The 56365-nt window shown below is 72.1% G+C and carries 51 protein-coding genes, 2 pseudogenes and 1 riboswitch (1 of these 54 cut by a window edge); of the genes and pseudogenes, 24 read left to right on the forward strand and 29 right to left on the reverse strand.

From position 1 onward, the window contains the following. Positions 1 to 160: 160 nt before the first annotated feature. The 15 genes from C1A38_RS02945 to C1A38_RS03015 form a co-directional block, all read right to left on the reverse strand. The gene (locus C1A38_RS02945; RefSeq protein WP_102656278.1) at positions 161 to 1084 is read right to left on the reverse strand and encodes a hypothetical protein; all 924 of its coding nucleotides are present in this window, start codon (positions 1082 to 1084) and stop codon (positions 161 to 163) included. After that, complete coding sequence (locus C1A38_RS02950; RefSeq protein WP_102656279.1) at positions 1081 to 1674, reverse strand: phage tail protein; 594 nt, start codon at positions 1672 to 1674, stop codon at positions 1081 to 1083. Before C1A38_RS02950 ends, C1A38_RS02945 begins: the two co-directional genes overlap by 4 nt. Further along, positions 1655 to 4252, reverse strand: coding sequence for a putative baseplate assembly protein (locus C1A38_RS02955; protein WP_102656280.1), 2598 nt, complete (start codon positions 4250 to 4252; stop codon positions 1655 to 1657). Before C1A38_RS02955 ends, C1A38_RS02950 begins: the two co-directional genes overlap by 20 nt. Continuing rightward, positions 4249 to 4716, reverse strand: a complete 468-nt coding sequence (locus tag C1A38_RS02960; RefSeq protein WP_102656281.1) for a GPW/gp25 family protein — start codon at positions 4714 to 4716, stop codon at positions 4249 to 4251. The genes C1A38_RS02955 and C1A38_RS02960 overlap by 4 nt, the downstream gene beginning before the upstream one ends. Then, the gene (locus C1A38_RS02965) at positions 4713 to 5051 is read right to left on the reverse strand and encodes a hypothetical protein (protein ID WP_102656282.1); all 339 of its coding nucleotides are present in this window, start codon (positions 5049 to 5051) and stop codon (positions 4713 to 4715) included. Before C1A38_RS02965 ends, C1A38_RS02960 begins: the two co-directional genes overlap by 4 nt. Further along, positions 5051 to 6646: a phage baseplate assembly protein V gene (locus tag C1A38_RS02970; protein WP_102656283.1), complete on the reverse strand. Its 1596-nt coding sequence runs from the start codon at positions 6644 to 6646 to the stop codon at positions 5051 to 5053. Before C1A38_RS02970 ends, C1A38_RS02965 begins: the two co-directional genes overlap by 1 nt. Beyond that, positions 6643 to 7383 (reverse strand): CIS tube protein, encoded by a 741-nt coding sequence (locus C1A38_RS02975; protein ID WP_102656284.1) that lies wholly within the window; start codon positions 7381 to 7383, stop codon positions 6643 to 6645. Before C1A38_RS02975 ends, C1A38_RS02970 begins: the two co-directional genes overlap by 4 nt. Next, positions 7383 to 7652, reverse strand: coding sequence for a hypothetical protein (locus C1A38_RS30615; RefSeq protein WP_146017416.1), 270 nt, complete (start codon positions 7650 to 7652; stop codon positions 7383 to 7385). The genes C1A38_RS02975 and C1A38_RS30615 overlap by 1 nt, the downstream gene beginning before the upstream one ends. Before the next feature lie 1228 nt (positions 7653 to 8880). Beyond that, positions 8881 to 9360 carry a phage tail protein gene (locus C1A38_RS02985; RefSeq protein ID WP_013734524.1) on the reverse strand — a complete coding sequence of 160 codons (480 nt, stop codon included), beginning with the start codon at positions 9358 to 9360 and terminating at the stop codon, positions 8881 to 8883. A gap of 1 nt (position 9361) precedes the next feature. Beyond that, a complete protein-coding gene (locus C1A38_RS02990) occupies positions 9362 to 10615 on the reverse strand; it encodes a phage tail sheath subtilisin-like domain-containing protein (RefSeq protein ID WP_102656286.1) in 1254 nt (417 codons plus the stop codon). 27 nt (positions 10616 to 10642) lie between these two features. Continuing rightward, entirely contained in the window at positions 10643 to 11332 is a 690-nt protein-coding gene (locus C1A38_RS02995; protein WP_102656287.1) for a carboxypeptidase-like regulatory domain-containing protein, read from the reverse strand. Further along, complete coding sequence (locus tag C1A38_RS03000; protein ID WP_102656288.1) at positions 11329 to 11937, reverse strand: glycine zipper family protein; 609 nt, start codon at positions 11935 to 11937, stop codon at positions 11329 to 11331. Before C1A38_RS03000 ends, C1A38_RS02995 begins: the two co-directional genes overlap by 4 nt. Positions 11938 to 11950: 13 nt before the next feature. After that, positions 11951 to 12286 (reverse strand): hypothetical protein, encoded by a 336-nt coding sequence (locus C1A38_RS03005; protein WP_102656289.1) that lies wholly within the window; start codon positions 12284 to 12286, stop codon positions 11951 to 11953. A gap of 87 nt (positions 12287 to 12373) precedes the next feature. Then, positions 12374 to 13300 carry an LppM family (lipo)protein gene (locus C1A38_RS03010; RefSeq protein ID WP_233196583.1) on the reverse strand — a complete coding sequence of 309 codons (927 nt, stop codon included), beginning with the start codon at positions 13298 to 13300 and terminating at the stop codon, positions 12374 to 12376. 159 nt (positions 13301 to 13459) lie between these two features. Then, on the reverse strand, positions 13460 to 14440 hold the full coding sequence (locus tag C1A38_RS03015; protein WP_102656290.1) for a LacI family DNA-binding transcriptional regulator: 981 nt from the start codon (positions 14438 to 14440) through the stop codon (positions 13460 to 13462). Between the two features lie 180 nt (positions 14441 to 14620). On the opposite strand from C1A38_RS03015, the gene C1A38_RS03020 reads away from it, so the two are divergent. Then, positions 14621 to 15835 carry an MFS transporter gene (locus C1A38_RS03020; protein ID WP_102656291.1) on the forward strand — a complete coding sequence of 405 codons (1215 nt, stop codon included), beginning with the start codon at positions 14621 to 14623 and terminating at the stop codon, positions 15833 to 15835. A gap of 59 nt (positions 15836 to 15894) precedes the next feature. Here the strand turns inward: C1A38_RS03020 and C1A38_RS03025 are convergent, their stop codons facing one another. Next, the gene (locus tag C1A38_RS03025; protein ID WP_102656292.1) at positions 15895 to 16653 is read right to left on the reverse strand and encodes a class I SAM-dependent methyltransferase; all 759 of its coding nucleotides are present in this window, start codon (positions 16651 to 16653) and stop codon (positions 15895 to 15897) included. 214 nt (positions 16654 to 16867) lie between these two features. On the opposite strand from C1A38_RS03025, the pseudogene paaI reads away from it, so the two are divergent. Continuing rightward, positions 16868 to 17230, forward strand: a pseudogene (paaI, locus tag C1A38_RS31595) (hydroxyphenylacetyl-CoA thioesterase PaaI); the annotation flags it as partial. A gap of 684 nt (positions 17231 to 17914) precedes the next feature. Here the strand turns inward: paaI and C1A38_RS31600 are convergent. Beyond that, a pseudogene (locus C1A38_RS31600) lies at positions 17915 to 19084 on the reverse strand (adenylate/guanylate cyclase domain-containing protein); the annotation flags it as partial. A gap of 191 nt (positions 19085 to 19275) precedes the next feature. On the opposite strand from C1A38_RS31600, the gene C1A38_RS03035 reads away from it, so the two are divergent. From C1A38_RS03035 to C1A38_RS03060, 5 genes are all read left to right on the forward strand, one after another. Beyond that, positions 19276 to 22146, forward strand: a complete 2871-nt coding sequence (locus C1A38_RS03035) for a helix-turn-helix transcriptional regulator (RefSeq protein ID WP_102656294.1) — start codon at positions 19276 to 19278, stop codon at positions 22144 to 22146. Between the two features lie 106 nt (positions 22147 to 22252). Next, entirely contained in the window at positions 22253 to 23023 is a 771-nt protein-coding gene (locus tag C1A38_RS03040) for a DUF5995 family protein (protein ID WP_102656295.1), read from the forward strand. A gap of 258 nt (positions 23024 to 23281) precedes the next feature. Then, complete coding sequence (locus tag C1A38_RS03050) at positions 23282 to 23680, forward strand: hypothetical protein (protein ID WP_102656296.1); 399 nt, start codon at positions 23282 to 23284, stop codon at positions 23678 to 23680. 72 nt (positions 23681 to 23752) lie between these two features. Then, positions 23753 to 25846, forward strand: a complete 2094-nt coding sequence (locus C1A38_RS03055; protein ID WP_102656297.1) for an APC family permease — start codon at positions 23753 to 23755, stop codon at positions 25844 to 25846. A gap of 180 nt (positions 25847 to 26026) precedes the next feature. Continuing rightward, positions 26027 to 27625: a hypothetical protein gene (locus tag C1A38_RS03060; protein ID WP_102656298.1), complete on the forward strand. Its 1599-nt coding sequence runs from the start codon at positions 26027 to 26029 to the stop codon at positions 27623 to 27625. 98 nt (positions 27626 to 27723) lie between these two features. Here C1A38_RS03060 and C1A38_RS03065 read toward each other — a convergent pair whose 3' ends face one another. The 6 genes from C1A38_RS03065 to C1A38_RS03090 all read right to left on the reverse strand — a co-directional run bounded on the left by C1A38_RS03065 (position 27724) and on the right by C1A38_RS03090 (position 33302). Further along, the gene (locus C1A38_RS03065) at positions 27724 to 27930 is read right to left on the reverse strand and encodes a hypothetical protein (protein WP_013734509.1); all 207 of its coding nucleotides are present in this window, start codon (positions 27928 to 27930) and stop codon (positions 27724 to 27726) included. Positions 27931 to 28012: 82 nt separating this feature from the next. Next, a complete protein-coding gene (locus tag C1A38_RS03070; protein ID WP_102656299.1) occupies positions 28013 to 29209 on the reverse strand; it encodes a low temperature requirement protein A in 1197 nt (398 codons plus the stop codon). Between the two features lie 274 nt (positions 29210 to 29483). After that, the gene (locus tag C1A38_RS30620) at positions 29484 to 30428 is read right to left on the reverse strand and encodes a helix-hairpin-helix domain-containing protein (RefSeq protein WP_233196584.1); all 945 of its coding nucleotides are present in this window, start codon (positions 30426 to 30428) and stop codon (positions 29484 to 29486) included. A 233-nt stretch (positions 30429 to 30661) separates the two neighbouring features. Beyond that, positions 30662 to 32011, reverse strand: a complete 1350-nt coding sequence (locus C1A38_RS03080; protein ID WP_102656300.1) for an FAD-dependent oxidoreductase — start codon at positions 32009 to 32011, stop codon at positions 30662 to 30664. Positions 32012 to 32023: 12 nt separating this feature from the next. Further along, complete coding sequence (locus C1A38_RS03085; RefSeq protein ID WP_043721276.1) at positions 32024 to 32374, reverse strand: TcmI family type II polyketide cyclase; 351 nt, start codon at positions 32372 to 32374, stop codon at positions 32024 to 32026. Between the two features lie 121 nt (positions 32375 to 32495). Then, entirely contained in the window at positions 32496 to 33302 is an 807-nt protein-coding gene (locus C1A38_RS03090) for an AfsR/SARP family transcriptional regulator (RefSeq protein ID WP_102656301.1), read from the reverse strand. Between the two features lie 396 nt (positions 33303 to 33698). On the opposite strand from C1A38_RS03090, the gene C1A38_RS03095 reads away from it, so the two are divergent. The 8 genes from C1A38_RS03095 to C1A38_RS03130 all read left to right on the forward strand — a co-directional run bounded on the left by C1A38_RS03095 (position 33699) and on the right by C1A38_RS03130 (position 40769). Next, the gene (locus C1A38_RS03095; RefSeq protein ID WP_102656302.1) at positions 33699 to 34034 is read left to right on the forward strand and encodes a TcmI family type II polyketide cyclase; all 336 of its coding nucleotides are present in this window, start codon (positions 33699 to 33701) and stop codon (positions 34032 to 34034) included. Then, positions 34031 to 34765 carry an SRPBCC family protein gene (locus tag C1A38_RS03100; RefSeq protein ID WP_102656303.1) on the forward strand — a complete coding sequence of 245 codons (735 nt, stop codon included), beginning with the start codon at positions 34031 to 34033 and terminating at the stop codon, positions 34763 to 34765. Before C1A38_RS03095 ends, C1A38_RS03100 begins: the two co-directional genes overlap by 4 nt. Further along, a complete protein-coding gene (locus tag C1A38_RS03105; protein ID WP_102656394.1) occupies positions 34758 to 35156 on the forward strand; it encodes a cupin domain-containing protein in 399 nt (132 codons plus the stop codon). Before C1A38_RS03100 ends, C1A38_RS03105 begins: the two co-directional genes overlap by 8 nt. After that, on the forward strand, positions 35153 to 36427 hold the full coding sequence (locus tag C1A38_RS03110) for a beta-ketoacyl-[acyl-carrier-protein] synthase family protein (RefSeq protein WP_102656304.1): 1275 nt from the start codon (positions 35153 to 35155) through the stop codon (positions 36425 to 36427). The genes C1A38_RS03105 and C1A38_RS03110 overlap by 4 nt, the downstream gene beginning before the upstream one ends. Next, complete coding sequence (locus C1A38_RS03115) at positions 36424 to 37677, forward strand: beta-ketoacyl synthase N-terminal-like domain-containing protein (RefSeq protein ID WP_102656305.1); 1254 nt, start codon at positions 36424 to 36426, stop codon at positions 37675 to 37677. The genes C1A38_RS03110 and C1A38_RS03115 overlap by 4 nt, the downstream gene beginning before the upstream one ends. Next, positions 37674 to 37985 carry an antibiotic biosynthesis monooxygenase family protein gene (locus tag C1A38_RS03120; RefSeq protein WP_013734499.1) on the forward strand — a complete coding sequence of 104 codons (312 nt, stop codon included), beginning with the start codon at positions 37674 to 37676 and terminating at the stop codon, positions 37983 to 37985. The genes C1A38_RS03115 and C1A38_RS03120 overlap by 4 nt, the downstream gene beginning before the upstream one ends. Positions 37986 to 38142: 157 nt before the next feature. Continuing rightward, on the forward strand, positions 38143 to 40419 hold the full coding sequence (locus tag C1A38_RS03125; RefSeq protein ID WP_102656306.1) for a HelD family protein: 2277 nt from the start codon (positions 38143 to 38145) through the stop codon (positions 40417 to 40419). Positions 40420 to 40508: 89 nt separating this feature from the next. Further along, positions 40509 to 40769: a hypothetical protein gene (locus C1A38_RS03130; RefSeq protein ID WP_013734497.1), complete on the forward strand. Its 261-nt coding sequence runs from the start codon at positions 40509 to 40511 to the stop codon at positions 40767 to 40769. Positions 40770 to 40912: 143 nt separating this feature from the next. Here the strand turns inward: C1A38_RS03130 and C1A38_RS03135 are convergent, their stop codons facing one another. Both C1A38_RS03135 and C1A38_RS03140 read right to left on the reverse strand, forming a co-directional pair. Continuing rightward, complete coding sequence (locus C1A38_RS03135) at positions 40913 to 42349, reverse strand: glycine hydroxymethyltransferase (RefSeq protein ID WP_102656307.1); 1437 nt, start codon at positions 42347 to 42349, stop codon at positions 40913 to 40915. A gap of 18 nt (positions 42350 to 42367) precedes the next feature. Then, positions 42368 to 42457, reverse strand: a riboswitch (ZMP/ZTP riboswitch). 72 nt (positions 42458 to 42529) lie between these two features. Next, positions 42530 to 44026: a S8 family peptidase gene (locus C1A38_RS03140; RefSeq protein WP_102656308.1), complete on the reverse strand. Its 1497-nt coding sequence runs from the start codon at positions 44024 to 44026 to the stop codon at positions 42530 to 42532. 166 nt (positions 44027 to 44192) lie between these two features. On the opposite strand from C1A38_RS03140, the gene C1A38_RS03145 reads away from it, so the two are divergent. Further along, positions 44193 to 45164, forward strand: a complete 972-nt coding sequence (locus tag C1A38_RS03145) for a DNA polymerase domain-containing protein (RefSeq protein WP_102656395.1) — start codon at positions 44193 to 44195, stop codon at positions 45162 to 45164. A gap of 6 nt (positions 45165 to 45170) precedes the next feature. On the opposite strand, the gene C1A38_RS03150 is transcribed toward C1A38_RS03145, so the two are convergent. Next, entirely contained in the window at positions 45171 to 45674 is a 504-nt protein-coding gene (locus C1A38_RS03150; protein WP_102656309.1) for an Lrp/AsnC family transcriptional regulator, read from the reverse strand. 103 nt (positions 45675 to 45777) lie between these two features. Between C1A38_RS03150 and pdhA the strand changes: the two genes are divergently transcribed. The 5 genes from pdhA (at position 45778) to C1A38_RS03175 (ending at position 51475) form a co-directional block, all read left to right on the forward strand. Next, positions 45778 to 46944, forward strand: coding sequence for a pyruvate dehydrogenase (acetyl-transferring) E1 component subunit alpha (gene pdhA / locus C1A38_RS03155; protein WP_102656310.1), 1167 nt, complete (start codon positions 45778 to 45780; stop codon positions 46942 to 46944). Further along, positions 46944 to 47960, forward strand: a complete 1017-nt coding sequence (locus tag C1A38_RS03160) for an alpha-ketoacid dehydrogenase subunit beta (protein ID WP_102656311.1) — start codon at positions 46944 to 46946, stop codon at positions 47958 to 47960. The genes pdhA and C1A38_RS03160 overlap by 1 nt, the downstream gene beginning before the upstream one ends. Continuing rightward, positions 47957 to 49390, forward strand: a complete 1434-nt coding sequence (locus C1A38_RS03165; RefSeq protein WP_102656312.1) for a dihydrolipoamide acetyltransferase family protein — start codon at positions 47957 to 47959, stop codon at positions 49388 to 49390. The genes C1A38_RS03160 and C1A38_RS03165 overlap by 4 nt, the downstream gene beginning before the upstream one ends. Positions 49391 to 49671: 281 nt before the next feature. Continuing rightward, positions 49672 to 50934: a L,D-transpeptidase gene (locus tag C1A38_RS03170; protein ID WP_102656313.1), complete on the forward strand. Its 1263-nt coding sequence runs from the start codon at positions 49672 to 49674 to the stop codon at positions 50932 to 50934. Positions 50935 to 51121: 187 nt separating this feature from the next. Then, entirely contained in the window at positions 51122 to 51475 is a 354-nt protein-coding gene (locus C1A38_RS03175; RefSeq protein ID WP_102656314.1) for an STAS domain-containing protein, read from the forward strand. Between the two features lie 57 nt (positions 51476 to 51532). On the opposite strand, the gene C1A38_RS03180 is transcribed toward C1A38_RS03175, so the two are convergent. Then, on the reverse strand, positions 51533 to 51913 hold the full coding sequence (locus C1A38_RS03180) for an FKBP-type peptidyl-prolyl cis-trans isomerase (protein WP_102656315.1): 381 nt from the start codon (positions 51911 to 51913) through the stop codon (positions 51533 to 51535). A 112-nt stretch (positions 51914 to 52025) separates the two neighbouring features. Then, positions 52026 to 52577: a hypothetical protein gene (locus C1A38_RS03185; protein WP_373306982.1), complete on the reverse strand. Its 552-nt coding sequence runs from the start codon at positions 52575 to 52577 to the stop codon at positions 52026 to 52028. Between the two features lie 181 nt (positions 52578 to 52758). Here C1A38_RS03185 and C1A38_RS03190 point away from each other — a divergent pair, with 181 nt between their 5' ends. Together C1A38_RS03190 and C1A38_RS03195 are read left to right on the forward strand one after the other, a co-directional pair. Beyond that, a complete protein-coding gene (locus C1A38_RS03190) occupies positions 52759 to 53673 on the forward strand; it encodes a hypothetical protein (RefSeq protein ID WP_233196585.1) in 915 nt (304 codons plus the stop codon). 273 nt (positions 53674 to 53946) lie between these two features. Beyond that, the gene (locus C1A38_RS03195; RefSeq protein ID WP_102656317.1) at positions 53947 to 55215 is read left to right on the forward strand and encodes a hypothetical protein; all 1269 of its coding nucleotides are present in this window, start codon (positions 53947 to 53949) and stop codon (positions 55213 to 55215) included. A gap of 107 nt (positions 55216 to 55322) precedes the next feature. On the opposite strand, the gene C1A38_RS03200 is transcribed toward C1A38_RS03195, so the two are convergent. Next, a complete protein-coding gene (locus C1A38_RS03200; RefSeq protein WP_102656318.1) occupies positions 55323 to 55667 on the reverse strand; it encodes a histone-like nucleoid-structuring protein Lsr2 in 345 nt (114 codons plus the stop codon). Between the two features lie 267 nt (positions 55668 to 55934). Here C1A38_RS03200 and lon point away from each other — a divergent pair, with 267 nt between their 5' ends. Continuing rightward, positions 55935 to 56365, forward strand: the 5' end (the start) of a protein-coding gene (gene lon, locus C1A38_RS03205; protein WP_102656319.1) for an endopeptidase La. 1900 nt of this gene lie beyond the right edge of the window; 431 of the gene's 2331 nt are visible here — the first part of the coding sequence; its start codon is at positions 55935 to 55937; the stop codon falls past the right edge of the window.

Consider the following 56365-nt stretch of genomic DNA (forward strand, 5'->3'; position numbering starts at 1 on the left):
ACCCCTCCTCTCACTCCCCAACCCCGTCCCCACCCCGCCCACCCCGTCCCTGCTCACCCTTGCCCTCGTTGATCAAGAGGTTTGCGTCTGGTTGACGCCGATTTTTGACGCAAACCTCTTGATCAACACGTTCAGAGGGCCCGGGGTCGGGGGAGAGGGGTTAGAGGTTGGGTGGGGGGAGTTCGGTGAAGCGGAGGGCGTCGATGCCGGCGAAGTAGCTGTCGGTGCTCTGGGTCTTGCCGATCGCGACAAGGGTGATGTCGTGGGGGCCGGCGGTCAGGTGGACGCGGGCCACGTCGAGCCAGTCGGTGATCTGCACCTTCGGGGTGAAGCCGATGAACGGGTCACCGACCTGACGACCGTCGATCAGGAAGACGGTGTTGGCGTAGTCGGGGGCGGTGGTCAGCACCGCGGAGAACTGCCAGGTCGCCTCGGTGGGCAGTTCCACGCGTACGGTCACCCGGTCGTTGATCGCCCGGCCGAGGAAGAACAGCTGGGCGTCCTGCGACCAGGCCACCTGGCAGCAGTTTCCCTGCGCCACCACGCTCGCGGCCGAGTTCGACGGTGAGCCGACCTGGGCGGTGGGCACGAGGGTCTCCGCCTCGATGGTCACCACCTGTGGCGGCGACGGTGGTGGATCCTCGCCACGGGTCACCAGGAACACGACCGTGGCCGAGACGACGAGCACCAGCGCCGCCGCGGCGGCGATCCAGGGCCAGGGCGTACGCTTCGGCGGCGCCACCGCCCGCACCTCGTAGGTGACCCGGCCACTGGAACGGGAGCTCTCCTCCGGCGCGGTGTTCGCCGAGTAGGCGAACCCGGTCATGTCGTACCGTCGGGGCGGGGTTCCGGGTGGCACGGCCAGGCGGACCAGGAACGACACCGAGCCCTGCGGGGGCACCACCCGCTGCGGTTCGGTGACGGTGAACCAGGCACGCTGCGAGCCCTCGCCGGGCGCCACGTCGAACACGACCGTGTCCGGTGCCAGTCCCGGGTTGGAGACGGTGAAGGTCAGCTCCCCGGCGTTGCGGGCGTCCAGGGTGAACTGTTCGGCGGCGGCGACGACTGTCCATTCGGTGGTCATGACGGTTCCTCCGGAGCGGGATCGACAGGGCCGGCGACGACCGGGGTGGGATCGACGACGGCTGGGGTGGGATCGACGGCTGGAGCCGGGTCGACGATCACCTCGGCGGTGACCGCGGCCGGCTTCTCTGCCTCGACGATGCGACCGATCAGCGCCACCTGGTCGGCGACGGCCGCCGGCACCCGGACCACCAGGTGGAACGGCCGGTCGGGCGGTTCGTCGAGGACGAAACCGGTGACGCCGGTGGCCAGCTCCAGCACGGTACGCAGCCCGTCCGGGGTGCCCCGCCAGGCCGCCAGGTGGGCGCCGTGCGCCACCAGGTCCCGCAGCCGGCTCAACGGCAGCGGCAGCGGCGCGTCCCGCCGGGGCGCGGCGACCAGGTGGTCCATCGCCACCCACCGAGCCAGGTACGCCACCATCTCCCCGGGTGCCCGGTACGGCGCGAACAGGGCGTCGACCTCGGCCAGTACCGCCTCGTCGGGGGCGTGCAGCCCTTCCATCACCTCCAGCAGCGCCCACAGCACGCTGCCCGGCACGCAGGCCCGCTGGTACGCCGCGGGCAGCAGCCGCTCAATGCCCGCTCGCCGCATCGTGGCGCACCACCTCAATGTCGTGCTCACCCGAGCAGAGCAGCCAGGTGTCCGGAACGGTCACCACGTCGGCGGTGGCCTGGTTCGCGCTGGCCGACCAGTCGACCGCGTCGGTGCTGCGGAACACGCCGCGTTCGCCCCCGGCCAGCACCAGCCGCTGTCCACCGGAGGCCGCGGCGACCGCGTCGACAGGCATGAACCGGGTACGGTCCCGCAGCGGTAGTCCACAGTTGACGGACACGGACGCCCACTGCGGTTGTCCGGCCAGGGTGTCCAGCCGCAGCACTCCGCCGCTCTGGGTGGCCGCCAGCGCGACGGTGGCGTTGAAGGTCAGGTCCCGGCAGGTCCCGCCGATCCAGCCCGCCTGCATGGCCTGCCACTTCACATCCGACTCGAACAGCCGGGCCCGGAAGCAGCCCTGCCCCGACTTCTTCGGGTCCGGCTCGCCGGCGCCGCTCCACAACAGGGTGGCCGGGCCGTCGTACTGCACGGCGAGCACCCGGTTGTCCACGTTGGCCAGACCCACGTGGGTGAAACTGCCCGGGCGTCCGGCGTTCGCCGACAGGTACACCCCGAAACCGGCCTGTGCCGCCACCGCCACCCCTCGGGCACCGCGTTCGGAGACGAAGGCGCGTACCGCGTAGAAGCCCCGGTCGGCGTCGGCCGGGTCGACCAGGATCTGCAACGGCACCGCGCCGGGCAGCAGGGACACCTCGTACAGGCCGGAGTCGGTGGCGACCAGCAGCGCACCCGCGCCGTCCCGGTCGATCCAGGCCAGGTCGCTGATCCGCGCCTCCAGGTCGGCCAGCAGCGACCAGGTTTCCCCCAGGTCGGTGCTCAGGTGCACCCGCGAACCACCACCGGCGCGTACGGTCGCCACCGCCACCGAGCCGGGACGGGACACGATGCCGGGTCGGACCGGGGCGGGAGCGGGCGCCACCCGCTGCACGGTCTCCCCGTCGAAACGACCGACCGGTTCCCAGCCCGCACCGGCGTTGGTGGAGCGGAACAGCACCTCGGTGCTGCCCGCGTACCAGGTGTTCGCCTGGTATTCGTCGGCGGCCAGCGTACGCACCTGGTTGTCCGGTGCCTCGTCCACCACGAACCGCACCGACTCGACGTAGCGCACCCCCGGCTCGGCATGCTCCAGCAGCCGGTACACGTTGGATGCCCGCAGCGGCTCGCCGAACGCCCAACCGGTCGGGTTGAGCGCGGTCGGCAGCGGGCTCAGCGTCTGGTGCAGCCGGTCGTGGATGCGTCGGCGCACCGCGTCGACGTCCTCCTCCCGGCGGACCACCACCCGGGCCCGGATCGACACCGCCTTGTACCGGGCCCAACTGGCCCGGCAGGTGGTGCCCAGCGAGCGGCGTCGACCGAGATCCGCCTCGACCCGCAGTCGGGTCTCCTCCACCTCGTGCGCGCGCAACACCTCCACCGGCAGCCCGCCACCCGGCCGCGCCTGCATCGGCACGTACGGCACCAGCACCGTCTCCACCTCGCCCGGGCGGGCGAAGCTGTAGACGGCGGCGCGGGTGAACGCCCGGGCCCGGGCCACCCCGCCGGCGGCGGTGGCCAGCACCTCGAAGTCGCGGGCGGTCACCGCACGCTGCTGGGCGAAGAAGGCGTACGGGCCGCGCAGCAGCACCGACTCCATGGTCTCCATCTCCCGGCCACCGACCGCCGGCAGCGGGTTGACCACCTTCACCCCGGGCAGCGGGTCGCGCAGGCTGGTCAGCGTGCCCGCCGCCACGTTGCCGGTCGGTCCGCCACCGGCGCGGTACCACAGCCGTACCTGCCGTCCGGCCGGTGGCACCGCCGCGACCGGGCCGTCGCCGAAGCGCAGCGACTCCGCGTCGGTGGTCCGCAGGTCCAGCGCCGGGGCGAAGGTGACGCTGCCCGAGCACCTGTCGATCAGGTACGCCTTGTCCTGCGGGCCGAGGCCGGCGAAGCTGTCCACCGGCCGCCAGATCTCGAAGGTGCGGCCCTCGTGTTCCCGGGCCGCCGCGCCCAGCTCCACCGACCCGGCCGGCACCTCGACACCGAGCAGCAGATCCAACGCCTCGGCGGTACGCGCCAGCGGTGCCCGGGCCGCGTGCAGCACCTGCCCCGGCGCTCCGGTGCCGACCCCCAGCAGTTCCGCCTCGACCAGCTCGCAGTGGTGCATCCGGACGGTCACCTCGCGCTGCCCGGCGGCCAGCGACGCCGGTTCACAGGTGACGAAGACGACGGGCCGCGGGTCCGCGCCCCGGGCGGCGGCCACCCGGGTGCCGGCCGGGATCCGCAGCGGCGCGTCGTCCGACCCGGTCCGGGTGAACACCACGTCCGCCCAGGCGGCGCTCGGCGCGTGTCGGCTCACCCCGAGCAGGTTCAGGAAGGCGACGTACGCCTTCTCCGGCAACTGGTTCAGCCGGTAGATCATCACCTCGGTGAGGTGTGCGAACGCCTCCAGCAGGGCGATGCCGGGGTCGTGCGCGGACAGGTCGGTCCAGCCCGGACAGGACTGCTGGATCCGGTCGCGGGCCTCGGTGACCAGGTCGAGGAAGCTGCGGTCGTCCAGGTGCGGCACGGGCAGGGTCATCGCGCCTCCTCAGCGTCGGTGCCGGGCTCGGCGGTCGGCCCGGCGGCCGGTTCGTCGTCGGCGGGCAGCAGGTCGACGGAGAAGACCAGCTGGCCCGGCGTGAGGCTGGCCCGGATCCGGTAGTCCAGCCGGATCACCAGCCGCCACGCGTCGTCCGGGTCCGGACCGGCGTCGACGTCGAGCACGTCGATGCGCGGCTCCCAGCGGGCGATGGCCGCCCGTACGTAGTGGATGGCCAGGCCGGCGGTGGTGTCGTCGTTCGGCGCGAAGACCAGCCGGTGCAGCCGGGAGCCGTAGCCGGGGCGCATCAGCCGCTCACCCGGGGTGGTGGACAGCAGCAGGAACAGCGCCTGGCGTACGGTCTCGTCGCCGTCGGTCATGGCCAGCCCGCCGGCCGCGGTCAGCCCGAGCCCGCCGCTGCGACCCGGGTCGAAGCCGGCACCGACGAACCTGATCGCCCTCATCGGTCGGCCGCCACGAACCGCTGCCGGGGATCGCGTACCCGGTAGGTGAACTGGCCGGGCGGGCTGCCGTTGGTGAATCCCTCGAGGTGCGACAGCACGACCGGTCGACCGTCGACGCGTACCCACCTGCTGTAGCCGACCCGCACCGCTTCGGTCGTCGTGCAGGGTTTCACAGTGGTGCCGTAGTTGGGGCAGGCGACGATCGTGCGGCCCTTCGGGTCGTCGGCCACAAGCGTCGGGACACCGGCGATCGTCAACCACTGCTGCGAGGCCTGGTTGCGGACCCGGCCGTCGTGGTCGCACCTGATCACCGAGTCGCGGTGGATCCAGCGCATCAGCCGCCTCCTTCGTGGTGGGCGCGGGCGAGGGTGCGGGCCTGCTCGGCGGCGGTGTCCGGGTCCTCGACCGTCTCGGCGTGCAGGAAGTCGACGCTGCGGGCCCGCACCACCATGGCCCGGCCCGGGGCGGAGAGCACCAGGTCGGTGGCGGCGTGCAGGGTGGCCAGGTCGGGGGTCAACTCCAGCCAGCTGCCGGCGTCGGTGCTCAACCGCAGACTGCGGGCCACGTCGTCGATGACGACCTGCTGCCCGCCGGCGGTCCGCAGCGACCAGCGTCGGGCCCGACCGTCGTCGATCCCGGCGTCGTACGGCTCGACCGCGCCGAACAGCGACCCGAGGACGATGCCGGAGGCGGGTTCACCACCGGGCAGCGCCACCAGCACGCTGTCCTGTGGATCGGGCAGCGCCACCAGGCCCTTGCCCCGCCCCGCCCCCGGGCAGAGCACGGCGAGCCAGCCGGCGTCCGCGCCGCCGTAGGCGGGCAGCTCCACCCGTACCCGGCCCAGCCCGTCGGGGTCCGCCACGTCGGTGACCGTGCCCAGGGTGACCACCGCCGGTGGGGGTGGCCCGGCCGGCGGGGCCGGCGGTGGGACGGTGGAGAAGCGGGTCAGGTGTCCGTCGGCGTCGAGGGTGTGCACCACCTCGGTGAGCACGTAGGTGCCCGCCACCGCCTCGGCGACCCCGGTCAGGCGTACCCGGCGGCCGGGCCGCAGCGCCGGATCGCCTTCGGCCGTACCCTCGGCGGTGACCAGGGCGGCGGCCCGGACGTCCAGGCGGGCCTGGGCCAGCGCGGCGATCTCGTCGTCGCTGCGGCCCGGCTGGTCCAGCGCGGTGCGGGCACCGTCCGCGCCGACATCGGCCGGATCCGGTTCGACAGGCGTACGACGTCCGCAGCGGGGTGTGCCGGCGCTCTGCGCGATCGGTTCGGCGCGCTGCGGATGCCAGCCCAACGCCGTGCTCTCGCCCGCGGCGGTGTCGGCGTTCACCGACAGACGCAGATCGTGCACGTGGTGGCCGAGTTCGAGGGGGATCGGCTCGCCGTCACCCTGCAAGGTCACCAGCCGCAGCACGTCGTCCTGCACGGTCAGGTGCAACCCGGCCCGGCCGGCCACCGCCAGCAGCAGGTCGAGATCGCTGGCCCGGTGGTGCGCCAGCCGCTCCAACCGTGGCCCGTCGCACTGCGCGTCGACGCGCAGCCCCAGGTCGGCGCAGAGGTCATCGGCCAGGTCGGCGACGGTGACCGACTCGAAGACCCGTAGCCGTTGCCGTTTGCGCAGCCGGTGCAGCGGATCGTACGCGCGGACCCGGAGCGTGGCCGCGCCGTCGGCGGCGTACTCGACCTCGACGGCGGTGACCTCACCCCGGAACAGCGTCTCCGGTCGACCGTCGAGCCGCACCTGCAGGCTCGCGCCGAGCCGCACCGGGCCGGTCAGGGCCGCCGTGCCGGGACCGGCGGCCAGCACCGCCTCGCACTGGGTGGGACGGTTCAGCCGGGCGGCCACCCGGACCGTACGCAGCTGACCGGTAAACGCCTCGGGCAGCGCGACGCCGTCGAGCAGCACGATCAGCGCCCGAGGCGCGACGCCGGTCACCGCTCGCCCCCGGCAGAGATGGTCTCGGGCAGCGGTGGCACCGCCAGGGCGGTGCCGGCGGGCACCGCGAGCGGGTCGGTGATCCGGTTGTGTTCGGCAAGCAACCGCCAGCGCAGCGGCGAACCAAGCGCGTCGTGGGCGAGCAGGTCGAAGCGTACGCCGGAGGAGTCGACGGCACCGCTGCCGTCGCCGGCGGCGACCACGGCCGTGCCCGGCGCGACGGCCGGGGTCTGCGCGGCGGCGAGTTCCTCGGCGAAGCCCTCCCGGGCCCGGTCGGCGTCCTCGGTGACCCGGACCAGCTTCAGCCGCAACCAGGACCGGCGCGGTGACCCGGTGGCGGTGAACGCGTCGAACCGTTCCGCGACGGCGACGATCACCCCCGGCACGTTCCAGGTCTTGCCCCACACCAGCCGGACCAACGGCGGCCGCACCCAGCCGTGCTCCACCGCCGAGTTCTCCGCGAGCAGCCACAACGGCCGGGTCAGTTCCCGGACGTCGGCGGGACGCACCTGACCCTCGGCAAAATCGGTGTCGAACAGCAGATCAAGAACGAGTTCGGTACGCCCACCACCGGTGAAGACCAACGGATCGTCGGCCCGCCCGGCCCCGGTGAGCTGGGTGCCCGTGCTGCCCCGATGACGTACCCCGGCGAGCCGGGTCACCTCGACACTCTCCGGGTTGAGCAGGCAGTCGATCCGCTCACCCGTGGCGTCGATGAGGAAGGCCACCCGTTCCATCAGTCGCCCGCCTGTTCCCGGTCGAGCCGACGCAGGTGCCTGCCGTCGTCACCGGAGGCCTCTGCCACCGACCACAGGGGAGCATCGTCAGGCAGCCTCGGCCACGGCCCGTCGACCCGCCGCCGCCGGTCCGACCACCCCGACGGGTCGAGGTCCGGCCACCGCCCCCCACCACCGGCCCACTCGCCACCGGTGAACTGCTTGCCGTCGGTTGTCTGGTCGACACCGGCCGGTATTCCGCCGGCGGGCCACAGCCCGTCCCCGGCCACGGCGCGACCGCCGGGCCGGTACCGGACCGTAGGACTGCCGGTGCGCTCGTATCCCGTGGCCGGCCGGCCGGTCAGCTCGCGCCCGCCGATGACTCGGCTGCCGGGCGCGGGTCCGTCGGTGAGTCGTCCCGGGTATCCGTGCCCATCGGTAGGTCGCCGTGGGTGTCCGGACATGGGTGTGCGGTCGGCCTCGTCGTCCGCCGTGGGGCGGCTGGATCCGTACCCGGTCGGGGGTCCACTGGCTTCCGGATGCGTGTCGTCGGCGGTGCGACCGGCATCGACCGCCCGAAGCCAGCGACCGCCCCGAGCCGGGTCGCCGCCGCCCCAGCCACCAGATCCGCTGCGCCCCGGCCCAGGAACAGCGCCCGGCTGCCCGGCGTCACGCAGCCGAGCCCGGTTCGACGACAGCCCTCCCGCCGCCCTTACTCGCCGACCAGGGGCGGGCAGCCGGGGTGTCGGGTGTGACCAGCCGGCATCCGGCCCGCCGAGCCGCCGAGGTGTGGCCGTGTCCTCATCGTCCTCGTCGGCAGGGCGCGGCCCGTCGGCCGCTGCGGTGCCGGCTGCGCTGTACGCCGGAACCGCATCACCATCTCGTGGCGTCGACCTTTCGATGCCGTCCGGCCCAACCCGACCGAACTCGCCCGGCCTCACAGCCCTCGCCGACCCACCCGGCCGCACGACAGCCTGCGGCGATTCGCCCGGCCGCACGACATCCCGCAGCGACTCGCCAAGCCTCACGACGGCCCGTGGCGACTCGCCCGGCCCGACGGCAGTCTGCGGCGACCCGTGTGGCTCCGCAGCCCGAACTACCTCGCCGACCCCCCTTTGCTCTGCTTCACTCCACGCACCGCCCGGCGTCCGATATCCGGACAGTGGCCGTTGCGTCGGTTGAAGCAGAGCAAAGGGGTCGGTGGACGTATAGCCGGGTGCGGTGTGTGGACCGCCCTCCGCAGTGGTCGGGGCGTGGAGTGAGACGGCAGCGTCGCCGTGGTCCGGCCCGTCGTAGGCAGGCGCTGCGGTGGCCGGCGACGGTTCGTCGGGCGGGAGGTCGCGCAGCAGGCCGGGGGCGTGCGCCTCGACCACTCGCAGCCAGTGCTCCGGTGGCCGACCGGGACGTCGGGGGGAAGCGGTGGCGTCGGGTGCCGGGCCGGTGACCGGGGAGGCGACCGCGGGGCCGGCGACGCGGTCCACGGCCTGGGCCGCGGACCGGAGCAGATCGGCCAGCCGGCTAAGCGGTCGTCGGCGCGGCACCGCCGGCCTCCAGTTCCAGGCTCTCGTAGCGCAGGGTCAGCGCCGCGATGGCAATCTCCTGACTGAGGGTGTTCAGGTGCGCGCCGCGCCAGTTCGTCGGCCAAGCGTTGATCAGGTTCCAGCGCAGCACCTCCGCGGTGCCGGCGGCGTCGAGCAGCACCACCGAGACGTTGCGGCGGTTCACCGTGCCGCGGGCGACCGCGTGCACCCAGTCCCACAGCTCCCGCGACGAGGTGAGGCCGAAGTGCAGGGTGACCGGGCCGTACTCGACCTGGCCGGGGATCATCCGGATCCGGTCGTTGCCCTGCTCCCGGTACGCCACCGCCGGGATGTTCACCTCCAAGCCGCTGACCTCTGTGAAATGACCGTTGGTGACGCCGTTGACAAGCAACTTGAAGTTGTACGCGCGGTACGGGTCGACCGGGGCGCCCGGCTGTGGTGTGGCCGTGGTCGGCATGTCAGCCTCCAATCATCTCGGTCTCGGTGCCGCCGGCCCACTGGCTCAGCTTGAACACCACGAATTCGGCCGGCTTCACCACGGCGATGCCGATGTGGGCGACCACCATGCCGGCGTCGCGGACGTCGGCCGGGTTGGTCTCCTCGTCGCACTTGACGAAGAACGCCTCCTCGGGCGTACGGCCCAGCAGCGCGCCGTCGCGCCACACCCGGGTCAGGAACGCGCCGATGTCGCGGCGGATCGAGCGCCACAGCGAGAAGTCGTTCGGCTCGAACACCATCCAGCGGGTGCCGTTGGCGATGGCCTGTTCGATGGAGATGGAGAGCCGGCGTACGTTCAGGTAACGCCACTCGCTGGCCTCGGCCGCGAGGGTACGCGCGCCCCAGACCCGGATGCCCTCGCCGGGGAAGTAGCGGATGACGTTCACACCCTTGGGGTTGAGCACGTCGTGTTCGGCCCGGGTGACCAGGTGGCCCAGGTCGACCGCGCCGCGTACCGGCTCGTTAGCCGGCGCCTTGTGCACCCCGCGCAGGGCGTCGGTGCGGGCCCAGATGCCGGCCACGTGCCCGCTCGGCGGGGTGAGCACCAGGTCACCGGAGAGCGGATCGCGCACCCGCAGCCAGGGGTAGTAGAGGGCGCCGTAGTCCGACTGCCGGGGCCGGTGCGACACCGGGCCACCACCACCCGATCCGCCCCCCGAGCCACCACCGGAGCCGGGGGTGTCCGGGTCGGCGGTGTCGGCGGGCTTGGCCGGGCGGGCCGAGCCGGGCGTGGCGACCCGGGTCAGGGTGGAGATGTCGTCGATGTCCGGTGGCGGGTCGCAGATGGCGACCATGGAACGGGTGCGTTCGGCCAGGCTCAGCAGCGCCTCGTGGGAGACCGGATCGTGGAAGCCCGGCGTGGCCACGATGGAGATTTCGTCGACCGCCTCCAGCAGGTCGAGGCCGGCGCGTTTGCGGCCGGTGCCGGTGACCGCGCCGCCCTCCCCGACGTTGACCACCCAGCAGCGGGTGCCACCGTTGTCCAGGAAACCGAAGACGGCCCGGGCCAACGGCGTGCTCTCGAAGTCGTCGCCGTCGGCGTAGAGGCGCAGGAAGTCGGTCCAGTTGTTCACGGCGAGGGCCTCGCCGAGGTGCGCGGTGCGGTCGGGCGCGACACCGACGAACGCGGCGGTGCTGGTACCGGCCGGTCCGATCGGTCTGGCAGCACCGGGCACCTCCTCGACGTAGATGCCGGGCGAGAAGTAGGTGGGCATCGGTCCTCCCGGAATCGGGTCGGTGGGTCAGCGGGTCGGTGGGGCGCAGACGATGACGATGTCGGGCTCGGTCGGATCGACCTCGGCGGTGAGTACCTGACCCCGGCCGGTGAGCCGCAGCCGCACCGGGCCGGGCTGCTCGGGATCGTGGGGTACGCCGACGATGCGGAACCGGCCGGCCGGATCGGTGCGGGTCGCGTACGCCTGACCGACGACCTCGACCCGCATGGCCGCGAGCGGCTGCTCGGCCGGGCCGACGACCCGACCGTCGAAGGTCAGCATGTCCAGTTGTCGCAGCCGCAGCGGGTGCAGGACCGGCGCGGCCGGCTGCCGCGCGGGGGTGATCTGGACCGGCACGTCGATCAGCAGCGCCGGTCGGGGCGGCGTGCCGAACGCCGTCCACAGTGCCGGGTCACCGGTTTCCAGGGTGAGCGTGTGGGTTCCCGAGGTGGTGGCCGCGACGAGCACCCGGTCCAGCGCGGCGAGGGCGTCCGGTCCGCCCACGGCGAGCAGGTAGCGGACGGTGAACCGGTAGGGCTCGGCTGCGCCGCTGCCCCGGGTCTGCCGGACCGGCCGCAGTTCCAGCGGCCAGAGGGTCAACCCGCCCGGATCGGTGTCCGGCCCGGGCGGGCCGACCGGAACGGCGGCGCCCGCCGCCCCGGCCAGCCACGCCGCCAGGTCGGCGGTGGCACCCTCGATCGGCCCGGGGTCGCTCATCGCGGTGGTGTCCCCTGGATGCGGTACGCGATGGCCTCGTTCCACACGTGCGGGTAGACGCCGATCTCGAAGTACCGGGTGAACCGGTTGATCGGCGCGCCCGCGTGGTCGTGGTAGAGCAGCCACACCGGCGCGATGGTGAACAGCACGTAGTTGGCCACGACCAGCGGGATGTAGAGCGGCCCGAGCAGGCGGGCCTGGAAGACGTGCACGTCCTCGTGCCGCTGGATGCCCGGACCGGAGCCGGCGCAGACGGTGCCGAGCGTGGTGGCGTACCGGGGGGAAACCCCCTCCAGCACGTTGACCCGGCAGCTGTGCTGGGAGGTGGCGCGGTCCAGGGAATGACCGAACAGCAGGTGTACGGCGAGGTAGAGCGCGCCGACCAGGGTGTTCAGCAGGCTCCAGGTGTGGTCGACCACGAACAGGAACACCCCTCGGGCATCGGGTCCGTAGACCTGGGCCGAGGTGATCGCCCAGCCGAAGACGCCACCGACCAGCAGGCCGAGGACCGCGCCGACGAGCAGCCCGACCGGGCCGCCGACGAGTAGACCGAGCACCGCGCCGGCGGCGACGTGGACGGCAGCGCTGATGATGCCGAAGACCATGACACTGCTCCGTTCAGGCCCAGGAGCGGACGAAGCGGGGCTCGTTGCCCTGCGCCAGTTGGATCGGCGTCGCCTGCCGGTTGCCGGGCGGCAACTGGTTGATGCCGAGCGCGGCGGAGAAGATGACCAGGCCGTTGAAGAACGCGATGATCCACTTCTCCGGGCCCACGTCGGTGGCGAGGGCCGCGGTGAGGTACGACAGCGCGAGCGCGATGCCCAGCGCGATCCACTTGCGCGCCTTGTCGGCGCTGGGGCCGATCAGGCCCCCGATGACGTTCGTGGTGAGCAGGGTCGCGGCGCTCGCGCCGGTGAGGCTGCCCAGCGCGGCCCAGGTGAAGAGATCGTTCATGGCCGATCCCCCTTCGATGCGCGGTGGTGCGGGGTGGGGAGGAGGAGGTGTCGTCCGCCTTGTCCGGGCGGGCGGCGGCCGGTCAGGTCAGCCGGCACCCGGCGAGCCGGGAATCGTGGTGCGCGGCGCGGCCGGAAGGGCGGTGCCGTCAGTGGGTTCGACGGTTGTGGTGGCGTCAGCGGCCCCACTGCCGTCGGTGGCCGTGGTCACCTCGCCGGCCGCACTACCCTCGGTGGCCGTGGTCACCTCGCCGGCCGCGCTGGCTGCGGTGGCCTCGGTGTCCGTGGTCGAGTCGCCGGCTGCGCGGGGGCGGCGCAGCAGCAGGACGACAAGCAGGGCGACGAGCAGCAGTACCACCGCACCAGCGGCGATGAGCAGCCACGGCGGCCCGCCGGCGGCGTCGGTGTCCGCGGCGGCCGCGGACGGTCGGGGTGGCGCCTCGGCCACGGCACGTAGCTCGGCCGGCTTGGGTTCGTTGGGGTTGACCCGCCAGGTCACCGTCCGGTCGTTGACCTGGCCGCCGGCGTTGACGTCGAGAACGCGGCCGGGGAAGGTCACGGCGATCTCGAAGGACATCAACAACATGAATCTGGCTTGATTTTCCGGGTCCTGTTCGGCCACTTTTCCGCCGTACTTCTTCGGATCGAGTGGCAGGGTGAAGACGTAGCGGTCATTCGCCCGGACGATGCGCAGACTCTCGCTGTCGAATTGATCGAGAGGTACATTCTGGTAGTTGATCTGAAAACCGAAGTGGGTGTCGGTCGCGTACGGGGTCTCGGGGCCGGGCGGCAGCGCGGGAATGTTCTGCCGAAGGTCGGCGAAGCCCTGCTCGACGGTCTTGTTGTTCAAGGTCAGGACCTTGCGCTCGGCGGTCAGCAGGAGTTGCCCGCTGACGGTGTCGTCCGCCTTGACGGTGAGCCCGATGTTGAGTTGCATGCAGCCGGAAAGGGCCGCCAGCAGGACGAGGCACACCACACCGTGGAGTGTCTTGATGCGCCCGAACCCACTTCTCATGGGCACAGTGTGTGCGCTTTCCGTCCGACCCATCAGTCAGCGATCAGTCATAAGCAAGTCGCCGATCTTACCGATGGTCAGTCACATTCAGCCGAGGCTGGAAATGGTGCGGATGGATATTCTGAAGGGTTGGCCGCCTGCGCATCTTGATCAGGGCAGCTACGCGCTCTCCCGCAGCACCAGCGACGAGGGGAACATGGTCGTCGGTGGTGCCGGGCGTTGTTCCAACACCATGGTCGCTGCTGCTGCGGCGATCCGCCGCACCGGGTGGCTCGCCGTGGTCAGCGCGGTCACCGAGGCCAGCGGGATGTCGTCGAACCCGGTCACCGCGACGTCGGCGGGCACCCGTACCCCGTCGGCGCGCAACTGGTCGATCACGCCCAGCGCGGTCGCGTCGCTGATCCCGACGATCGCGTCGGTGTCCGGCCAGCGGTGCAGCACCTCCCGGGCGGCCGACCGGCCGCGCGCCGCGCTGAAGTCCCCGGCCACCTCCCGAACCGGCAGCCCGGCCTCACGCAGCAGCCCCCGGTACGCCTCCACCGAGCGGCGCGAACAGGCCAGCCAGGCCGGGCCGGTCACCATCGCGATCCGCCGGCGGCCGGCGGCGTACAGATGACGGACGATCGCGCTGGTGCCACCACCGTTGTCGATGTCCACCGACGGTACGGCCGTCGAGCCGATCCCGATCGAGGCGGTCCGCCCGTGAAGCCGGCGCGGCACCACATCGAGCAGGGCTTCGGTGGTGTTGACCAGCACCAGGCCGGCCACCGCGCGATCGTCGGCCAGCCGGGCGAGCTGTCCCGGCTGGTCCAGCGGCACCCACGCCACCGTCACCCCGAGCCCGTACGGGGCGCAGACCTGCGCGGTGGTGCTGACCACCTGGTCGAGGTAGCTGTCGTCGAGCACCCCCGGCGAGGTGCCCGCCACCGCCACCAGCAGGCGTACGCCGGCACCCCGCACCAGCGCCCGTGCCGCCGCGTTGGGCACGTAGCCGAGCCGGTCGGCGGCGTCACGCACCCGCTCACGGGCGATCGGTGACGCGAATCCGCTCTCGGCGAGGACCCGCGACGCTGTCGACCGGGACACCCCGGCCGCCCGGGCGACATCCTCCAGGGTGGCGTGCCGTCGTGCCGTCGTCATGATGTGCTCCCCGTTGCCTGTCCTGCGCGGTTGCCTGTCCTGCGCGCCTCGTGCGGGCGTCCGAGCGCATCATGCCTCGCGGAAGGGCCCGGCGGTAAGGACCGGGGAGGATTGTGCTGGTAGCGCTCCCAGGTGTGGGATCGTGGCGAAAGGTCGGCACCAGGAGAGGAACGCGAACAGGTGGATCCCAGCGCCATCCCCACGGCCGCGCCGGCCAGTTCCGGCCCGTCCCGTACCGTGTTGGCCGCCCGCAACGGTGTGGCGGTGGTGTTCGCGCTCAACGGGCTGGCCGTGGCCACCTGGTTCGCGCGGGTGCCGGCGGTCCGCGACGGCCTCGACCTGACCCCCGGACGCCTCGGGTTGCTCCTGCTGGCCATGTCCATCGGTGCGATCGTCGCCATGCCCACCGCCGGCCTGGTGACCCAGCGGCTCGGTGCGGCCCGCGCGGTGGCCTTGTCCACGCTGATCCTGACGATCGGGTTGACCGTCGCCGGGGTGTCGGCAAGCGTGCTCGACTCACTGGCCGGAGTGGCGGTGGGCCTGTTCGCCGTCGGTTACGGCTCGGGCAGTTGCGATGTCGCGATGAACATCGAGGGTGCGGCCGTCGAGCGTCGACTCGGGCGTACGGTGCTGCCCCGCTTCCACGCCGCGTGGAGCCTGGGCGGGGTGGCCGGTGCCGGGATCGGTGCGGGGGCGGCCCGGCTGGGGGTGCCGATCGGCGTACACCTCAGCGTCCTGGCCGCGCTGGTGCTCGGCGGCACCCTGCTCGGGGCGCGGGCGTTCCTGGCGGCCGAGCCGGAGGCGCAGCCCAGCACCCCGGCGGACCGTCGTCGACGCCTGCTCGCCGCCTGGCGGGAGCCCCGCACCCTGCTCATCGGCCTGCTGGTGCTGGCGGTGGCCTTCGCCGAGGGCAGCGCCAACGACTGGCTCGCGGTGGCCTTCATCGACGGGTACGGCTTCAGCGAGGCGGCCGGCGCGGCGGTCTTCGGTCTCTTCGTGGTCGGCATGACGGTGGGTCGCACCCTCGGCACGGTGGCGCTGGACCGGTGGGGAAGAGGGCCGGTGCTGACCGTGACCATCGTGCTCGCCATCGTCGGGGCCGCCCTGGCGGTGCTCGCCGGCTCCGGCCCGATCGCGGTCGTCGGTGTGCTGCTGTGGGGCCTGGGTGCCTCGCTGGGCTTCCCGGTCGGCATGAGCGCCGCCGCCGACGAGGAGGAGCACGCCCACGTCCGGGTCAGCGTGGTCGCGGTGATCGGTTACACCGCGTTCCTTGCCGGGCCGCCCCTGCTCGGCCTGCTCGGTGACCAGGTGGGCACGCTGCGCGCCCTACTGGTCGTGCCCATCCTCCTCCTGCCCACCCTCGCTCTGGTCCCCGCCGCACGGCCGCCACGCTGAGTCGAGATCCTGGTACGAAACCGCCGTTCCATGGGCGCTTTCGTACCAGGACCGGTCGGTCACCTGACGGCGACCACGGCGGCGTCGGGGCCGGCGCGCCAGAGGGTGCCGACCTCGGTGAAGTCGGCGGCGGAGAGGGCGGCCAGGTGCCAGGAGACCGGCGGATTCCACTCCGGGCTGTGGCCGGTCGGGTAGATCGCCTGACGCTGGCGTACGAGCGGGCCCAGCGTCTCGTCCTGTTCGGCCTGCTGCCACCACTGTGACCAGGACAGGGCGGCGCCGGCGGCGTACCGCGCAGTGCGGCGTCGTCGTGCCCGGGCCAGCAGCCGCTCGGTCAACTCCGGCAGACCGTCGTCGGGCATGTGGTCGGCGTTGACCAGCAGGCCGCCGGGGCGCAGCAGGTCACGTACCTCGCCGTAGAGGTCGGCCAACCGCTCGGCCGGCAGCCAGTGCAACGCGGTGGCGGTGAGCACCGCGTCGTAGTGCCGGTGGGGCAGGGTGGTGTGCCAGTCGGGGCGGCCGAGGTCGGCGGTCACGATGCTGGCCCGGTCACCCAAGGTGGCGGTGGCGAGAGCGAGCAGGGCAGGGTCCAGATCGACCAGGGTCAGGTCGGCGTCGGGGAAGCGGCGCAATGCGCGCAGCGAGATGGTGCCGGTGCCGCCGGCCAGGTCGAGCAGCCGCAGCGGCGCGCTGTCGCGGATGGCGTCGACCGCGTCGAGCATGGCGGCGAAGCGCTGCTCCCGATCCGGCAGGTACGCCTCCTGCTGCCGGTCCCAGCTCTCCTGCCAGGCGTCCATGTCCGAGATGTAAGTGCTCACAGCCGGACACGCTACTTACATCTCACGGAACCTGTCCAGAGTTGTTGCCGACAATTTGCAATAGAGAGAGAATGGCGGGGCGATGATCCTGGGGCCGTCGGCGGATGCCGACGGCCCCTGCCACCGGCGATAACATGGTCGCCCGAGGGCGGGGCCCGCCCGACCGTACGGCCTCAGGAGTCAGGTGGAACCGCAGCGCACCGCCGCGCACGAGATGTTCGACGCCGACGTGGCCTCGAACCGGCTCGGCATTGAGTTGATCAAGGCTGCGGACGGTGCCGCGGTGGCCCGCATGCGGATCACCGCCGAGATGGTCAACGGACATCGCATCGCCCACGGCGGCTTCGTGTTCCTGCTCGCCGATACCGCTTTCGCGCTCGCCTGCAACAGCCACGGGCCGGTGACCGTCGCGGCCGGTGGCGAGATCACCTTCGTCCGTCCGGCGCACGAGGGTGACCTGCTGCTCGCCCGCGCCACCGAACGCACCAGGTACGGGCGCAGCGGGATCTACGACGTCACGGTGACCCGCGAGGACGGGCAGGTGGTGGCCGAGTTCCGAGGCCACAGCCGCTCCCTGCGCCCGGGCACGGGCCGCCCCGACCCGGCGGAGAAGTCCAGTGCCGGAGCGGCTGCCGGCCGCCGAAGCTGACCCACCGGCCCGGACCCGCCCCGCCGCACCACACACCTCCGCCGGCTGGCCGGCCTCCACGGCACCGCCGGTCCGGCCGGCCATCGTGGTGAGGTTGGCCCGGCGGGCGAACGCGGCCCGCAGGGCCCGGGTCAGCCGGGCGGCGGCGACCTGGCCCAGCACCGGATCGGCGAACCGGTGTCCGCCGGTCGGCAGCGCCACGAGCAGACCCGCCCTGGTCAGGTCGGCCAGCGCCACTGCCGCCCGATCCGCTGACCAGCCCACCGCGCGGGCCAGCTGCGTCGCCGAGCAGCGGGTCGAGACGGTGGCGGCCATCAGGGCGATCCGGAGCGAATCGTCGAGACGGTCCAGCCGGGCGTCGACGACCCGGCGCACGCTCTCCGGCACGGGGGGAGGGGTCGCCGCGTCGGCGTCGAGCGCGTCCACGTACGCCCTGGCATAGCCGGGGTTGCCGCCGACGAGCGGGATCAGGTGCCGCACCAGCGAGATCGGCCGCCCGGCCCGGCGCAACAGTCGGTGCAGCAACCGGCCGGTGGTCACCGCGTCGAGTGGACGCAACGGCACCGGGGCCCATCCGGCAACCTCGCCGGTACCTGTCGCGACCAGTGCCAGCGGCAGGCCGTCGGCCGTGGCCTGGTCGAGCAGCAGGTCCAGTTGGTGACGCAGCGCCGGCGCGGCCCGGTCGAGATCGTCGACGGCCACCACCACCGGTTGCCGCCGGGCCAGGCTCAGCAGCACCTCCCGCCAACAGGCCGCGGCTCGGACGCCGGTCGTGCCGGGTGCACCGGTCACCGCAGCCGTCGCCGCCGCCAGGCACTGCGCCGACACCTGCCCGTGCAGGGCGGCGGACAGGCGACGGCGTACCGTCGCGGCGTCGTCGGTGTCACGGACCCCGGCCAGCCCGCGCAGCAGGTCCACAAGCGGAGTCAGCGGACCGTCCGGGTACGGCGGGCAGGTCGTCACGCACCATCGCACCGCGCCACCCTCCACTGTGGGAGTGCTGCGGACCAGTTCGCGGAGCAACCGGCTGCGGCCCGCCCCGCGCGTCCCGGTCAGCAGCAGACGCCGTGGACCGGATCCGCGTACCGCCTCGGTCAGGTGTTCGCGGGCCACGGCCAGCTCGCGACGCCGGCCGAGCAACGGGCCGTCGGCCGAGGGCAGTTCGGGACGCAGCGTGCCGGTGGCCAGCCAGATGTCGACCGGCACGTCCTTGCCGGCCACCGTCACCGCCGGCACCGGCTGCTGGGCGATCAGGCCGGCGACGGCCCGGTGCGTGGCCGCGCAGAGCGCCACCCCGCCGTGCGGCGCGTACCCCTGCAACCGGGCGGCCAGGGTGATGACCGCGCCGCTGGCCACGCCGTGCCCGCCGTCGTGCCCCATCCCGAGGTCCACCACCGCCTCGCCGGTGGCGACCCCGACCCGCACCCGCAGCCCGGGGGCCATGGCGGGGGTACGGCGGTCGAGCGCCCGTTGGATCTCCAGGCCGGCCCGCACCGCCCGGTACGCCTGCCACCCGTCACCGGTGCGCGCGCCGAACAGGGCCATCACGGCGTCGCCGACGTACTTCTCCACCGCCCCGTCCCAGCGGCGCAGCACCCGGGCGACGGTGCCGAAGTAGACGCGTTGCAGGGCCCGGACGTCCTCCGGGTCGAGCCGGTCGACCAGCCGGGTCGACCCGACGATGTCGACGAAGAGCACGGTGACGGTCCGCCGCTGTTCGGTCACCGACCAGCGCAATCGGCTGGTCGGCCCGTAAGCACGGACGATGGTGGACATTGGCATCGGACGCACCCGCCTCTCCCCGCTTGGGTCGACGTTGCGGGGAGACTGTCACTGCAGGTCTGACCGGCGGATCGGCAGAACGACGTATGTCGGCCGGGCGCAACCGGTTGGTCGCAATGTCGACGCGAGGTGGGGGACAGGGGTGCGGCGGCGGTAGAACGGGAAGGGCGGCTGTGACTAGGCTGCGAGCCATGGCCAGCGACGTGGACAGCACACCGCTCGTCGGTCGGGCCGACCTGGTGGCGACGGCGCGCGCCGCGCTGCTCGACGATGTGGCGCCGGGAAGCACGGCTGCCGTCTTCCTCACCGGCGAGAGCGGGGTGGGTAAGACCAGACTGCTCCGCGAGCTCGGCCAACGGCTGGGCGACGCGGGTGCGCTGGTGCTCACCGGCTCCTGTCTGGACATCGGCGACGCCTCACCCCTGCATCCGCTGCGGCAGGCGCTGCGTCGTCTCGACGTCGACCTGCCGCCGGCCGCCGCCGCCTCGGTCCGCGCGTTGCTGGCGATGTTCGCCGAGGACGCGGCGGGGCCGGACGGCGCGGGCGCGCTGTTGGAGCGCGTCGCCCGAGGACTGAGCGTGATCGCCGGCGGTCGGCCCGTGGTGCTGGTCCTCGACGACCTGCAGTGGGTCGACCGGACGACCCGGCAACTACTGCTGTATCTGCTGGCCGGCCTCGGTGACCTTCAGTTGTCGGTGCTCGCGGCGGTGCGTTCGGAGTCCCTTCAGGGGGCGCATCCGCTGCGCCGGGTGCTCACCGAGCTGCGTCGACTGCGCTCGGTGCAGGTGCTCGATCTCGCCCCGCTGGACCGGGCCGCCGCCGAGCAGCTCGCCGCGGCGGTGGTGGGTCGTCCGCTGCCCCCCGAGGCGGTCGAGCAGTTGTGTCAGCGCAGCGGCGGCAACCCGTTCGTCGTCGAGGAGCTCGCGCGGGATCTGCGCGACGGCCGGGACGGGCTCTCCGACACCCTGCGCGAGGTCTTCCTGGCCCGGGTGGACGCGTTACCGCAGCCGGCGCACCGGGTCGTGCACGCGGTGGCCGCCGGGGTGGAGCCGGTCGAGCACTGGCTGCTCGCCCAGGTGGTCGCACTGCCCGAACAGGACCTGCTGGACGCGATCCGGGCGACCGTGGCCCACCGGCTGGTGGTCAGCTCCCACGACGGTTATCGGCTGCGGCACCGACTCGTCGCCGAGGTGCTGGAGGACGAGCTGCTGCCCGCCGAGCGGGCCCTGCTGCACCGCCGGTACGCCGAGGCGCTGACCGCCGCGCCGGGGGAGTTGCACCAGGCCCGACTGGCCCACCACTGGCGGCTGGCCGGCGAGCCGCAGCGGGCGCTGCCGGCGGCGGTGGCCGCCGCGCAGGAGGCGGAGCGGCTGTACGGCTACGCGGAGGCGCACCGGCACTGGTCGGTCGCGGTGGAGCTGGCCGAAGGGCTGCCCGACGCGGAGCGGGCGACGCTGCTCAGGCACGCGGCCGAGGCCGCCCACCACTGCGGCGAGTACGCCCGCGCGCTGGCGCTGCTGGAGGAGCTGGCCGCCATCGACGTCGATCAGACGGCCTGTGAGCTGCACATCCGTCGAGCCCGCTACCTGGCGGCGGCCGGCCGTTCGGCGTTGGCCGAGGCGGAGTACCAGCGTGCCCTCGACGCCGCGGACTGCAGCCCTCGGCAGCGGGCCACGGCCGCCGCGCACCTGGCCGAGTTGCTGCTGCAGCTGGGCCGGTACGCCGACGCGGGCCAGTGGGCCAAGGAGGCGCTGAGCCTGGCCGAGCAGGCCGAGGGCGCCACCACGGAGGTGGTCCTGGCCAGCATGGCGTTGGGCTTCTCCGAGGCGTACCGCCAGGATCCGGACGCCGGGTTGGCCGTGCTGCGTCGGGCGTTGACGACCGCCGAACGCGCCGGCCGGCCCGAAGACGTCGCCCTGGCCTATCTGCATCTGGCCGAGCTGCTCACCGGGCCGCTGAACCGCATGGAGGAGGGGGTGGTGGTGGCCCGCCGGGGCGCCGAGCGGGTGGCCGAGCTGGGGCTCGGTCGCAGCTACGAGACCCGGCTGCTGGCGATCGCCACGAACGGTCTGTTCCGGGTGGGTCAGTGGGCCGAGGCGGAGAAGGTGGTGGCGGCGGCCCTGCGGCATCGCCCCTCCGGCACCGACGCGGTCGAGTTGCTGCTGGCCCGGTGCCGCCTCTCGGTGGGCTACGGCGACATCGAGGCGGCCGACCGGGACCTCGACGCGGTGGCCACCATGCTGGCCGGCGGTGGTGCCCGGCACGTGATTCCGCTGCTCACCCTGCGGGCCGGGCTGGCCATGTGGCAGGGCCGCCACGACGTGGCCCGGCATGCGGTGCAGCGGGGGCTGACCGAGACCCGCTCCGACGACCTGGTCATCGTCGCGGTGCTCGTCTGGCACGGTCTGCGTGCCGAGGCGGAGGCGAAGGCCAACCGCACCTCCGTCGACGACAACGCGGTGCGCCGGTTGCGGCAGATCGTCGACCGGGTGGCCGAGAAGAGCGTGCGCGCGGCCCAGCCGGTGCGCGACGTGGTCGACGGCTACCTGGCGCTCTGCGCCGCCGAGGTGAGCCGGCTCGACGTGACCGATCCGGACCTGTGGGCGCGGGCCGCCGCGGCGTGGGATCACCGCAACCACCCGTATCCGGCGGCGTACTCCCGACTGCGTCAGGCGGAGGCGTTGCTGGCGCGTCGGCGGCGTACCGCCACGGCGGGCAAGCTGCTGCGGCAGGCGTACCAGACGACCCAGGGGCTCGGCGCGGTGCCGTTGACCGACGAGATCCGTACCCTCGCCGGTCGTGCCCGGGTGACGCTTGAGGACACCGGCCCGCTGGGGGCACGCGAGCCGGCCGGTGTCGGTGGCGAGGAACTCGCCGCGCTGACCGCCCGCGAGCGTGAGGTCCTGGCCGCGGTGGCCGAGGGGTTGACCAATCGGGAGATCGGCCAGCGGTTGTACATCAGCGAACGGACCATCGGCGTCCACGTGTCGCACATCTTCGACAAGCTTCAGGTACGTACCCGGGTCCAGGCCAGTGCCATCTTCCTACGTAGTCAGGCGTAGGTGTCGGATAGGTAGTTCTACTGATGTCGTACGGGTGGTCCTCCTGAAAGGCTGAGCCCGGCGCCGCAAGGGCACGGCGGCGGCGACGATCAGCGTGGAGGGCGACATGAGCGAGCGGGTCTGGGGGCCGATACACGGGGACATCGTCGACCTGCTCGCCGACCACCCGACGGACGTGCCGGCGGTGGTCGACCACCTGACCAAGCTGCAGGACATGCTGGTCCGGCTGCCTCCGCTGCTGGACAGCTGCCCGTTGGCCGACTTCAACAAGCTGTACCTGACCATCACCACAAGCGTGCTGGACGGCCTGTACGCCGACCGGTTCGTCGACCCGGCCTTCCTGTCCCGACTGGATGTGGAGTTCGCCGCCCGCTACTTCGACGCGCTGCGGCTGTGGACCGACTCCAGCCCGGGTACGCCCAAGGCATGGTCCTGCCTGTTCGAGCGGATGCGCGGCCCGGACGCCCGACCGCTGCCCTCGGCGGCGGCCGGAGTCAACGCGCACATCAACTTCGACCTGCCGTTCGCGCTGGTCACCACGTTCGCCCACCTGGAGTCCGAGCCGGTCGACGGAAGTGACCAGCACCGCGACTACCTGGAGATCAACAAGATCTTCGCGGACAAGATCCCCGGTCTGCGCCGGGGTTACCTGGAGCGGTGGCAGCTGCTCATCGACATGCTCAACGGGGAGATCGACGACTGGTACCAGGGTGAGTTGATCGGATACACGCGGGACGTCGCCTGGCGCAACGCCCAGCGGGTCTGGCGGTGCCGGCACGACCCGCTCCAACACGAACGCGAGCGTAAGCGGCTCGACGAGACGGCCGCGGCGCTCGGTCGGTTGCTGCTCTCGCCCCTGGGGGCGTTTCTGCAGTAGCCGGGGACGGGGGGTCCCCGCGCCCGGCCCGTGGGCGGGGCGCGGGGGCGGTCCGGCAGCCGGGGGGCATCGCCGGGATCGGACCAGGGGGGAGCAGGGGGTCGGCCGGCCCGGGGGGTGTCGGCCGGCCCCTTGCGGGTACGCCGCCCCCATGACCGCTGTGTCCCGGCGCCGTCCCGCAACACGGCCCCGACCTCGCCCCTCCGCCCCGGCACGTCCCGCCCGGCCGGGAGACCGTGCCGGCCGGGGAGCCCGCGGATGAGCCGGCGGCGCTTCGAGTTCCGCTTCGATCCACCGTGGCGACCGGTGCTGGCCCTGTTCGGTGTGCGGCCGTCGACGGCCTGGGTCGATGTCGACGCCGACGAGGTCACGGTGCGTTTCGGGCCCTGGCGGCTGCGGACCACCCGGGACAACGTGGCCGGGGTCCAGGAGAGCGGCCCGTACCGCTGGTGGCGGGCGATCGGCCCGCACCTGTCGGCCGCCGACGTCGGGGTCACCTTCGGCAGCAGCACCGCGCGAGGGCTCTGCGTCCGTTTCGGCCGACCGGTGCCGGCCCTGCTGCCCGGCCGGTGGCTGCGCCACCCTGCGATGACGGTGACCGTCACTGATCCGGACGCCCTGGCCCGTGCCCTCTCGGCGACACCCGACCGGCTTTGACCGTTTTGTCGAGGTGGTGTTCGGCGACCGCCTACGGTCGGGGCAGTGAGTGGGGGGAGGGCGGGCCAGAACATGGGGGACGGGACCAGAGCGCGACGTGGCCGGGGCCGCCGGGGGAAGGTGTCCGGCACACCCGAGCCCGCACTGCGGGCCGCCCGCGATCCGACCCGGCCGGGCGAGCGGGCCGGTCCACGGGTCGCCGTGCCCGAGCACGTGGCGGTGCGTCAGCCCGGTCCGGCGGTGCCGCCGAGCCGGCTGCGTCGGTGGCTGCTCATGCACCAGGTGCAGCCGGTCGGCCCGGAGACCGCCGAGGGGCACTCCCCGTCGCATGCCTGGTGGCGGGTGATGTGTCTGACCGGCGTCGACTATTTCTCCACCCTGTCGTACCTGCCGGGCATCGCGGTGCTGGCCGCCGGGGCGCTCTCCCCGCTGGCGACCCTGCTGATCGTGGTGCTGACCCTGTTCGGCATGCTGCCGATGTACCGCCGGGTGGCTCGGGACAGCCCGCACGGCCAGGGTTCGGTGGCCATGCTGGAGCGGCTGCTGCCGTTCTGGCGGGGCAAGATCTTCGTGTTGATCCTGCTCGGCTTCGTGGCCACCTCGTGGATCATCACGATCACCCTCTCCTCGGCCGACGCCACCGTGCACATGTTGCAGAACCCGTACCTGCCGGCGGCGTTCAGCGGGACCACCGTCGCGGTCGTGGTGACCGTGGTGCTGCTGCTGATCCTGGGTGGGGTGTTCCTGCTCGGGTTCCGGGAGGCGGTGGCTGTGGCCGTACCCCTGGTCGCCGTCTTCCTCGCCCTGAACGCGGTGATCGTGGTGGTCGCCCTGGTCGAGATCGCCGGTGACCCCCGGGTGCTGTCCGACTGGACCACGGCGTTGACCGCCGGCGGCGGACCGGGGCAGTTGGCGTTGACCGCGGCGTTGGCGTTCCCGCTGCTGGTGCTGGGACTCTCCGGCTTCGAGACCGGGGTGAGCATGATGCCGCTGGTCGCGGGGGAGGGGCCGGACGCGCAGACCCGGTTGGCCGCCCGGATCCGCAACACCCGGCGGCTGCTCACCGCCGCCGCGTTGATCATGTCGGTGTACCTGCTGTCGACCACCTTCGTCACCACCCTGCTCATCCCGCCCGAGGAGTTCGCCCCGGGCGGGGCGGCCAACGGGCGGGCGTTGGCCTACCTCGCCCACGAGCACGTCGGCGAGGCGTTCGGCACGGTCTACGACCTCAGCAGCGTGCTGATCCTGTGGTTCGCCGGCGCTTCGGCGATGGCCGGTCTGATCAACATCGTGCCGCGCTACCTGCCGTCGTACGGCATGGCGCCGGAGTGGGCGCGGGCGATCCGGCCGGTGGTCATCGTCTACACGGTGATCTGCATCGGCCTGACCGTGGTCTTCCGCGCCGACGTCGACGCGCAGGCCGGGGCGTACGCCACCGGGATCCTGGCGATGATGGTCTCCGCCGCGGTCGCGGTGGCGATCGCCGCGCTCGGCCGTCGCCAGCGCGCGACCGCCGCCGGCTTCACCGTGCTCACCCTGGTCCTGCTGTACGCGTTGACCGAGAACGTGCTGACCAAGCCGGACGGCATGGCCATCTCGGGCCTGTTCATCCTCGGCATCATCGCCGTCTCCCTGGTGTCGCGGGTCAGCCGGACCACGGAGCTGCGGGCGGAACGGGTGGAGTTCGACGAGGCGGCGCGGCGGTTCATCGCCGACTCGGTGGCCCACGACGGTCGGCTGCACGTGATCGCGCACAAGCGGCGCAGTGGCGCGGTCAAGGAGTACACCATCAAGGAACGGGCGCAGCGGGGGCAGAACCCGGTGCCGGGCGCGACCGACGTGCTGTTTCTGGAGATCGACGTGGTCGACCCGTCCGGGTTCCGGCACGTGCTGCGGGTCCGTGGGGTCGAGGTGGGCGGCTACCGGGTGCTGCGGGCCAGCAGCCCGGCCGCGCCCAACGCCATCGCCGCGGTCCTGCTGGCGCTGCGCGACGCCACCGGCGTACGTCCGCACGCGCACTTCGAGTGGTCCGAGGGCAACCCGATCGCGCACCTGCTGCGGTACCTGATCCTGGGCCGGGGTGACACGCCGCCGGTGGTCCGGGAGATCCTGCGCAAGTCCGAGCCCGATCCCGCCCGCCGTCCCGGTATCCACGTCGGCGGTTGAGCCTCGGTCCGGTTCGTGACCAGGACAGAGACATGAAGACGAAAGGCGTACTTATTCACTTATGCCGGATTTCGGCCCTTATTGGTCGTACGTTGCCTCTGGTGGCTACCGCGAGGTCAGCCGCTCCGCGCCCGATTCGGTGCGGCCTCTGTTTCGCACACACGAGAGGCAGGAACCCTCATGTCCACGTACCTCGGGGGCCGACAACCGGCCCGACGCGGGCGCCGATCGCCCTGGTACCTGGCCGGCGGGCTGGCGGCCGGCAGCCTGGTGGCCGCGGTGGCGGGTCTCGGCGGCGCTGCCGCGTCGGCCATCGACCGGGACGCGCCCGCGCCGGCACCGGGCCGGCCCGCCGCGCTCTCCGCCGACAACGGACCCTGGGACGCCGAATCGGCGGACCGGGACAAGCAGGACTGGGACAAGCAGGACCGGGACAAGAAGTGGCACGGCTCCGACGACGCCCAACGCGGCCGCCCCGGAAACGGTCGACCCGACGAACCCGAGGGTCGGCGTAGCGGGGGCAACGGGCGTGCGCCCCAGCACAAGGCCGTGCAGGTGCCCTGTGACTCCACGCGACTGATCGCCGCGCTGGTCCGGGTCAACGCCGAGGGCGGCGGCCTGCTGCGGCTTGCCGACAAGTGCACGTACACCCTGACCCACGCCTTCCAGCAGGCCGACGAGTACGACGGTGGGATCCGCGACGCCCGGGAGGCCGCCGACGCCGCCGAGAACCCGGGTGACGCCGAGGCGCCGCCGCGCAACCCGGCGCACGACACCGCCGGCCTGCCGGTGATCTACCACGCGATCACCATCGAGGGCTCCGGCGCGACCATTTCCCGTGGCGTGCACGCGCCGGACTTCCGCTTCTTCACCGTCCGCGACGGCGGCGAACTCACCCTGCGTGACGTGACCCTGCTCAACGGTCGGTCGAAGGCCGAGGGTGGCAGCATCCATATCGTGCACGGCGCGACCGCAGTCGTCGAACGGGTCACCGTCGCCAACAGCACGTCGCTGTCCGCCGACGGTGGCGGTGGCGGCATCTTCAACGACGGCAACCTGCGCATCAGCGACAGCACACTTGTCGGTAACCGGGCCGCCGGCACCGAGGGCAAGGGCGGGGGCCTGCTCAACGGTGGTGTCATGACCATGTACCGCACCGAGTTCCGGCACAACAGCGCCGTCAGCTACGGCGGCGGGCTGGCCAACTTCCGCGCCGCCGGGGACGTCTACTCCTCCACGTTCGTCCGCAACAACGCCGCGCAGGGTGGCGGACTGGCCAGCTTCTCGGCCCGTACCAAGGTCTTCGACAGCCTGGTCGCCGGCAACAGCGCCCAGACCGGCGGTGGCCTGGCCAACTCCGACGCGGTGCTGGTGCTCGGCCAGCTCACCGTCCGGGACAACCTCGCCACCGTCGCCGGTGGCGGCATCTCCACCGTGCAGGGCCTGCTACCGATCGACGACAGCGTGATCAGTGGCAACACCACGCGCGGCAACGGCGGTGGCGTCTACGCCGCGAAGTCCAACCTGCTCGTGCGCGGCACCGACGTGAAGGGCAACGAGGCGGTCGGCAAGAAGTCGCAGGGTGCCGGGCTCTTCGTCACCGCCGGCACCAGTTCGGTGTACCGCAGTCTGATCGTCGGCAACCGGTCCACTGTGAAGGCCGGCGGCATCCAGGCCGAGCGGGCCCAGGTCAAGATCGACGACGACAGCATCGTCGTCGACAACAGTCCCACCAACTGCCTGGGCAGCAAGGTTCCCGTCGCGCACTGCTTCCGCTGAGCGAGGATCCACCCGACGACGCTGCGTCCGGCCTCCGGCCGCCCGGGTCTCGACGACCGGGCCGTGCGAAGGGCTGGACGCAGCGTCGTCGTACCGGGTCACTGCGAGGGCTCGGGCAGTTCGCAGTCGACCTTCGGGTTGGCGCCGACGTAGTTGAGCGGACCGGCGGCGATGGTCACCAGGATCGTGCCGACCTCGGCGCAGTTGGCTTCCTCGTCGCTGTAGTAACCGCGCTGACCCGCGGCGATCGCGCCGATGACGAGCCAGATCACCACGAGGACTCCGAATATCGACGTGCCACGCATGGTTTCCTCCACGGTCGGGGGTGCTAGCAGGGTGTCCCGGCCATGTACCCCGCCGCGCTCTCCGGCTAACGACGGCCCGTGGCTACCACGACGGCTTGGGCATCTCGGGTGGGCGACCGCGGCTGCGCCGGACGTCGGCCAGGGCCACCCCGGCCAGCACCAGGGCGGCGGCGAGCGCGGCGGCGAGCGGAGGCAGGAACAGCACCGCCGGCGCGGCGGTGAGCAGCGCCAGGATGCCGCCGGGCCGCGACGGCGAGACCCGGTTGAACACCTCCCACTCGAAGCAGGCCCGACCGAGCAGGAACAGTGCCGGCCCGCCCAGGATGACCACGGCCCAGGAGGGCGGGGTACGTGGCGGCAGGGTGTGCGTCACCAGGTTGAAGCCGGCGGCGGTGACGACAACCCCGGCGACCATGAGCAGATGCGTGAAGGGCGCGGACTTCAGGAAGCGGCCCGGAAACCGTGCGGCCTTGATGAAGCCGGGCAGCAGCTCCCCGGCCTTGTACACGTAGATCTGCCACAGCAACAGGGTGGTGATGAAGGCGATCACCAGGCTGGCGGCCATTTCCAGCTCGGCATGATGGACGCTGTAGGCCATACCGATGACCAGGATCGCGTCGCCCAGGGAGATCATGACGAACTGTTGGAACCGCTCGGCGAGGTGCTCGGCGGTGGCGTTGCGGTGTGCCGGGGGAATGACACCCATGCCGGGTACCGGATAGGCCAGCCAGAGGCCCAGGAAGTCGATGGCCAGGGCGAGTGACCAGAGCGCCAACCGGGCGTCGCCGTCGACGGTGGCCCCGACGATCCACGGCACGGCCGACACCGAGAACCACACGGTCGTTCGGATCGGCCGTTGCCGGAGCTGCTGCTGGTGGCGCAACGCCGGAATGACGAACGGCGCGCGTCCCAGGTGGATCGCGACGTACGCGATGGCGAAGATCAGGCCACGATCGTCGAAGGCCTGGGGTATCGCCGTGGTCATCAGCAGTACGCCGAACATCACCGTGACGACCAGCGCCTTGATCTCGGGGTGTCCCGGGTCGTACAGCTCCGTGAGGAAGGTGGTGAGGACCCAGGTCCACCACACCGCGGCCAGCAGGACTGTCGTCCGGGCGCCCTGGGTCCAGGTGAGATCCTTGGCCAGGTCGTGCGAGATGAGGGCGAGTGCGACGACGTAGACGAGGTCGAAGAAGAGTTCCAGCAGGGTCGTCCGCGTGGGCGTCCTCGCGCTGCGGAGCACACGTGCCGAGCGCGCGGGATCCTGCGGCAACGGCACGGGTGGCTCCTGGACTACCGACTGTCGGTTGCTGGTGGGCCCTGCGATGTCGACATCGCAGACCCTAACCGCCCCGCCCCGCCCAGGTGCCCCGTTTACCGACCCCCGTACAACTTCGGGGAATGTGCTGCCTCCGCCCGCACCGAGGCGACATCTTCCCCGAAGTTGCACCCGCTGGTGATCCGGACGGCGGGATGTGTCCGGGGGCGTAGGTGGGGCGGCGCCTTGACGGGGCGCTGCCCCTACCCGCGGTGGTTGGGTGCGGCGGTGTCGCTCAGGGGGTGTCGTCGGGCTGGGCGGCCAGGATCTTCGCCTGCTGTGGCCAGGTCACCAGGCTGGCGGTGGCCCGCAGCCCGGCACCCCGGATGGTGTCCCGCAGCGTCGCCTCGTCCAGCTCCGCCAGCTGGTGGTAGGTGCGGATGCCCGCGCCGTGCAGGGCGGCGGCCATCTTCGGCCCGACGCCCTGGATCCGCCGGAAGTCGTCGACGGCATCGCTGGCGTCGGCGGCAACGGCGGCGGCCGGGGCGGCCGGGGTCTCGTCGGTGCTGGCTGCCGGGGTGGCCTCGGTACGCGGGCGGGGCGTGGTGGTGGCCTTGCGCCGCTTCGGCGGGGTGGCCACGGCGGGACGGGCGGCCGCGGTCTCCTCGACCGCCGGCTCCACCGGACCGTCCGGGACGGACACCGCCGGTGCCGACTCGGGCTCGGCCGTCGTGTCGGCCGACACCACGGCGTCCGTCGTGGTGGCCGGCTCGGAGACGTCCGTCGTGGTGGCCGGTTCGGGGATCTCCGTCGTGCTGTCGGGCTCAGCGATGCTCGTCGTGGCGACGGGCTCGGGGGTGTCCGTGGTCGCCACCGACTCGGGAGTGTCCGTCGTGGCGACGGGGGCCGCGGTATCGATCGTGGCGACGGGTGCGGCAGTGTCGGTCGTGGCGACCGGATCCGCCGCGTCGAGCGTGGCGACGGGCGCGGCGGAGTCGCTCGTGGCGACCGGTTCGGAGGACACGCTGGGTGTCGGCTCCGACGACGCGGGCTGGCTGCTCGGGCTCGACTGCTCGGTTTCGGCGGGCTGGCGAGACGCCGGCACCGGTGCCTGGCTGGTGGTGGGGTGCGTCGACGCGGGCGGTTCGCCACGACGGTTGCGCAGCAGCACCCAGCCCCCGGCCAGGCCCACCAACAGCACCACGAGCAGTATCAGCCAATTGCCGACAGAGTCGATCACGGCAAACCTCCCTGAAGTTCACGTCCGGATCGTGGCGAGAAAAACTCGCCGAAGCTTCGCATACCAGCGACGTGGGCAACAGGCAGGTCAGGTAACAGTCCGTGTCGTTGCGGCCGGAGCTACCAGCGGTGCCCGGCAAGGAACGGAGGGTGTCCGCCATGGCGGCACGCCGACGATCCCGGCGCCGTCGCGGGAGCCGGGATCGTCGGTACGGGCGGAGGTCGGCTGCCGGATCAGTCCTCCTCGCCGCGATAGGTGTAGAAGTCGTCGACGAACTTGCGCCGCAGTCGGGGCACCCGGCTGGTGACCCGGAAGTAGCCCCGCGCGCCGATCAGGGCCAGCCGACCGAACACCGGCTTGTACATCCGGTCGTCGCCGCTGGTGCCGCTGCGCGCCAACGAGTCGGCCACCCGGGCGAAGCCGTACGGCACCATGACCGCCTCGTAGTCGGCCACCGCCTGGATCAGGGACTTCTCACCGGCGGCGGCGAGGATCAGTTGCCGGCGCAGCAGGTTCGCGTCCCGCAGCGCGGTGTTGGCGCCCACGCCCCGGCCCGGTGTCATGGTGTGGATCGCATCGCCGAGCAGGGTCACAGTACTGCTGTGCCAGGGCGGCACCGGCTCCGATGTGGACACCCGGATCGGCAGGGCGCTGTCCGGGTCGGCCTGCCGGAGCAGGTCGCGCAGGCGAGGGTGCCAGTTCGCGGTGAGGTCCAGCGCCACCTGGATCAACTCCGACCCCCGGCGACGCATCACGTCCTCGGGGAAGCGTCGGGCGGTGCTCCAGACCACCAGGTTGATGTTGTCGCGGGTGCTGTCGTGCCGCAGCCCCGGCCAGTCCGCGAGCAGCGCCGCATCGGCGGGGTCGACGTCCGGCTTGAGTCGACCGTCGGCGTTCCACTTGAACTCCATCACGTGCAGCACGCCCATCATCCCGCCGGTCCCGAAGATCAGCGAGATGCCCCGCTGCACCGCCGGTGGCAGCAGGGCCCGGGTGTCGTCGGTGAGCGGGATCCGGGTGGCGATGTTGATCGTGCCGGCGTCCCGGATCACCGCGTGCGGCAGGTACTGGCGGCGTACCGCCGACTGAGTGCCGTCCGCGGCCACCAGCAGGTCACCGGTGGCGGTGCTGCCGTCGGCGAAGTGGGCGGTGACGGTGCCGTCGTGGTGCTGCTCGTACCGGGTGAAGGTGCGGTCGAAGTGCACCACATCTTCCAAGCCGGTCAACAGCACCTGGCGCAGCGTCATCCGCGCCACCGACCGCTCGGTGTCGACCGGATGGGTGTCCGGACGCAGCGGGAACGACGCCGTGGGCCGCAGCTTCTGGTCCAGCACGTTGAAGTAGCGCGGCGACCGGGCGCAGGTGGCCAGGTAGATGTCGAACAGTTCGGGTGGGAGGCAGTCGCGCAGCGCTCGACTGCCGGTCGGGCCGATCCCCACGCGGTAGCCGAGGAGCCCGTCCGCCCGGCTGCGATGGCGCTCGTACACCTCGACGCCGATGCCGGCTCGGCGAAGCCCGTGTGCCAGGCAGAGTCCGCCCGTGCCGGCGCCGATGATCAGTACGTGCGGTGTCCGGGTGACCACGGTGCCGTCCGGTCAGCTGGCCGCACGCGGTGCCGGAACGTCCGCGCCGTCCCAGCGATAGAAGCAGTTGGCGATGGCGTCGCGGGGCGAACGCCAGGTCGGCAGGTAGGGCGAGGTGTGCGCGGAGAGCCGCTCGTTGACCTGGCGGTAGAGCGGGTGGTTGCGGGCCGTCGCCAGGGCGTCCGCACCGACGTCCTCGGTCTCCATCAGGTGTACGCACAGATCGTGCAGGCAGTACAGGGAACGGTGACGTACCCCGGTCAGGCCGGGCAGTTCGGTCGCGTCGGATTCGGCGAAGATCTGCGCCACCCGACCCTCCGCGCCCGGGATGATCCTGCTGACGATAACGAGACGGCTGCTCATCGGTCCCCTCTCACCGGTGGTCGCGCCGGCTGCCTCGCCGGACGCACCTGTCACCCTGCCTGCGGGCCTGTCACCTGACCGTCAACGTCGACGGTCGATGCGGTGACGTCGGCGCGCATGATCAACCGCTCTGGTGGGTGGACCGCAGCGCCGGGTACCGACGTGGCGTAGAGGTCGCCTGACTGGCGCGGCGGATCGGTTCCAGGGTGTCGTCGAGCAGGGCGCTCATCGCCGGGGAGGGCTCCAGCCGCAGTTCGCGCAGCAGCAGGTCGCGGTAGACGTAGAAGGCGTGCACCGCTTCGAAGGCGTTGCCCTCGGCGAGATGGATCCGCACCACGAGCCGGTGCGGCGTCTCGCGCAGTGGCTCCGCGGCCATCGCCTCCAGCGCCGCGTCGAGCGCCTCACCATGGCGTCCGGCGACCAGGTGGTGACCGGCCACCTGCTCCAGCATGTGCAGTCGGAGTTGGCGCAACCGTTCCCGCTCGGCCAACACCCACTCGTCGTACCAGCCGGGCAGCAGGTCGTGTCGCCCGGCGGCGAGCGCCTGCGCGGCGTCGGTGGGGGTCTGGCCGTCGCGTACCCGGCCGGCGGTGTCGACCAGCTTGTCGACGTCGACCTGCACCGCCGGATCGAGGCGGACCGTGTCGGCGTTTGTCGCCAAGGGACAGTACGGGTCCTGACGCAGCCGCCACAGCGCGGTCCGCAACGAGGACAGGGCCCGCTCCTCGGTGGTCTCCGGCCACAACAGGCCGGCCAGGTGGGTGCGGGTCGTCGCGGGCCGCAGCCCGATCAGCGCGATGACTCGTTGCAGGCCACGCGGCACCACCACCGGGGTGTCGTCGTGGGTCAGCCGGAAACCACCGAGCAGATGAAGTCGGACCTCGGCGTCCCGGAGTCTCCCGGTGGTCGGCGTGGGCGAATCGGCCACGGGCACCCCCTGCGCAAGGCGTTGTCTGCGGGCATGGCCGGGCCCCGGCGTGGCCGCCGCGACGCCACTGTCGACTGCGAACATCGCGCAACCGCACGCGCGAAGCCGGGTCGGACCGTCGTGAAGGCTATCAATCGCAGTTACTGTGGGTCAACGCACATGTCGGCTACGTAACTCGTACGTCATCTTTGAAAGCGCCTCTGAACTGGTCAATCGTAGTGGTGTTCGGGTTCGGTGTCGCACAGCTGAGCCACAGCTTGCGTCAACGCAGCGTCACCGACACCGGTGGCGGTGGAGGGTGTCGGTGACGCCCGGGTGACGGCCCGGTCCCCATCGTGTCGACAGTCGACCCGGACATCGGGTGGGGTCGGCAACGGCCCGTGGGGAGGAAACAACATGGACCGAACGCTGATCGTGGCGAAGGTGGTCCCGACCGCCGAGGACGCGGTCGCCGAGATCTTCGCCGAATCCGACACGACCGAACTGCCACACCTCGTCGGCGTCGCGCACCGATCGCTGTACCGGCTGCACGACCTGTACGTACACCTGCTGGAAACCGACACGCCCGGCGACGGCGCGGTCGAGGCGGCGCGGGACCACCCGGAGTTCCGGCGGATCAGCGCCCGGCTGCGTCCGTACATCACGCCGTACCTGGCTGACTGGCGCTCGCCTCGGGACGCGATGGCCCGCTGCTTCTACCGCTTCGACGCCGAACCGAGGAGGGAACTATGACCGTCACCGACGGCCGCTCGCTGACCGAGGAGATCACCGACATCCTGGTGACCAACTGCGGGCTCGATCCGGACGCCGCCGCCCGCGAGCCGGCCGCCTCCCTGGAGGAACTGGGGATGGACTCCCTCGCGCTGCTGGAACTGACGGCCGTCGTCGCCGACCGGTGGCGGGTGCGCATCCCCGAGCAGGCCGCCCGGCTGAGCATCCCCGCCGTGGCCGACCTGATCTCCCGCCGCGCCGATCCGCCCGGGCACACCGAGAACAGCATCGTCATCGCCGCGCCGCTGGAACTGGTCTGGTCCGTCACCAACGACGTGGCCGGCTGGCCCGACCTGTTCACCGAGTACGCCCGGGCCGAGATCCTCCACACCGACGGCGACACCGTGCGGTTCCGGCTCACCATGCATCCCGACGAGAACGGGGTGGCCTGGAGCTGGGTCAGCGAACGCACTGCCGACCGGGCCACCCGGCAGGTACGGGCCCGTCGGGTCGAAACCGGCCCGTTCGAGTACATGCGGATCCACTGGACCTACACCGAGGAACCGGACGGGATCCGGATGACCTGGGTGCAGGACTTCGCGATGAAACCGACCGCGCCGGTGGACAACGCCGGGATGACCGAGCGGATCAACACCAACAGCCAGGTGCAGCTCGCCGTCATCAAGGAACGGATCGAACGGCTGGCTGGTGCCCGGCCCGCCGCGGTGGCCACCGGAGGCGACGATGCGTGACCTGGCTCTGGTGGCCGCGCGGGACGTGCCCGCCGACCGCCGTCGCGGTGGCGAACTGCGGGTCCTGCTCGGCCCGCGCACCGTCGGCAGCACCTCCGGATTCATGGGCGTGGCGACAATGGAACCGGGGGAGCGGATCGCGGAGCACTACCACCCGTACAGCGAGGAGTTCCTCTACGTCGCCCAGGGTGCGATCACCGTCGACCTCGACGACGAGCCGGTCGCCTTGACCGCCGGTGAGGCGTTGTTCGTGGCCCGCAACGTCCGCCACCGGCTGCGCAACACCGGCGACGTACCCGCCGAGGTGGTCTTCCACCTCGGTCCCCTGGCCCCCCGCCCGGAACTCGGCCACGTCGACACCGAGCTGGTCGAACAGCGGGACGGGTCGTGACCGGCCGACGGACCGTGGTGACCGGCATCGGGGTGGTCGCCCCCGGTGGCGTGACCCGGGACCGGTTCTGGAAGACCATCACCGAGGGGCGTACCGCCACCCGCCGGATCAGCTTCTTCGACCCGACGCCGTTCCGCTCGCAGATCGCCGCCGAGTGCGACTTCGACCCGGACGCCGCGGGCATCCCGCTGGACCGGCGGCGACGCGCCGACCGGTACGTGCAGTTCGCGCTCGCCTGCGCCGCCGAGGCGATCGCCGACAGCGGCCTGGAGTTGACCGACGCCGAGCGCGACAGCGCCGGCGTGGTGCTCGGCACCGCCGTCGGCGGCACCATGGCCCTGGAACAGGAGTACGTCACGGTCAGCGACAGCGGCCGGCGCTGGCTGGTCGACGCCGGGCTCGGTGGCCCGTACCTCTACCAGGCGCTGGTGCCGAGCAGCCTGGCCGCCGACGTGGCCTGCGCGCACGGCCTGCACGGCCCGGCGCAGGTGATCTCCACCGGCTGCACCTCCGGCATCGACGCGATCGGCTACGCCCACCAGCTCATCACCGACGGCGAGGCGGACATCGTGCTCGCCGGCGCCGCCGACTCGCCCATCTCCCCGGTCACCGTGGCCTCCTTCGACGCCATCGGGGCGACCAGCCCGGACAACGAGGACCCGGCGCACGCGTCGCGCCCGTTCGACGCCGACCGGCACGGTTTCGTGCTGGCCGAGGGGGCGGCGGTGCTGGTGCTGGAGGAGGCCGGGCACGCCCGCCGCCGCGGCGCCCACGTCTACTGCGAGGTGGCCGGCTACGCCAGCCGCAGCAACGGCTACCACATGACCGGCCTGCGCCCCGACGGCGTGGAGATGGCGCTGGCCATCACCGACGCGTTGCGCCAGGCCAGACTGGCGCCGCAGGACATCTCCTACATCAGCGCACACGGCTCCGGCACCCGGCAGAACGACCGGCACGAGACCGCCGCGTTCAAACGGGCGCTCGGCTCGGCCGCGTACCGGGTGCCGATCAGCTCCATCAAGTCGATGGTCGGGCACTCGCTGGGCGCCATCGGTTCCATCGAGATGGCCGCCTGCGCGCTGGCCATCGAGTACGGGGTGGTGCCGCCCACCGCCAACTGGACGACCCGGGATCCGGAGTGCGACCTGGACTACGTGCCCAACGAGGCACGCGAGGTGCCGGTGGACGTGGCCCTGTCGGTCGGCAGCGGCTTCGGCGGCTTCCAGTCGGCGATGCTGTTCCGCCGCCTGGCCCGGGAGGTGCCGGCATGAACGAGCGTCGTCGGGCGGTGGTGACCGGGATCGGCGTGGTCGCGCCCAGCGGCGTCGGCGCCGAGGCGCACTGGCGTACGGTGCTCGCCGGTCAGCGGCGTACCGGCCCGATCACCCTGTTCGACGCCGCCGACTATCCGACCCGACTCGGCGGCGAGGTGCCCGACTTCGACCCGGCCCGGTACACCGACAACCGGGTCCTGGTGCAGACCGACCGCTGGACCCACCTCGGGTTCGCGGCCACCCGGCTGGCCCTGCGCGACGCCGGCCTGCCCGAGCGCCCCGCCGACCCGTACGGCTGGGCGGTCACCCTGGCCAGTTCGTCCGGCGGGAACCTGTTCGGGCAGCGGGAACTTCAGCGGCTCTGGTCGTCGCCGAGCCGCACCGTCGGGGCGTACCAGTCGATCGCCTGGTTCTACGCGGCGAGTGTCGGGCAACTGTCCATCGCGCACCAGGCGAAGGGGCCGTGCGGGGTGCTGGTGGCCGAGTCGGCAGGTGGCCTGGACAGCCTGGCCCACGCCGTACGTACCATCCGGCGGGGCGCGTCCGTGGTGCTGGCCGGGGCCACCGAATGCCCGCTGAGCCCGTACGCGCTGGCCTGCCAGCTGCGCTCCGGCCTGCTCAGCGCGGTGGACGACCCGCAGCGGGCCTACCTGCCGTTCGACGTCTCCGCCAACGGCTACCTACCCGCCGAGGGCGGTGCCGTCTTCGTCGTCGAGGAGTACGAGCACGCGCGGGCCCGGGGGGTACGCGGCTACGGCGAGGTGACCGGCTGGGGCGCCACCCACGACGCGGCACACGCCACCGCCGAGAGCGCCGGCGACCCCCACCAGTACGCCCGGGCGATGCGACTGGCCCTGGGCCGCGCCGGGGTCGAGCCGCACGAGGTGGATCTGGTGGTGCCCGACGCGCTCGGGGTGGCCCGCTACGACCGGGCCGAGGCCAGCGCGCTGCGGGCGGTCTTCGCCGGTACGGCCCCACCGGTCAGCACCCACAAGGCGCTCACCGGGCGGGCGCACCAGGGCGGCTCGGCACTGGACGTGGCGACCGTCCTGCTCGCCTTCGCCCACGACACGCTGCCCCCCTCGGCCGGCCCGCAGCTGGTCGCCGAGGGCTGCGAGCTGGACTTTGTGCGCGAGCCCCGCCGCCCGCGTACCCGGGTGGGTCTGGTCTGTGCGCGCGGCTTCGACGGTTTCAACAGTGCGCTGGTGCTGCGGGGGACGGCACCGGCCGGGAAGGACAAACCATGACGCGAGGACGTGTCGTCTTCCTCGTCCGGGTGCCCACCGAGCGCACCGACGACTTCCTGCGGGCCTATGAGGCCGTCCGGCACCTGGTCGCCGACGGGGTGCCGGGGCACCTGGTCGACCAGGTGTGCCGCTCGGCCACCGATCCGGAGCAGTGGTTGATCACCAGCGAGTGGGCCAGCCTGGCCGACTTCGAGGCGTGGGAACGCAGCCCGGAGCATCGGGATCTGGTCCGGCCGATGCGGGAGTGTTTCACCGACGCCCGGTCGCTGCGCTTTCACGTGCACGCGCAGACCCCGGTCCCGGTCTGAGCAGACAAGTGCGAGGCGGCCAGGAAGTGACTGCTTGTCCGTGCCATCTTCAGTGTACGGGTCGCCATGCGCCTTCAGATCGTCCGGATTGATGATTTTTGTCCCCAGGCCGGCTCGTAGGCTCACCCGGTAATCATCGTGCGTTGCGGGGGCGGGCATGGCTGACGTCAGGGGACAGGAGATCGCTGCCGAACAGGGCGTCGTGGACCGGGTCTACGAGCTACTGGAGGGCGCGCGGGAACGGGCCGACGAGCTCGCCGGCGAGGGGCATCGGCGGGCGGGCGGCGGCCCGGCCACCGGACTGGTGGAGCGGGACGCGATGGTGCACCGGGCGGCCGTACGGCTGCGGTCGCTCGACGCCGAGGCGGAGGGCATCGTCTTCGGCCGGCTCGACTTCGACGACGGCGAGACCTTCCACATCGGTCGCCTCGGCGTACGCGACGACCACGAACCCCTGCTTGTCGACTGGCGGGCCCCGGCCGCCGCAGCGTTCTACCGGGCGACGCCGGGCGACCCGCTCGGGGTGATCCGCCGCCGGGTCATCCTCTGCCAAGGGCCCAAGGTGATCGACCTCGACGACGACGTGCTCACCCCCGAGAAGGCCGGTGAGCTGCGGGTGCTCGGCGAAGGGGCGTTGCTGGCCGCGCTGCGGCGCTCGCGTGGCGCGCACATGCGCGACATCGTCAGCACCATCCAACGGGAGCAGGACGAGGCGATCCGGGCCCCGGCCCGGGGCGTCACCCTGATCACCGGCGGGCCCGGGACCGGCAAGACGCAGGTCGCGCTGCACCGGGCGGCGTACCTGCTCTACACCAACCGGGGCCGGCTCACCGACGGCCGCATCCTGGTGGTCGGCCCGTCGACCGTGTTCACCCGCTACATCAGCCGGGTCCTGCCCTCCCTCGGCGAGGAGAGCGTGCACCTGCGGGCCCTCGGCGAGCTGGTCGAGGGGGTGACCGCCACCCGCCGCGACCGCGCCGCCGTCGCCCGGATCAAGGGCGACGACCGGATGCGCGACGTGCTGGCCGAGCTGATCTGGCAGTCACCGCCGACCGCGCCGCAACGGCTACGACTGGTGTACGCGGGCCAGCCGCTGACGCTCGACGCGCGGCACCTGGCTGCGGCCCGCCGTCGCATCCGCACCCGCTGCGCGGCGGACGGCACCACACCCAACGCCGCGGCACCGACCGCCACCGCCGTTCTGCTGGAGGCCCTGTGGCAGGAGGTCGACGGCAGGCACCTGGACCGGAAGCTCTTCGCCGAGGAGGTCCGCGACCGTGACGAGTTCCGTCGGTTCCGCCGCGCCTGGTGGCCGCCGCTGACCCCGACCGAGGTTCTGCGTTGGCTCGCCGACCCGGCCCGGGTGGTCGGTCTGGACCCCGAGGACGCCGAGGCAGTGGCCGCGACGTACCGGAACCGGCCCGACTGGTCCGTCGACGACGTGCCGCTGCTGGACGAACTGGCCGAACTGCTCGGCCGCCCGCCCGCCGCACCGCAGGCGCCCGAGCCCGAGTGGCGGCTGCGGGAGCTGACCACCGGCACCCGGAGCGTGGCGACCTTCGTGCTCAGCTGCGGGCTGCGCAACGGCTGGGAGTTGTACGCCCCCCACCTGTCGACCCCCTTCGCGCTCGCCGGACCGGGCATCGACAACGACGCGGTCGTGGCCGCGCAGCGCTGGGCGGAGGCCGTCATCCTGCGGGAGGGGCACCAGGTCGTCGGCTGGGCCGACGGCTTCGACCCGCACGGCGAGGAGGGGTACGTGCCGGTGCTGGCCGAACCGCTGCCGGTCGAGGAGGCCGAGGAGGACTCCGCCGACGACGAGCCGTACCTGCACGTGATCCTCGACGAGGCGCAGGACCTCTCCCCGATGGAGTGCCGCATGATCGCCCGGCGGGTCGAGTACGCCTCGATGACAGTGGTCGGTGACCTCGGGCAGGCGACCCATCCACTGGCGGCGCAGTCGTGGCCGCAGTTGCTGGCCCGGATCGGCAAGCGGGAGATCCGCACCCTGCAACTGCACACCGGCTACCGGGTGCCGGCGCTGATCGCGGAGTACGCGGCTCGCGCCCTCACCCCCGGGATCGCGCCGACCCGGTCGTACCGGCCCGGTGGCACCCTCGCCGTACGTCGGGTCGACGACCTGCACGCGGCGCTGCGTGACGAACTCCGGCAGGCGCCGCACGACGCGACAGTCGCCGTCATCGCCGCCGACGACCGGACCGAGACGATCACCCCGCTGATCGACGCCCCCGGCGTCGCGGTGGTCCCGGCCAGCCTGGTCAAGGGCCTGGAGTACGACCACGTCATCGTCGTGGAGCCGGCCGAGATCGTGGCCGCCGAACCGCGTGGCATGAACCGGCTCTACGTCGTACTGACCCGAGCCGTCGCGACCCTTGTCGTCCTGCACCACGACGCACTGCCTGTTGTCCTGTGACACGATGACCCCGTTGAGCTGACGTAGCGCGTTCACCCGTTCGCAACCTGTGACGGCCCCCGTGGTCCGGTCCTGGGTGGACAGTCATAATGGATCGCATGGTTGCCTGGGAGTACGCCTTGTTGGTCCGCCGCTACCAGGGGCAGGGCCGGAACTTTCACGTCACGTTCGTCTGGTACGGCCCTGACGGGTCACGCAAGGACGTCACCGCCTACGGTGACACCGCCGTCGCGCATCTCAACCGGGTCGGCCGGGAGGGTTGGGAACTCGTCACCGCCGCCGAGGACGTGAACAACGTGCAGGGCAGCACCGAGGTCCACCGCTACCACCTCAAGCGCCCGCTGAACTGAAGACGTGCCTGACCCGGCGGTGCCACGGGCGAGTGGGGTCGCGCCCCGTCGCCGGGCAGGCAGTGCATCCGCAGCGGAACGGCAGCGCAGAGACGGCCGGCCCGACGCCGCACAGCGTCGGGCCGGCCGAAAAGCCGCGTCGGTCAGCCCAGGTCGACGCTCGGGTAGAGCGGGAAACCGGCGAGCAGTTCGCTGGCCTGGCGGCTGACCTTGTCGGCCAGGGCCGGGTCGAGCACGTACTTGGCCTTGGAGGCGGTGCCGTCCGGGTTCGTACCGGCGGTGGTCTGGCTCAGCACGGTGTGGATCAGCTCGGCCGTGGTGTCCATCTCCGCCGCGCCCAGCCCACGGGTGGTCAGCGCGGGCGTGCCGATCCGGATGCCGGAGGTGTACCAGGCGCCGTTCACGTCCTGCGGCACGGCGTTGCGGTTGGTGACGATGCCCGAGTCCAGCAGCGCCTGCTCGGCCTGCCGGCCGGTCAGCCCGTAGCCGCTGACGTCGATGAGCACCAGGTGGTTGTCGGTGCCGCCGGTGACCAGCTTGGCGCCGCGGCGCAGCAGGCCCTCGGCCAGCGCCTGGGCGTTGTCGACGATGCGCTGGGCGTAGTCGGCGAAGTCGGGACGGCGGGCCTCGGCCAGCGCGACCGCCTTGGCGGCCATCACGTGCGGCAGCGGGCCGCCGAGCACCATCGGGCACCCCCGGTCCACCTGCTCGGCCAGCTCCGGGCCGCAGAGCACCATGCCGCCGCGCGGGCCACGCAGCGACTTGTGGGTGGTGGTGGTGACGATGTGCGCGTGCGGCACCGGGTTGAAGTCGCCGGTGAAGACCTTGCCCGCCACCAGGCCGGCGAAGTGGGCCATGTCGACCATGAAGGTCGCGCCGACCGAGTCGGCGATCTCCCGCATGATCCGGAAGTTCACCTTCCGGGGGTACGCCGAGTAGCCGGCGACCAGCACCAGCGGCCGGAACTCGCGGGCGGCCTCGGCGACCTTGTCGTAGTCGACCAGGCCGGTCGCCGGGTCGGTGCCGTAGCTGCGCTGGTCGAACATCTTGCCCGAGATGTTCGGCCGGAAGCCGTGGGTGAGGTGCCCACCGGCGTCCAGCGACATGCCGAGCATCCGCTGGTCACCCAGCTCCCGGCGCAGCGCGAACCAGTCGGCCTCGGTCAGGTCGTTGACGTGCCGGGCCTGCGCCCGCTTGAGCGCCGGCGCCTCCACCCGGTCGGCCAGGATCGCCCAGAACGCCACCAGGTTGGCGTCGATGCCCGAGTGCGGCTGCACGTACGCGTGGGTCGCGCCGAACAGCTCCCGGGCGTGCTCGGCGGCGAGCGCCTCGACGGTGTCGACGTTCTGGCAGCCGGCGTAGAAGCGGCGGCCGACGGTGCCTTCGGCGTACTTGTCGCTGAACCAGTTGCCCATCGCCAGCAGGGTGGCCGGTGAGGCGTAGTTCTCGCTGGCGATCAGTTTGAGCGATTCGCGCTGGTCGGCCAGTTCCGCGCCGATCGCGTCGGCGACGCGCGGCTCGACGGAGCGGATGACCTCCAGTGCGCTGCGGAAGGCGGTGGACTCGGCGTTGGGCGACATGCGACCTCCAGAGGATGTGCGGAAGGCCCAGGCGCTCGGCGTGCGTCGTTGTGACGGGACCGCTTCCCGATGGTGCTCCATCCCCACGCGCCAGTCACGGCCCTCGCCGATCCTACCGGGTGCGACGTCGGCCGTCGGCGGGGTCCGGCGTCCCCCTCCGACGCCGGACCCCGCCGAAGATCACTTCACCGCGCGGTAGGCGTTGACGATGCCGGCGCCGTGGAAGCCGTTGCGCGTGCCGCCCTGGCAGGTGGCCGTGTAGTCGGTCGCGCTCGGCAGCAGTGGAACCGGGTCGTACCCGCCGGCGGGGCAGGGCTGGGGCACGGCGGTGCGCTCCAGCAGCGCCGCCAGCTGCCCGGGGGTCGTGCCCGGGCGAGCCGACAGGGCCAGCGCCGCGACGCCGGTGACGTGCGGACCGGACATCGAGGTGCCCTGCTTCCAACCCCAGCCGTCGGTGCGGGTCACGGTGTTGAACGTGGTCGACAGGATGGCGTCGGCGGTCGTCGGGGCCAGGCCCTGGGTGCGGATCCGGCTGTCGCCGCCGGGCGCGGTCACGTCGACGACCCCCTGACCGTACGACGAGTAGTAGCTCTTCTGCCCGGTCGGCCCGACCGCGGCGACGGTCACCACGCCCGGCGCCTGGGCGGGCAGCACCAGGCAGGCGCCGTTGACCTCGCGTACCTCCGGGGTGCCGTTGTTCGGGCTGCCCGAGTCGACGAACCGGTGCGCCAGGTCGTGGTGGGAGTTGCCGGTGGAGGCGACGGTGAGCACACCCCTGCTCTGCGAGTAGCGGATGGCCCGCTGCACGGCCTGCCACACCGGCCGCTGGCGTGCGTCGTTGCGGCAGTTCAGCTGCCACGGGTCGATGTAGTAGCTGTTGTTGGTCAGCTGCATCCCCTGCTCGGCCGCCCACATGAACCCGCAGACCGCAGCTTCCGGATAGATGTAGCCCTCGTTGTCGACGACCTTCACCGCGGCCACCTTGACGCCCGGTGCCACGCCGGTGACGCCGACGCCGTTGCGGGCGGCCGCGATGGTGCCGGCCACGTGGGTGCCGTGGTCGGAGGTGGTGGGGTTCCAGGCCGCTTCGGTGGTGTCCGCGACCCCACCGAGGCAGGAGGCGCTCTTGTCCCGGGCGATCTGGCCGGCCAGGTCGGGGTGGCTGCTGGAGATGCCGCTGTCCAGTACGCCGACCACCACGTCGGCGCTGCCGGCGGTGACCGTGTGGGCCCGCGGCAGGTCGATCATCGGCATGTTCCACTGTTGCTCGAACAGCGGCTCGGTGCTCGGGTCGCCGCCGGCGGCCGCCACCTGCGCCGGGGTCAGCTCGACGGTGTGACCCTCGTCGAGCACGGTGCCCAGGCCGGCGGTCGACGCCACGGACTCGACGCCCGCACCTGCGGTGTCGGCGACGAAGTCACGGTTGGCGGAGCGGACGACCAGCACACCGATCTGCCGGTAGTCGGCGACCACCCGGCCGTCGGCGGCGGCCACCCGCGCCAGCGCCCGGTCGACCGTGGCACCCTGCGGTGTGAGCACCAGGAAGGTGGCCTCGCCGCCGTGGGCCTCTCCGCCGTTCACCGAGGCGGTGGCCGGGGCGGTGACAACGCTTGTGACGCCGGCGCCGAGTGCCACGGCGACCGCCACGGCGAGTGCCTTGCGGCCGAGCTTCTTCACACAGACTCCCCAGGGTGCGACCCGCCGTGCGGCACCCTCGTGCGGGCGGCCCGGCGGTGGCGGACGGGTTGCCCGCTCTCACATCAGAAGCGTCCGTTCGATATGTGGCGTTACACCCCAGGACGTCGCACCCCACCCGGCCATCGGCGCGCCTATGGTGATGTCCATGGCAGGTACGGCCGAGGAGATCCAGGTGGGGCGGCGGACGGTTCGCGTCTCCAGCCCGGACAAGCCGTACTTCCCGGAGCGTGGGCTGACCAAGCTGGATGTGGTGCGCTACTTCCTCGCCGTGGGTGACGGCATCCTGCGTGCGCTGCGGGATCGCCCGACCATGCTGGAACGGTGGCCACGGGGGGTGTTCGAGGGGGCGACAATCGCCACCCGGCAGGACAACCGGGGCGACGCCTTCTATCAGAAGCGGGTGCCGTCCGGCGCGCCCGACTGGGTGGGCACCGCCCACATCACCTTTCCCAGCGGTCGCACCGCCGACGAGGTCGCACCGGGGGAGTTGGCGGTGGTGATCTGGGCGGTCAACCTGGGCACCCTGCGCTTCCACCCCTGGCCGGTGACCCGCGCCGACGTGGAGCGGCCCGATCAGCTGCGCATCGACCTGGACCCGATGCCCGGCGTCGGGTTCGACCAGGTGGTGCCGGTGGCGCACGAGGTGCGGCGCTTCCTCGACGAGTTGGGTCTGACCGGCTACCCGAAGACCACCGGCGGCCGGGGCCTGCACGTCTACGTCCCGATCGAACCCCGGTGGAGCTTCGGTGACTGCCGGCGCGCGGTGCTGGCGTTGGGGTGCGAGCTGCAACGTCGCCGCCCCGACCTGGTCACCACCACCTGGTGGCGCGAGCAGCGGGACCGGCCGGTCTTCATCGACTACAACCAGATGGCCCGCGACCACACGATGGCCTCGGCCTACTCGATCCGCCCGACCCCGCAGGCGTTGGTCTCCGCGCCGCTGGACTGGGCCGAGCTGGACGATGTCCGGCCGGAGGACTTCGACGTGGTGAGCATGCCCGGCCGGTTCGCCGAACGCGGCGACCCGCACGCCGGGTTGGACGGTGCACGGTTCAGCCTGGACCGGCTGCTGGAGTTGGCCGACCGGGAGGGCCTCGCCGCGCCACCGGAACGCTGAGCCCCGCTACGACCAGGGGCTGTTGACCCCGGCGTACTCCTCGAAGACCAGCCAGCTGCGGGTGGACAGCACCCCGGAGATGCGCTGGACCCGGTCCAGCACCACGTCCCGCAGGGTGGCGTTGTCCGGCGCGCGGACCAGGGCCAGCACGTCGTGCTCGCCGCTGAGCAGCGCCACGTGTTCGACGTAGCGCACCTGCGCCAGCTCCGCCGAGACCTCCCGCCAGGTGTTCTGCCGGATGGTCAACGCGATGTACGCCGAGGTGCCCAGGCCGGCCGGTTCCGGGGCGACCCGAGCGGTGAACCCGGTGATCACCCCGTCCCGGACCAGCCGCTCGACCCGGGCGTACGCGTTGGTCCGGGACACGTGCACCCGCTCGGCGAGGGTACGGATGGACATCCGCCCGTCGCGGGTCAACTCGTCGAGCAACCGCCGGTCCACCTCGTCCAGTTGTGCCGAACGTCCCGTGGCGCTCGTCACGGCCGGGCCGTTGACGGTCTCCTGGCCCATCGCAGCCTCCCCTAGGTGCCAATCATCCCGCGTTCACCGGGCATCTTGAGTCAATCATCCAACCAAAGGAGCATAGGGCCACCACACGTCCAGGAGGTTCGCCGTGACCACGACCCCCCAGGCGGCGCGCAGGGCGTCCCCGCGAAAGCGCCGGCCGGCCACCCCGGCCGCACCGGACCCGTCCGCCGGCCTGATGCCGCAGGCCGAGCCGGTCCGGTTGCTGAACTCCGACGGCACCCCGCTGCCTGCCCACCCCGACTATCCCGAGCCGCCCGTCGAGGCGCTGCGCGAGATGTACCGGCGGATGGTGGTCGGCCGACGCTTCGACGCGCAGGCCACCGCGCTGACCAAGCAGGGCCGGCTGGCCGTCTACCCGTCCTCCCGGGGCCAGGAGGCCTGCCAGGTCGGCGGCGTCCTGGCGCTGCGCGAGGACGACTGGGTGTTCCCCACCTACCGCGAGTCGATGGCGCTGACCGCCCGCGGCATCGACCCGGTCGAGGTGCTCACCCTGCTGCGCGGCGACTGGCACTGCGGGTACGACCCCACCGAGGTGCGCACCGCCCCGCAGTGCACCCCGCTGGCCACCCAGTGCGTGCACGCCGCCGGCCTGGCCTACGGCGAGTCGTACCAGGGGCGGGACACCGTCGCGCTGGTCTACATCGGTGACGGCGCCACCAGCGAGGGCGACTTCCACGAGGGCGTTAACTTCGCCGCCGTGTTCAAGGCACCGGTCGTCTACTTCGTGCAGAACAACAGGTACGCGATCAGCGTCCCGCTGTCCCGGCAGACCGCCGCGCCGACCCTGGCCTACAAGGGCGTCGGCTACGGGGTGCCGAGCGAGCAGGTCGACGGCAACGACCCGGTCGCGGTACTGGCGGTGCTGAACCGGGCCGTCGCGCACGCCCGGGCCGGCAAGGGGCCGTACCTGGTGGAGGCGCACACCTACCGGATGGAGCCGCACACCAACGCCGACGACCAGACCCGCTACCGCGACGCCGAGGAGGTCGAGGCCTGGCGCGAGCGTGACCCGATCACCCGGCTGGAGAGCTACCTGCGGGCCCGCGAGGTGCTCGACGACGCCGCCGTCGCCGAGATCGCCGAGGAGGCCGAGGCGTACGCGGCGCGGCTGCGCGAGCGGATGAACGTCCAGCCCACCGTCGACCCGCTCAGCCTCTTCGAGCACGTCTACGCCGAGCCCACCCCGCAACTGGTGGAGCAGCGGGAACAGGTACGCGCCGAGCTGGCCGCGACGCAGGAGGAGGACGCCTGATGGCCACCATGACGATGGCGAAGGCCCTCAACGCCGCCCTCGCCGACGCGATGCTCGACGACGAGCGGGTAGTCGTCTTCGGCGAGGACGTCGGCCAGTTGGGCGGGGTCTTCCGGATCACCGACGGCCTGCAGGCCCGCTTCGGCGACAAGCGCTGCTTCGACACCCCGCTGGCCGAGGCCGGCATCGTCGGGTTCGCCGTCGGGCTGGCCATGTCCGGGCTGCGTCCGGTGGTCGAGATGCAGTTCGACGCGTTCGCGTACCCGGCCTTCGAGCAGATCGCCTCGCACGTGGCGAAGCTGCGCAACCGCACCCGTGGCGCGCTCAGCGTGCCGATGGTCATCCGGGTGCCGTACGCCGGGGGCATCGGTGGGGTGGAGCACCACTGTGACTCCTCCGAGGCGTACTACGCCCACACCCCGGGCCTGAAGGTGATCACCCCGGCGACCGTCGCCGACGCGTACTCGCTGATGCGCGAGGCGATCGACGACCCGGACCCGGTGGTCTTCATGGAGCCGAAGAAGCTCTACTTCGCCAGCGGCGAGGCGGACCTTCCGGCGCGTACCGAGCCCTTCGGTCGGGCGGTCGTACGCCGGCCCGGCCGCGACGCCACCCTTGTCGCCTACGGCCCGGCGGTGCCGGTCGCCCTGGAGGCCGCCGAGGCCGCCAAGGAGGAGGGCTGGGACCTGGAGGTCGTCGACGTACGCACCATCGTGCCGTTCGACGACGCCACGATCGCCGCCTCGGTACGCCGTACCGGTCGCTGCGTGGTGGTGCAGGAGGCGCAGGGCTTCGCCGGGGTGGGCGCGGAGATCGCCGCCCGGGTGCAGGAGCGCTGCTTCCACGCCCTGCACGCCCCGGTGCTGCGGGTGTCCGGGTTGGACATCCCGTACCCCGCGCCGATGCTGGAGCACACCCACCTGCCCTCGGTCGACCGGGTGCTCGACGCGGTGGCCCGGCTGCAGTGGGACGACCAGCCGGACTCCCGGTGGCTGACCGACGGGGTGCCGGCATGAGCGAGCAGGTCTTCCTCCTACCCGACCTCGGCGAGGGGCTCGCCGAAGCGGAGATCGTGCAGTGGCGGGTCGCGGTCGGCGACGTCGTCACCGTGGACCAGACCGTGGTCGAGGTGGAGACCGCCAAGGCCGTCGTGGACGTGCCCTGCCCGTACGCCGGCCGGGTCGTGGCCCTGCACGGCGCGGAGGGTGAGGTGCGCCCGGTCGGCCAGCCGCTGATCACCGTGGCGGCGGACGGCGGGTCCGAACCGGTCGGGCACGCCGTCTACCGGGAGGAGGAGCGGGCCGGTTCCGGCAACGTCCTCATCGGGTACGGCACCGGACACGGCGGGGCACGCCGCCGTCGGCGGGCCCGCCCCGTCGCCCACGCCACCGCCTCGCCGGCCGCCCCGGCTCCGACGGCCCCAGCTCCGGCTCCGACGGCCCCAGCTCCGGCCGCCCCGGCGCCAGCGGCCGCCGTCCCGGCACCGGTGGTCACGTCCGTACCGTCACAGTCGGCCACGGCCCTGGTCATCTCGCCGATCGTGCGTCGGCTGGCCCGCGAGCGCGGGGTGGACCTGGCCACGGTACGCGGCAGCGGGCCCGGCGGCGTGATCCGGCGAGCGGACGTGGAGGCGGCGGCCGACGCCGCGACCTCCATCGCCGTTGACTCGCCCGTCGCCGTTGACTCGTCCGTCGCCGTTGACTCGTCCGCCGTGCAGTCGGCGGCGCACGTCGGGCTGGCCCCGACCGGGGCGGGGGATCAGGTCATTCCGTTGACCGGTATCCGCAAGGTGATCGCCGACAAGCTCTCCCGCAGTCGCCGGGAGATCCCCGAGGTGACCATCTGGGTGGACGCCGACGCCACCGCCCTGCTGGCGACCCGGGCCGCGATCAACGCCGCGTACCCCGACCGGCCGGTGAGCATCCTGGCCCTGCTGGCCCGCATCTGCCTGTCCGGCCTGCGGCGCTACCCGCAGCTCAACGCGCGGGTCGACACCGAGGGACAGCGGATCGTGCAGTCCGCCGGGGTGCATCTGGGCATCGCCGCCCAGACCGATCGGGGTCTGCTGGTTCCGGTGCTGCGCGACGCCGACCGGCTGACCACCATGGAACTGGCCGCCGAGTTGGCCGCCACCACGCAGGCCGCCCGTGCCGGCGAGCTGCCACCGGCGCGGCTGACCGGGGGCACCTTCACGCTCAACAACTACGGCGTGTTCGGTGTCGACGGCTCCACGCCGATCATCAACCACCCGGAAGCGGCGCTGCTCGGGGTGGGTCGCATCGTCGACAAGCCGTGGGTGGTCGACGGTCAACTCGCGGTCCGCAAGGTCACCCAGCTCAGCCTCACCTTCGACCATCGGGTCTGCGACGGCGGGGTGGCCGGCGGGTTCCTGCGGCATGTCGCCGATTGTGTCGAGCGGCCGGAGGCGCTCATCGCCGCCGTCTGAGTCCGGCACCACCACCACGCGCCCGGCATCCCCCCTACAAGGGGACGCCGGGCGCGTTCGGCTGTCCGCCGACCGGAGGGCGCCCGCTCGGCACGGGCCGGGACATTCGCGGCGGCACCGCCCTTCGCTGCGCTACCGGGTATCTGAGGGGCCGAGGCGGTGCGGAATTCGCGGAAGTGTCGGGGCCGCGCTTTTCTTCGCTCTTTCCGAAATTGCAAAACAGTCGGTGTCCGGCAGAGAGAATGTGGCAGAGGACGGAGATAAACGGGGGGACGATCATCATGAGGTTCAGGCGGCGACTGACGCTGTTCGCGGTGACCGTCGCGGCGGCACCGTTGGCGTTGGGGGCATGCACCAGCGACCGCAGGCCCGGCCAGCAGCAGGCCGAGGCGCGGGCCAAGCCGGAGGTGACCGTCACTCCGGCCGAGGGCACCCGTGACGTGCCGATCAGCGGCGAGATCGGCACCGACGTCAAGCACGGCCGGGTGACCGCCGTCCGCATCACCGACGACAAGGGCGCCGCCGTCGAGGCGGAGCCACGCGAGGACGGCACCGGATGGGTGCCGAGCAAGCCACTGGCACCGAAGCGGACGTACACCGCGGAGGTGACCGTCACCGGTGACTCGGGGGACACGGTCACCCGTAAGACCACGTTCACCACTCAGCCGAAATCGTCGAAACCGGCCATCAGTAGCGTGCTGTATTTCGCCGGCAATCGGACGTACGGCACGGCGATGCCGGTAACCGTCGCCTTCGACCCGCCCATTCCGAAAGAGGCGCGGGCGGATGTGCAGCGTCGATTGTTCGTGAAGACGGATCCGCCGCAGCCGGGCACCTGGTCCTGGGTGTCCGACGGCAGCCAGGTCTATTACCGGGCGCCCGACTTCTGGCGACCGGGGACGACGATCAGCGTCCGGTCGGGACTGGAGGGCCTGCCCATCGGCAAGGAGTACGTCGGCGACACGGACAAGCGGGCCACCTCGAAGATCGGCCGGCAGGTCCAGTTGGAGATCGACAACGCGACCAAGCGGATGTCGGTGTTCCAGGACGGCAAGCTGCTGCGCAAGCTGCCGGTCAGTCTCGGCAAACCGAGCACGCCGACCTCCAGCGGCAAGATGGTGATCATGGAGAAGCACGACTTCACCACCTTCGACACCCGGGGTTCGGCCGATCCGTACGTGGTCGACGTGGAGGACGCGCAGCGGCTCACCTGGCGCGGTGAGTTCATCCACGGCGCCCCGTGGTCGGAGGGGGACCAGGGCTACACCAACGTGTCGCACGGGTGCACGAACCTGTCGGCGGCCAACGCCGACTGGTTGATGGGCGTCACCCAGGTCGGCGACCTGGTCACCGTCAAGGGCACCGAGGTCCCACTCGACGAGGGCAACGGCTGGACCGCCTGGAACGTCAGCTGGGAGCAGTTCGCCAAGGGCAGCGCGCTGCCGGTGCCGGCCGGGCTGCAACCCACCCCGACCCAGGCGCCGGATCCCGGCGCGGTGGCCGGTGGCTCACCGGAGCCGGCACCGTCCGCCAGCGGCGGCTGAGGCGTCCGTACGCTCCGGGCCGGCTCGTCACGGGCCGGCCCGGATGCCGCCCGCGTCGGCGTACGACACCGGCGCGGGGGATCCTCCCTAGGGTGGACCCGGTGGGTCTGCGGGTCATGCCCTGGATCTACCCGGAACCATCTCTGCGCAGGGTGAAAGTGTCGGTCCCGCTGGATAGGTTCGACTCATGCGAGAGCGCGAGGAACGATTCCACGTCGAGACCACGGTGTCGGACGACGTGGTGTGCGTGCGCGTGGTGGGTGTGATCGACATCGCCACTGTCGGGGCGTTCCGGGCCGCGCTCTGGGCGGCACCGGCACGGTCGCAGCTGCGAGTGGACCTCTCCGAGGTCCGGCTGCTCTCCGCGGCCGGGGTGCGCGCGTTGATCGCCGCGCGGCTCTGGGTGCGGGCCCAGGGTGGCCAGTTGGTGCTTGTGGATCCGCCGCCGGTGGTCGACAAGGTGCTGCGCGCCACCGGTCTGCGCCGGGTCATCCCGATCGCCGAGGCGACCCCTGACCGGATGCTCGCGGCCGTCTGCTGACCAACAGAGCGGCGGCGTCGGACACCGGGGAGGCATCCGACGCCGCCGACGCTGCCCTCAGCGCACGCCGAGCAGGTCGACCACGAACACCAGGGTCTCGTTGGGCTTGATGACACCACCGGCACCCCGGCTGCCGTAGCCCAGGTGCGGCGGGATGGTCAGCTTGCGGCGACCGCCGACCCGCATCCCCACCACGCCCTGGTCCCAGCCGGAGATGACCCGTCCGCCGCCGAGCGGGAACTCGAACGCCTCGCCGCGGTTCCAGGACGCGTCGAACTCCGCGCCGGTGGAGTGCGCCACCCCCACGTAGTGGACCCGTGCCACCTGGCCAGGCTGGGCCTCCGGGCCGTCGCCGACGGTGATGTCCTCGATCACGAGGTCGGCCGGCGGGGCTCCCTCGATCGGACCGATCTCGGGCTTGCTCGCTGCCTGGTTCATGCGAATTCTCCTGTGACGTCGGTTTCAGTCAGCACAATCCTGCCGGATGCTACGGCAAGCGGCGGGCGTCACCTGGTGGTGACGCCCGCCGCGCGGGGGGAGTTGAGTCAGGTCAGCGGAGCCAACCGAACCGCTGGACGATCGGCAGCCGGGCCCAGGTGCGACCCAGACCCCAGGTGTCACCGGCGTTGGTCACCGCGAGCAGGGCCAGCACACCGGCGTAGATCAGGTGGTCGTCCATGAACGGGTTGTTGGCGGGCAGCAGGGCGGCGGTCCACATCAGCACCAGCAGCAGGCCACCGGCTGCGGCGGCGACGCGTACCCCGATGCCGAGCATCAGCGCCGTGCCGATGGCCGCCAGGCCGATCATGAACAGCCAGTCCGCCCAGGCGGCGCCGGCGATGCTGTTGTAGAACCCCTGGAACGGGCCGGTGGCGCCGAAGGTCAGGAAGCCCTTGGTGGGGCTGCCACCGTTGATCCAGGCGCTCTTCGCCTCGGTGGCGAATCCCAGACCGAAGAGCTTGTCCAGGAAGGCCCAGAGGAAGATCCAGCCCAGGGCCAGGCGGAGCCCGCCGAGGAGGTAGCGGGTGGCGCGCTTGCGGGCGGTGCGCTCCTGGACGGTCGGGGCCCCGGGAGTCTTGGCGGTGGCGGTGTTCCGCTCCATCATCGCGGTCATCGTGTCCACGTCCCTTCTCTGCTTCGCACCGCTGTCCCGGTGACATCTCCATTGGACGCCGGCCGGGTAGGTGGTGTGCAGGGCCGACCGGGCCATGACCGGGCGGGACCTTGTACCCGCCCCGACGGGACCTGGCGGGGGGACGGCCCACCCGGGGCAGGGGGTGGGCATGATCGCCATCCTAGACTCGGGCGGTCGGCGGCAGGATGGGGTGGATGCGACGATGACCAGTGGCGACGACTCCTCGACGGCGACGATCCCGGCCGAGGGCACACGTGGTGACGTGCTGGCGCGGGCCGGCCAGCGGGTGCATGCCGGGCTACGCCTCGGTGACCTGGTCCGGCGTCGTCCGGCGGGCCTGACCGCACACCAGTGGAACATCGCCGGCCGGGAACGTCTCGACCTCGTGGTGTCCGCTGTGGACAGCGACGACGTCGAGTTCGCCGTCGCGTTCCGGCCGCCGTCGTCCGACCCGGCCGCCCGTCGCGTCGAACGGGCCACCGCAGCGGTCACCGCCGCCGTCGGGCTGCCCGTGCTGCGGATCGTGTCGTCCACCCTGAACGCGGCCGAACACGGGCCGGGGATCGTCACGTACCTGCTCGACGCCCGCCGGTACGCCGAGGGCGCCGCTGGGACCGACGTGGCCGCCGTCGGCTTCCGAGACATCGTCGGCCGGCTGCCCGACGGCCGCACCGGGCCGGTGAACGATCTGGGCGCGCTCGCTCGGGCGGACGCGGTCGAGGCGTACGTGGCCCGGCGGTTGGCCGACCCGATCCTGCGGGGACTGCACGTCCGCTGGACGGCCGGCCCGGCCGAGGGCTGGGCCTGGGTCGAGGTACGCCCCGGGCAGTGCCTCGTGGAACGGGTGTCGCTGCACGCGCACCGCCTCTCCTGCGGCGTCGACCCCGCTCGACTCGCCGAGGATCTGGCCGCGCTCGCGGTCGGCGACCGGCTGCGCAAGCCGGACGCCGACATTCCGATATTGGTCGATCGTGCGGAACTGCTCGGTGACATTCGGCGACTACGTGAACGCCGCGACGAACTCGCCGACGGCTTCGCCTACGACCATCTCTGCCAGGCATGACGCCTGCCGGTCGACGCATCGACTGATCCGGCGTACCTGCGCCGAAAAAAACTCCGCCGACTTTGAACCCCCGTCGTGGCGGGTCCGTACCTCACCGGGAATGGACAGGATCCCCGACCCGCACCGACAGGCGCGGGAGACGGTGCGGAAAGGGCATCGTCGTTAGTCGACGTGCCATCGGTGCGTTCGGATGTCCGCCGGGCGTGCCACCACGATTCCGTTCGGTCCGTCGAGTCACGAATCAGGTACCGGATCGAGAAGGAGAGCAATTCGATGCGCAGGTCCCCCCGGTCGCGCCGACCATCCGGTAACACGCGGACGAAGCGACTGCTGGCCATCGGCGCCACGCTCGCCGTATTCGGCGGTGTGGTCGCCGTGACCCAGATCTCATCGGCCGGTGACCGACGGCCGCACAAGCAGACCCGTCCGGTCGCGGCCGAATGCGTCGCGCCGAGCCCTGGCGCCACCGCGCCGGCCGCTCGTGGCGCCACCACCACCCGCACCTTCCAGAACGGCCGTTGGGTGACCAACCACTGGGGTGACGGACAGCAGACCATCGAAGAATGCCAGGAGACCCGCAGCGGCGGTGGCGCGACCACCGGCTCGCTCGCCGTGGCCTGCCCCGACGTGGTCAGCCGGCTGCCGCAGGTGCCGGACCGGGCGCGCGCCGAGGTGGACCGTAACCTGGCCCTGCTGCAGACCCAGATCACCGACGCCGACAAGCGGCTCGCCGCCGAGGGCAACAAGGGTCAGGGCTTCATCAACAACGCCATCCTGGCTCCGCTGGCCAGCAAGCGACGCGCCACGCTCGACCGGATCACCATCGCCATCGACCGGTTCGGCCCCCGGCCGCGCGGTCTGGCCGACCTCGCCAAGTGCCAGGCGCGGCCGGTCAACAACAACAACGGCGGCAACCCCGACAACGGCAACCCCAACAACGGCGGTGGCAACAACGGCGGGAACAATGGTGGGAACAACGGGGGCAACCCGAACAACGGCCTCGACGTGCTGGCGAACAACTGCAACAACAGCCAGTTGCAGCCGCACGACGGCTTCCAGAACGGCAACCGTTGCATCAGCACCGCCTTCGGTGAGGTCGGTGCCGCGGCCAACAACCCGTCGCTGCTGATCACCGAGTTCCCGCAGCAGATCGACCGCAACCAGGGCTTCGCCATCCGGGTGAGCACCCGCAACCTGGTCCGGGACCGCTTCCTGCCGGCCGGGCAGGGCGGCTACTACCTGGAGAGTTCGCTGCTCAACGGTGAAGGACTGACCCGCGGTCACTTCCACACCGCGTGCCGGATGTTGAACAACACCGACGAGGCGCCCGCGCCGGAACCGGTGCCTGCCTTCTTCGTCGCCACCGAGGACGGCGGCGGCGGTAGCCAGCCGGACAGCGTGGTCATCCAGATTCCGGGCCTGCCGGAGTCGGGTACCGCGCAGTGCGCGGTCTGGGCCGGTGACGGCTCGCACCGTATCCCGATGTCGGAGCGGGCGAACCAGACTCCCGCCTTCGACGCGGTACGGATTCAGGTCAACTGATCCGGTGAACTGACTCGACAACGACCAGGGCCGCCCGGGAGGACTTCCTCCGGGCGGCCCTGGTCGTGAAAGAGCGCACGCGGTGAGTTGCCGCGGGCGATCGCTGTTCAGCGGTTCTTGTACGCCTCGACGACCTCGACCGGGATGCGACCCCGCTCGGAAATCTTGTAACCGTTGCTGATCGCCCATTCGCGGATGGCGCGGTTCTGCTCACGGTTCATTCCCGGAGTCGCCGGGCCGGTGACGCGGCGAACGCTGCGGGTGGTGTCGGTGCCACGCCCGAGTCTGCGGCCGGCATTGATAAACGGGTCCAGCGCCTTGCGGAGGACGCCCGCGTTCTCGTCGGAGACATCGATGGTGTACGCCACGCCATCCAGGCTGAACTCGACCGTCCGGTCGGCTTTTCCGCCGTCGAGGTCGTCAGTCAGTACCGTGATTACTTTTCTCGCCATCGTTGATTACTCCCTGTGTGTGGCGGGGTGTGGTCAAAGTTTGACGTATGCCCAGCCAATTGCGCAACAAAAGCACCCCTTGTTGCGCGTCGCGTTTTGCGGTTCATCGAAATCCCGATTTGGCGACCTTGCTTCCAGTAGTGGTGTCAGCGCCCGGCAGCGGTCGCATCCGGCCGCTTCAAGTGTCCTGGATCACATCACGGAACAATGAGCGCTCCTCGCGACTTGAGCCTGACACGCTCAACTCAATGGGATAGCAGGTGTTCGATGGCAACTCTTCCGGTACTTCCACTGACCGACGCCGTACTGCTGCCCGGCATGGTCATCCCGGTGACCCTCGACCCGACCACCCAGGCCGCGGTCGACGCGGCCCGTGCCACCGGCGACCACAAGCTGCTCGCCGTGCCCCGCCTGGACGGCGAGTACGGCTCCGTCGGCGCGATCGCCACCATCGAGAAGGTCGGCCGGCTGCCCAGCGGCGAACCGGCCGCCGTGATCCGCGGCATCGCCCGTGCCCGCATCGGCTCCGGGGTGCCCGGTCCCGGCGCGGCGCTCTGGGTCGAGGCGTCCGAGATCGACGAACCCGCCCCGGCCGGCAGAGCCCGGGAACTGGCCCGCGAGTACCGCGCCCTGGTCACCTCCGTGCTCCAGCAACGCGGCGCGTGGCAGGTCATCGACGCGGTGGAGCGGATGACCGA

The organism is Verrucosispora sp. ts21 (assembly GCF_002879555.1).
Classification (GTDB): domain Bacteria; phylum Actinomycetota; class Actinomycetes; order Mycobacteriales; family Micromonosporaceae; genus Micromonospora; species Micromonospora gifhornensis.

Excerpts from the sequence above, each read along its gene's own strand:
- C1A38_RS02945 (WP_102656278.1), bottom strand. The coding sequence starts at position 1,084 with ATGACCACCGAATGGACAGTCGTCGCCGCCGCCGAACAGTTCACCCTG.
- C1A38_RS02950 (WP_102656279.1), bottom strand. The coding sequence starts at position 1,674 with ATGCGGCGAGCGGGCATTGAGCGGCTGCTGCCCGCGGCGTACCAGCGG.
- C1A38_RS02955 (WP_102656280.1), bottom strand. The coding sequence starts at position 4,252 with ATGACCCTGCCCGTGCCGCACCTGGACGACCGCAGCTTCCTCGACCTG.
- C1A38_RS02960 (WP_102656281.1), bottom strand. The coding sequence starts at position 4,716 with ATGAGGGCGATCAGGTTCGTCGGTGCCGGCTTCGACCCGGGTCGCAGC.
- C1A38_RS02965 (WP_102656282.1), bottom strand. The coding sequence starts at position 5,051 with ATGCGCTGGATCCACCGCGACTCGGTGATCAGGTGCGACCACGACGGC.
- C1A38_RS02975 (WP_102656284.1), bottom strand. The coding sequence starts at position 7,383 with ATGGAACGGGTGGCCTTCCTCATCGACGCCACGGGTGAGCGGATCGAC.
- C1A38_RS02985 (WP_013734524.1), bottom strand. The coding sequence starts at position 9,360 with ATGCCGACCACGGCCACACCACAGCCGGGCGCCCCGGTCGACCCGTAC.
- C1A38_RS02990 (WP_102656286.1), bottom strand. The coding sequence starts at position 10,615 with ATGCCCACCTACTTCTCGCCCGGCATCTACGTCGAGGAGGTGCCCGGT.
- C1A38_RS02995 (WP_102656287.1), bottom strand. The coding sequence starts at position 11,332 with ATGAGCGACCCCGGGCCGATCGAGGGTGCCACCGCCGACCTGGCGGCG.
- C1A38_RS03000 (WP_102656288.1), bottom strand. The coding sequence starts at position 11,937 with ATGGTCTTCGGCATCATCAGCGCTGCCGTCCACGTCGCCGCCGGCGCG.
- C1A38_RS03005 (WP_102656289.1), bottom strand. The coding sequence starts at position 12,286 with ATGAACGATCTCTTCACCTGGGCCGCGCTGGGCAGCCTCACCGGCGCG.
- C1A38_RS03010 (WP_233196583.1), bottom strand. The coding sequence starts at position 13,300 with ATGAGAAGTGGGTTCGGGCGCATCAAGACACTCCACGGTGTGGTGTGC.
- C1A38_RS03015 (WP_102656290.1), bottom strand. The coding sequence starts at position 14,440 with ATGACGACGGCACGACGGCACGCCACCCTGGAGGATGTCGCCCGGGCG.
- C1A38_RS03035 (WP_102656294.1), top strand. The coding sequence starts at position 19,276 with ATGGCCAGCGACGTGGACAGCACACCGCTCGTCGGTCGGGCCGACCTG.
- C1A38_RS03040 (WP_102656295.1), top strand. The coding sequence starts at position 22,253 with ATGAGCGAGCGGGTCTGGGGGCCGATACACGGGGACATCGTCGACCTG.
- C1A38_RS03050 (WP_102656296.1), top strand. The coding sequence starts at position 23,282 with ATGAGCCGGCGGCGCTTCGAGTTCCGCTTCGATCCACCGTGGCGACCG.
- C1A38_RS03055 (WP_102656297.1), top strand. The coding sequence starts at position 23,753 with ATGGGGGACGGGACCAGAGCGCGACGTGGCCGGGGCCGCCGGGGGAAG.
- C1A38_RS03060 (WP_102656298.1), top strand. The coding sequence starts at position 26,027 with ATGTCCACGTACCTCGGGGGCCGACAACCGGCCCGACGCGGGCGCCGA.
- C1A38_RS03065 (WP_013734509.1), bottom strand. The coding sequence starts at position 27,930 with ATGCGTGGCACGTCGATATTCGGAGTCCTCGTGGTGATCTGGCTCGTC.
- C1A38_RS03085 (WP_043721276.1), bottom strand. The coding sequence starts at position 32,374 with ATGAGCAGCCGTCTCGTTATCGTCAGCAGGATCATCCCGGGCGCGGAG.
- C1A38_RS03095 (WP_102656302.1), top strand. The coding sequence starts at position 33,699 with ATGGACCGAACGCTGATCGTGGCGAAGGTGGTCCCGACCGCCGAGGAC.
- C1A38_RS03100 (WP_102656303.1), top strand. The coding sequence starts at position 34,031 with ATGACCGTCACCGACGGCCGCTCGCTGACCGAGGAGATCACCGACATC.
- C1A38_RS03105 (WP_102656394.1), top strand. The coding sequence starts at position 34,758 with ATGCGTGACCTGGCTCTGGTGGCCGCGCGGGACGTGCCCGCCGACCGC.
- C1A38_RS03115 (WP_102656305.1), top strand. The coding sequence starts at position 36,424 with ATGAACGAGCGTCGTCGGGCGGTGGTGACCGGGATCGGCGTGGTCGCG.
- C1A38_RS03120 (WP_013734499.1), top strand. The coding sequence starts at position 37,674 with ATGACGCGAGGACGTGTCGTCTTCCTCGTCCGGGTGCCCACCGAGCGC.
- C1A38_RS03125 (WP_102656306.1), top strand. The coding sequence starts at position 38,143 with ATGGCTGACGTCAGGGGACAGGAGATCGCTGCCGAACAGGGCGTCGTG.
- C1A38_RS03130 (WP_013734497.1), top strand. The coding sequence starts at position 40,509 with ATGGATCGCATGGTTGCCTGGGAGTACGCCTTGTTGGTCCGCCGCTAC.
- C1A38_RS03135 (WP_102656307.1), bottom strand. The coding sequence starts at position 42,349 with ATGTCGCCCAACGCCGAGTCCACCGCCTTCCGCAGCGCACTGGAGGTC.
- C1A38_RS03145 (WP_102656395.1), top strand. The coding sequence starts at position 44,193 with ATGGCAGGTACGGCCGAGGAGATCCAGGTGGGGCGGCGGACGGTTCGC.
- C1A38_RS03150 (WP_102656309.1), bottom strand. The coding sequence starts at position 45,674 with ATGGGCCAGGAGACCGTCAACGGCCCGGCCGTGACGAGCGCCACGGGA.
- C1A38_RS03160 (WP_102656311.1), top strand. The coding sequence starts at position 46,944 with ATGGCCACCATGACGATGGCGAAGGCCCTCAACGCCGCCCTCGCCGAC.
- C1A38_RS03165 (WP_102656312.1), top strand. The coding sequence starts at position 47,957 with ATGAGCGAGCAGGTCTTCCTCCTACCCGACCTCGGCGAGGGGCTCGCC.
- C1A38_RS03170 (WP_102656313.1), top strand. The coding sequence starts at position 49,672 with ATGAGGTTCAGGCGGCGACTGACGCTGTTCGCGGTGACCGTCGCGGCG.
- C1A38_RS03175 (WP_102656314.1), top strand. The coding sequence starts at position 51,122 with ATGCGAGAGCGCGAGGAACGATTCCACGTCGAGACCACGGTGTCGGAC.
- C1A38_RS03180 (WP_102656315.1), bottom strand. The coding sequence starts at position 51,913 with ATGAACCAGGCAGCGAGCAAGCCCGAGATCGGTCCGATCGAGGGAGCC.
- C1A38_RS03185 (WP_373306982.1), bottom strand. The coding sequence starts at position 52,577 with ATGGAGCGGAACACCGCCACCGCCAAGACTCCCGGGGCCCCGACCGTC.
- C1A38_RS03190 (WP_233196585.1), top strand. The coding sequence starts at position 52,759 with ATGATCGCCATCCTAGACTCGGGCGGTCGGCGGCAGGATGGGGTGGAT.
- C1A38_RS03195 (WP_102656317.1), top strand. The coding sequence starts at position 53,947 with ATGCGCAGGTCCCCCCGGTCGCGCCGACCATCCGGTAACACGCGGACG.
- C1A38_RS03200 (WP_102656318.1), bottom strand. The coding sequence starts at position 55,667 with ATGGCGAGAAAAGTAATCACGGTACTGACTGACGACCTCGACGGCGGA.